At 61.3% G+C, this 55771-nt stretch carries 52 protein-coding genes (1 of these 52 cut by a window edge); 32 read left to right on the top strand and 20 right to left on the bottom strand.

Annotation, left to right across the window (positions count from 1 at the left end):
• Nucleotides 1–532 (top strand): hypothetical protein (locus ACIPZC_RS00005; protein ID WP_400623890.1); only part of this gene is annotated, 532 nt, incomplete at its 5' end.
• Nucleotides 533–588: 56 nt separating this feature from the next.
• On the opposite strand, the gene ACIPZC_RS00010 is transcribed toward ACIPZC_RS00005, so the two are convergent.
• Together ACIPZC_RS00010 and ACIPZC_RS00015 are read right to left on the bottom strand one after the other, a co-directional pair.
• Nucleotides 589–1809 carry a CaiB/BaiF CoA transferase family protein gene (locus tag ACIPZC_RS00010; RefSeq protein ID WP_400623894.1) on the bottom strand — a complete coding sequence of 407 codons (1221 nt, stop codon included), beginning with the start codon at nucleotides 1807–1809 and terminating at the stop codon, nucleotides 589–591.
• A 14-nt stretch (nucleotides 1810–1823) separates the two neighbouring features.
• Nucleotides 1824–3005 (bottom strand): acyl-CoA dehydrogenase, encoded by a 1182-nt coding sequence (locus ACIPZC_RS00015; RefSeq protein ID WP_241806766.1) that lies wholly within the window; start codon nucleotides 3003–3005, stop codon nucleotides 1824–1826.
• A 161-nt stretch (nucleotides 3006–3166) separates the two neighbouring features.
• On the opposite strand from ACIPZC_RS00015, the gene ACIPZC_RS00020 reads away from it, so the two are divergent.
• The 10 genes from ACIPZC_RS00020 to ACIPZC_RS00065 all read left to right on the top strand — a co-directional run bounded on the left by ACIPZC_RS00020 (nucleotide 3167) and on the right by ACIPZC_RS00065 (nucleotide 12962).
• The gene (locus ACIPZC_RS00020) at nucleotides 3167–4075 is read left to right on the top strand and encodes a transcriptional regulator GcvA (protein ID WP_241806767.1); all 909 of its coding nucleotides are present in this window, start codon (nucleotides 3167–3169) and stop codon (nucleotides 4073–4075) included.
• Between the two features lie 409 nt (nucleotides 4076–4484).
• A complete protein-coding gene (locus ACIPZC_RS00025) occupies nucleotides 4485–5606 on the top strand; it encodes a Re/Si-specific NAD(P)(+) transhydrogenase subunit alpha (protein ID WP_039604735.1) in 1122 nt (373 codons plus the stop codon).
• A gap of 11 nt (nucleotides 5607–5617) precedes the next feature.
• Nucleotides 5618–5932 (top strand): NAD(P) transhydrogenase subunit alpha, encoded by a 315-nt coding sequence (locus ACIPZC_RS00030; protein ID WP_012316824.1) that lies wholly within the window; start codon nucleotides 5618–5620, stop codon nucleotides 5930–5932.
• Between the two features lie 2 nt (nucleotides 5933–5934).
• Nucleotides 5935–7371 (top strand): NAD(P)(+) transhydrogenase (Re/Si-specific) subunit beta, encoded by a 1437-nt coding sequence (locus ACIPZC_RS00035; RefSeq protein ID WP_241806768.1) that lies wholly within the window; start codon nucleotides 5935–5937, stop codon nucleotides 7369–7371.
• A 187-nt stretch (nucleotides 7372–7558) separates the two neighbouring features.
• On the top strand, nucleotides 7559–9052 hold the full coding sequence (locus ACIPZC_RS00040; RefSeq protein WP_039604671.1) for an acetyl-CoA hydrolase/transferase family protein: 1494 nt from the start codon (nucleotides 7559–7561) through the stop codon (nucleotides 9050–9052).
• 374 nt (nucleotides 9053–9426) lie between these two features.
• Nucleotides 9427–9642: a DUF1127 domain-containing protein gene (locus tag ACIPZC_RS00045; protein ID WP_241806771.1), complete on the top strand. Its 216-nt coding sequence runs from the start codon at nucleotides 9427–9429 to the stop codon at nucleotides 9640–9642.
• A 314-nt stretch (nucleotides 9643–9956) separates the two neighbouring features.
• Complete coding sequence (locus tag ACIPZC_RS00050; protein WP_241806772.1) at nucleotides 9957–10274, top strand: DUF2388 domain-containing protein; 318 nt, start codon at nucleotides 9957–9959, stop codon at nucleotides 10272–10274.
• Nucleotides 10275–10357: 83 nt separating this feature from the next.
• Entirely contained in the window at nucleotides 10358–10702 is a 345-nt protein-coding gene (locus ACIPZC_RS00055; RefSeq protein ID WP_400623902.1) for a DUF2388 domain-containing protein, read from the top strand.
• Entirely contained in the window at nucleotides 10687–11007 is a 321-nt protein-coding gene (locus tag ACIPZC_RS00060) for a DUF2388 domain-containing protein (RefSeq protein ID WP_225779918.1), read from the top strand. The genes ACIPZC_RS00055 and ACIPZC_RS00060 overlap by 16 nt, the downstream gene beginning before the upstream one ends.
• Nucleotides 11004–12962, top strand: a complete 1959-nt coding sequence (locus tag ACIPZC_RS00065) for a DUF4105 domain-containing protein (protein ID WP_400623906.1) — start codon at nucleotides 11004–11006, stop codon at nucleotides 12960–12962. Before ACIPZC_RS00060 ends, ACIPZC_RS00065 begins: the two co-directional genes overlap by 4 nt.
• A 104-nt stretch (nucleotides 12963–13066) precedes the next feature.
• Here ACIPZC_RS00065 and ACIPZC_RS00070 read toward each other — a convergent pair whose 3' ends face one another.
• Entirely contained in the window at nucleotides 13067–13468 is a 402-nt protein-coding gene (locus tag ACIPZC_RS00070; protein WP_400623909.1) for a GFA family protein, read from the bottom strand.
• 267 nt (nucleotides 13469–13735) lie between these two features.
• Here ACIPZC_RS00070 and ACIPZC_RS00075 point away from each other — a divergent pair, with 267 nt between their 5' ends.
• From ACIPZC_RS00075 to ACIPZC_RS00115, 9 genes are all read left to right on the top strand, one after another.
• Complete coding sequence (locus tag ACIPZC_RS00075) at nucleotides 13736–15043, top strand: CitMHS family transporter (protein ID WP_012316833.1); 1308 nt, start codon at nucleotides 13736–13738, stop codon at nucleotides 15041–15043.
• Nucleotides 15044–15116: 73 nt separating this feature from the next.
• On the top strand, nucleotides 15117–15887 hold the full coding sequence (locus tag ACIPZC_RS00080) for a TerC family protein (RefSeq protein ID WP_241806777.1): 771 nt from the start codon (nucleotides 15117–15119) through the stop codon (nucleotides 15885–15887).
• Between the two features lie 233 nt (nucleotides 15888–16120).
• The gene (locus ACIPZC_RS00085) at nucleotides 16121–17779 is read left to right on the top strand and encodes a Na/Pi cotransporter family protein (RefSeq protein ID WP_400623913.1); all 1659 of its coding nucleotides are present in this window, start codon (nucleotides 16121–16123) and stop codon (nucleotides 17777–17779) included.
• 30 nt (nucleotides 17780–17809) lie between these two features.
• Entirely contained in the window at nucleotides 17810–19216 is a 1407-nt protein-coding gene (locus ACIPZC_RS00090; protein ID WP_400623916.1) for a M16 family metallopeptidase, read from the top strand.
• Between the two features lie 90 nt (nucleotides 19217–19306).
• Entirely contained in the window at nucleotides 19307–20332 is a 1026-nt protein-coding gene (locus tag ACIPZC_RS00095; protein WP_400623919.1) for a DUF5924 family protein, read from the top strand.
• A gap of 121 nt (nucleotides 20333–20453) precedes the next feature.
• A complete protein-coding gene (locus tag ACIPZC_RS00100; RefSeq protein WP_400623922.1) occupies nucleotides 20454–21587 on the top strand; it encodes an ABC transporter permease in 1134 nt (377 codons plus the stop codon).
• The gene (locus ACIPZC_RS00105) at nucleotides 21584–22375 is read left to right on the top strand and encodes an ATP-binding cassette domain-containing protein (protein WP_241806782.1); all 792 of its coding nucleotides are present in this window, start codon (nucleotides 21584–21586) and stop codon (nucleotides 22373–22375) included. Before ACIPZC_RS00100 ends, ACIPZC_RS00105 begins: the two co-directional genes overlap by 4 nt.
• A 3-nt stretch (nucleotides 22376–22378) precedes the next feature.
• Nucleotides 22379–23317, top strand: a complete 939-nt coding sequence (locus tag ACIPZC_RS00110) for an MlaD family protein (protein WP_400623926.1) — start codon at nucleotides 22379–22381, stop codon at nucleotides 23315–23317.
• Complete coding sequence (locus tag ACIPZC_RS00115) at nucleotides 23314–23937, top strand: ABC-type transport auxiliary lipoprotein family protein (protein WP_400623929.1); 624 nt, start codon at nucleotides 23314–23316, stop codon at nucleotides 23935–23937. The genes ACIPZC_RS00110 and ACIPZC_RS00115 overlap by 4 nt, the downstream gene beginning before the upstream one ends.
• On the opposite strand, the gene ACIPZC_RS00120 is transcribed toward ACIPZC_RS00115, so the two are convergent.
• The 6 genes from ACIPZC_RS00120 to ACIPZC_RS00145 all read right to left on the bottom strand — a co-directional run bounded on the left by ACIPZC_RS00120 (nucleotide 23919) and on the right by ACIPZC_RS00145 (nucleotide 29337).
• Nucleotides 23919–25148: a nucleoside recognition domain-containing protein gene (locus ACIPZC_RS00120; protein WP_400623932.1), complete on the bottom strand. Its 1230-nt coding sequence runs from the start codon at nucleotides 25146–25148 to the stop codon at nucleotides 23919–23921. The two genes, ACIPZC_RS00115 and ACIPZC_RS00120, sit on opposite strands and share 19 nt — an antisense overlap.
• A 152-nt stretch (nucleotides 25149–25300) precedes the next feature.
• Nucleotides 25301–26629: a glutamate/aspartate:proton symporter GltP gene (gltP, locus tag ACIPZC_RS00125; protein WP_012316843.1), complete on the bottom strand. Its 1329-nt coding sequence runs from the start codon at nucleotides 26627–26629 to the stop codon at nucleotides 25301–25303.
• A gap of 733 nt (nucleotides 26630–27362) precedes the next feature.
• On the bottom strand, nucleotides 27363–27833 hold the full coding sequence (locus ACIPZC_RS00130; RefSeq protein WP_400623935.1) for an inhibitor of vertebrate lysozyme family protein: 471 nt from the start codon (nucleotides 27831–27833) through the stop codon (nucleotides 27363–27365).
• A gap of 2 nt (nucleotides 27834–27835) precedes the next feature.
• Nucleotides 27836–27997, bottom strand: a complete 162-nt coding sequence (locus ACIPZC_RS00135; protein WP_008092060.1) for a DUF1328 domain-containing protein — start codon at nucleotides 27995–27997, stop codon at nucleotides 27836–27838.
• 56 nt (nucleotides 27998–28053) lie between these two features.
• Nucleotides 28054–28338: a hypothetical protein gene (locus tag ACIPZC_RS00140; RefSeq protein ID WP_241806869.1), complete on the bottom strand. Its 285-nt coding sequence runs from the start codon at nucleotides 28336–28338 to the stop codon at nucleotides 28054–28056.
• 177 nt (nucleotides 28339–28515) lie between these two features.
• Nucleotides 28516–29337, bottom strand: a complete 822-nt coding sequence (locus ACIPZC_RS00145) for a BON domain-containing protein (RefSeq protein WP_400623938.1) — start codon at nucleotides 29335–29337, stop codon at nucleotides 28516–28518.
• 209 nt (nucleotides 29338–29546) lie between these two features.
• Here ACIPZC_RS00145 and algB point away from each other — a divergent pair, with 209 nt between their 5' ends.
• Together algB and ACIPZC_RS00155 are read left to right on the top strand one after the other, a co-directional pair.
• A complete protein-coding gene (gene algB / locus ACIPZC_RS00150; protein WP_400623941.1) occupies nucleotides 29547–30893 on the top strand; it encodes a sigma-54-dependent response regulator transcription factor AlgB in 1347 nt (448 codons plus the stop codon).
• A complete protein-coding gene (locus ACIPZC_RS00155) occupies nucleotides 30890–32668 on the top strand; it encodes a KinB sensor domain-containing domain (protein WP_400623944.1) in 1779 nt (592 codons plus the stop codon). Before algB ends, ACIPZC_RS00155 begins: the two co-directional genes overlap by 4 nt.
• 54 nt (nucleotides 32669–32722) lie before the next feature.
• On the opposite strand, the gene ACIPZC_RS00160 is transcribed toward ACIPZC_RS00155, so the two are convergent.
• The 7 genes from ACIPZC_RS00160 to ACIPZC_RS00190 all read right to left on the bottom strand — a co-directional run bounded on the left by ACIPZC_RS00160 (nucleotide 32723) and on the right by ACIPZC_RS00190 (nucleotide 39955).
• On the bottom strand, nucleotides 32723–34342 hold the full coding sequence (locus ACIPZC_RS00160) for an EAL domain-containing protein (RefSeq protein WP_241806791.1): 1620 nt from the start codon (nucleotides 34340–34342) through the stop codon (nucleotides 32723–32725).
• An 84-nt stretch (nucleotides 34343–34426) separates the two neighbouring features.
• Nucleotides 34427–35203: an N-acetylmuramoyl-L-alanine amidase gene (locus ACIPZC_RS00165; RefSeq protein WP_241806793.1), complete on the bottom strand. Its 777-nt coding sequence runs from the start codon at nucleotides 35201–35203 to the stop codon at nucleotides 34427–34429.
• Nucleotides 35204–35268: 65 nt separating this feature from the next.
• On the bottom strand, nucleotides 35269–37236 hold the full coding sequence (locus ACIPZC_RS00170; RefSeq protein WP_400623948.1) for a GGDEF domain-containing protein: 1968 nt from the start codon (nucleotides 37234–37236) through the stop codon (nucleotides 35269–35271).
• A gap of 96 nt (nucleotides 37237–37332) precedes the next feature.
• Nucleotides 37333–38187 carry an endonuclease/exonuclease/phosphatase family protein gene (locus ACIPZC_RS00175; protein ID WP_241806795.1) on the bottom strand — a complete coding sequence of 285 codons (855 nt, stop codon included), beginning with the start codon at nucleotides 38185–38187 and terminating at the stop codon, nucleotides 37333–37335.
• A gap of 11 nt (nucleotides 38188–38198) precedes the next feature.
• The gene (gene dsbA / locus ACIPZC_RS00180) at nucleotides 38199–38834 is read right to left on the bottom strand and encodes a thiol:disulfide interchange protein DsbA (protein ID WP_400623952.1); all 636 of its coding nucleotides are present in this window, start codon (nucleotides 38832–38834) and stop codon (nucleotides 38199–38201) included.
• 169 nt (nucleotides 38835–39003) lie between these two features.
• Nucleotides 39004–39621, bottom strand: a complete 618-nt coding sequence (locus tag ACIPZC_RS00185) for a c-type cytochrome (protein WP_400623954.1) — start codon at nucleotides 39619–39621, stop codon at nucleotides 39004–39006.
• Between the two features lie 31 nt (nucleotides 39622–39652).
• Nucleotides 39653–39955 (bottom strand): cytochrome c5 family protein, encoded by a 303-nt coding sequence (locus ACIPZC_RS00190; RefSeq protein ID WP_241806799.1) that lies wholly within the window; start codon nucleotides 39953–39955, stop codon nucleotides 39653–39655.
• A 193-nt stretch (nucleotides 39956–40148) separates the two neighbouring features.
• On the opposite strand from ACIPZC_RS00190, the gene yihA reads away from it, so the two are divergent.
• Nucleotides 40149–40781, top strand: a complete 633-nt coding sequence (gene yihA / locus ACIPZC_RS00195) for a ribosome biogenesis GTP-binding protein YihA/YsxC (protein ID WP_012316856.1) — start codon at nucleotides 40149–40151, stop codon at nucleotides 40779–40781.
• A 368-nt stretch (nucleotides 40782–41149) separates the two neighbouring features.
• Here yihA and polA read toward each other — a convergent pair whose 3' ends face one another.
• The gene (gene polA, locus ACIPZC_RS00200; RefSeq protein ID WP_400623959.1) at nucleotides 41150–43897 is read right to left on the bottom strand and encodes a DNA polymerase I; all 2748 of its coding nucleotides are present in this window, start codon (nucleotides 43895–43897) and stop codon (nucleotides 41150–41152) included.
• A 74-nt stretch (nucleotides 43898–43971) separates the two neighbouring features.
• On the opposite strand from polA, the gene ACIPZC_RS00205 reads away from it, so the two are divergent.
• Both ACIPZC_RS00205 and ACIPZC_RS00210 read left to right on the top strand, forming a co-directional pair.
• Nucleotides 43972–44259, top strand: coding sequence for a DUF2782 domain-containing protein (locus ACIPZC_RS00205; RefSeq protein ID WP_013970316.1), 288 nt, complete (start codon nucleotides 43972–43974; stop codon nucleotides 44257–44259).
• A gap of 69 nt (nucleotides 44260–44328) precedes the next feature.
• On the top strand, nucleotides 44329–45279 hold the full coding sequence (locus ACIPZC_RS00210) for a homoserine kinase (protein ID WP_241806803.1): 951 nt from the start codon (nucleotides 44329–44331) through the stop codon (nucleotides 45277–45279).
• Between the two features lie 107 nt (nucleotides 45280–45386).
• On the opposite strand, the gene ACIPZC_RS00215 is transcribed toward ACIPZC_RS00210, so the two are convergent.
• A complete protein-coding gene (locus tag ACIPZC_RS00215) occupies nucleotides 45387–46295 on the bottom strand; it encodes a zinc ABC transporter substrate-binding protein (protein WP_400623964.1) in 909 nt (302 codons plus the stop codon).
• Between the two features lie 66 nt (nucleotides 46296–46361).
• On the opposite strand from ACIPZC_RS00215, the gene zur reads away from it, so the two are divergent.
• From zur to ACIPZC_RS00235, 4 genes are all read left to right on the top strand, one after another.
• Nucleotides 46362–46847, top strand: coding sequence for a zinc uptake transcriptional repressor Zur (gene zur, locus ACIPZC_RS00220; RefSeq protein WP_241806808.1), 486 nt, complete (start codon nucleotides 46362–46364; stop codon nucleotides 46845–46847).
• Nucleotides 46844–47617, top strand: coding sequence for a zinc ABC transporter ATP-binding protein ZnuC (gene znuC / locus ACIPZC_RS00225; RefSeq protein WP_241806809.1), 774 nt, complete (start codon nucleotides 46844–46846; stop codon nucleotides 47615–47617). The genes zur and znuC overlap by 4 nt, the downstream gene beginning before the upstream one ends.
• Nucleotides 47610–48392 carry a zinc ABC transporter permease subunit ZnuB gene (gene znuB / locus ACIPZC_RS00230; RefSeq protein ID WP_241806811.1) on the top strand — a complete coding sequence of 261 codons (783 nt, stop codon included), beginning with the start codon at nucleotides 47610–47612 and terminating at the stop codon, nucleotides 48390–48392. Before znuC ends, znuB begins: the two co-directional genes overlap by 8 nt.
• Nucleotides 48393–48519: 127 nt before the next feature.
• The gene (locus tag ACIPZC_RS00235) at nucleotides 48520–49227 is read left to right on the top strand and encodes a PA5502 family lipoprotein (protein ID WP_400623968.1); all 708 of its coding nucleotides are present in this window, start codon (nucleotides 48520–48522) and stop codon (nucleotides 49225–49227) included.
• Between the two features lie 51 nt (nucleotides 49228–49278).
• On the opposite strand, the gene katE is transcribed toward ACIPZC_RS00235, so the two are convergent.
• Nucleotides 49279–51423, bottom strand: a complete 2145-nt coding sequence (gene katE, locus ACIPZC_RS00240; protein ID WP_400623971.1) for a catalase HPII — start codon at nucleotides 51421–51423, stop codon at nucleotides 49279–49281.
• 226 nt (nucleotides 51424–51649) lie between these two features.
• Here katE and ACIPZC_RS00245 point away from each other — a divergent pair, with 226 nt between their 5' ends.
• The 3 genes from ACIPZC_RS00245 to ACIPZC_RS00255 all read left to right on the top strand — a co-directional run bounded on the left by ACIPZC_RS00245 (nucleotide 51650) and on the right by ACIPZC_RS00255 (nucleotide 54163).
• A complete protein-coding gene (locus ACIPZC_RS00245; protein ID WP_241806815.1) occupies nucleotides 51650–52657 on the top strand; it encodes a methionine ABC transporter ATP-binding protein in 1008 nt (335 codons plus the stop codon).
• On the top strand, nucleotides 52657–53328 hold the full coding sequence (locus ACIPZC_RS00250; RefSeq protein WP_400623975.1) for a methionine ABC transporter permease: 672 nt from the start codon (nucleotides 52657–52659) through the stop codon (nucleotides 53326–53328). Before ACIPZC_RS00245 ends, ACIPZC_RS00250 begins: the two co-directional genes overlap by 1 nt.
• A 64-nt stretch (nucleotides 53329–53392) precedes the next feature.
• On the top strand, nucleotides 53393–54163 hold the full coding sequence (locus ACIPZC_RS00255; RefSeq protein WP_241806817.1) for a MetQ/NlpA family ABC transporter substrate-binding protein: 771 nt from the start codon (nucleotides 53393–53395) through the stop codon (nucleotides 54161–54163).
• A gap of 94 nt (nucleotides 54164–54257) precedes the next feature.
• Here the strand turns inward: ACIPZC_RS00255 and ACIPZC_RS00260 are convergent, their stop codons facing one another.
• Nucleotides 54258–55771: the 3' portion of a PLP-dependent aminotransferase family protein gene (locus ACIPZC_RS00260; RefSeq protein WP_400623978.1), read on the bottom strand. It continues 13 nt past the right edge of the window; 1514 of the gene's 1527 nt are visible here — the last part of the coding sequence; its start codon lies beyond the right edge, outside the window; it ends in the stop codon at nucleotides 54258–54260.

Consider the following 55771-nt stretch of genomic DNA (forward strand, 5'->3'; position numbering starts at 1 on the left):
CATGATCAAACTCTTCAGTTCAATACTGCTTGGGTTTTTAAGAAACCCTAAACTTGGCTCAGCAATCTCAAATGACTATGTGATTTCTCGCATGGTCACTTGTGATGCTGATAATCTTTTTGACTATCAGTCCGTACTCACAAGCACCCACACGAATTGCTTGATTCGATTTGTTAAAGAGCGTTTGGTTAAGACCTTTTCGTCTCAACCGAGGCGCGCATTCTACGCTTTCCTCAGAGCCTGTCAAGCGTTTATTTTGAAGTTTTTGCGAGAAACTCGTTTAGCTTCAAACACTTGGCTCGCTTCGATCTCTCGTAGCGGGAGGCGAATAATACAGCGTTTAGAAGCGCTGTCAACCACCATTTCAACCGCTATCGATCAGATGACCGAAGCATCTCCAGCACTACCTGGATTAAGCAACTCATTGAATTTCAAGGAGTTTCTCGTTCCGACTACGCTGGAAGTGGGGCGCATTATAAGGGGATTCGAGAGCGCGTCAAGGCTTAAATCCAACAAACTTCACCATCGCTGAAAAGCCAAGCGGGGAGGCCTGTCGGCCTCCCCGCTTTTCATCACCTATATATAGCCTCAGACCACACCGGCACTGCGCAAACGCCCCAGCGCATCGCCATCCAACCCCAGCACATCCCCAAGAACCGCCTCCGTATGCTCACCCAACAACGGCGGCGCACGACGATACTCAACAGGCGTTTCCGATAACCTGATAGGGCTGGCCACCTGCGGCACACTCCCAGCCAAGGCATGCGGCATGCTCACTGCCAGGCCGCGAGCAAGCACCTGCGGATCCTGGAACATCTGCGCCAGATCATTGATCGGCCCACAGGGTACGCCCGCAGCCTCCAACTGGCTCACCCACTCCGCCGTTGTCTTGAACACTGTGGCCTGGCGAATCAAGGGAATCAGCTGCGACCGATTGGCCACCCGCAGTTTGTTGGTTGCGAAACGTGGGTCATCAGCCCATTGAAGCTGACCAGCCACCTCGGCGAACTTGCGGAACTGGCCATCGTTGCCCACGGTAAGAATGAAGTCGCCATCTGCGGTCGGGAAATCCTGATAAGGCACAATATTAGGATGTGCATTGCCCAGCCGGCGAGGCGCGTTGCCGGTAGTGAGATAGTTCATCGCCTGGTTAGCCAGGCATGCTACCTGCACATCCAGCAAGGCCATATCGATGTGCTGCCCAACCCCGGTCTGGTCGCGATGGGCAAGGGCCGCCAGTATGGCCACGGTCGAATACAGCCCAGTCAGAATATCGGTAAGCGCTACCCCCACCTTCACAGGCCCGGCACCTTCCTCACCATCCGCTCGCCCGGTCAGGCTCATCAGCCCGCCCAGCCCCTGGATCATGAAGTCATAGCCAGCGCGCTTCGCGTAGGGCCCGGTCTGACCGAAGCCAGTGATCGAGCAATAGATAAGCTTGGGATTCACTGACTTCAGGCTCGTGTAATCCAGCCCATAGGCAGCCAACCCGCCAACCTTGAAGTTTTCAATGACGATGTCCGACTTCGCAGCCAGCTCACGCACCAGGCGCTGCCCCTCCGGCTGCGTAAAGTCGATGGTCACCGAACGCTTGTTGCGGTTGGCCGACAAGTAGTAAGCCGCCTCGCTGGTGTTCTCGCCTCGTGCATCCTTGAGGAAGGGCGGCCCCCAGGCGCGGGTATCGTCGCCACAGCCTGGGCGCTCGACCTTGATCACATCGGCGCCCAGGTCAGCCAGAATCTGACCGGACCAAGGCCCAGCCAGCACACGGGAGAGATCCAGCACCCGCAGATGAGATAGCGCGCCCATGGCCCGGCTCCTTATCAATAGAAGGCCTGGATGCCGGTTTGCGCGCGCCCCAGAATCAGCGCGTGTACGTCATGGGTTCCCTCGTAGGTGTTGACCACCTCAAGATTGACCAGATGACGCGCAACACCGAACTCGTCGGAAATACCGTTACCACCCAGCATGTCACGGGCCATACGCGCAATCTCCAGCGACTTGCCGCACGAGTTGCGCTTCATGATCGAAGTGATTTCCACCGCAGCGGTGCCCTCGTCCTTCATCCGTCCCAAACGCAGGCAGCCTTGCAGGCCCAAGGTGATTTCGGTCTGCATGTCGGCCAATTTCTTCTGGATAAGCTGGTTGGCAGCCAACGGGCGACCGAACTGCTGACGGTCCAGGGTGTACTGGCGAGCGGTGTGCCAGCAGGCTTCAGCCGCGCCCAGAGCCCCCCAGGAAATACCATAACGGGCAGAGTTCAAGCAGGTGAACGGACCTTTGAGGCCACGCACCTCCGGGAAGATGTTTTCCTCTGGCACGAACACATTGTCCATCACGATTTCGCCGGTGATCGACGCGCGCAGGCCGACCTTGCCGTGGATTGCCGGCGCACTGAGGCCCTGCCAACCCTTTTCAAGGACAAAGCCCCGGATATCCCCCGCGTCATCCTTGGCCCAGACCACGAACACATCGGCGATCGGGCTGTTGGTGATCCACATCTTGCTGCCGCTCAGGCGATAGCCACCGTCCACTTTCTTCGCTCGAGTGATCATCGAGCCGGGGTCGGAGCCATGGTTAGGTTCGGTCAAGCCAAAGCAACCGATCCACTCGCCGCTGGCGAGCTTGGGCAGGTACTTCTGTTTTTGCGCCTCGGTACCGAATTCGTTGATCGGCACCATCACCAGTGAAGACTGCACACTCATCATCGAGCGATAGCCGGAGTCGATACGTTCCACTTCCCGGGCAATCAGCCCGTAGCACACGTAGTTGAGGCCACTCCCGCCATATTGCTCGGGAATGGTTGCGCCCAGCAGTCCGACCTCACCCATTTCGCGAAAGATAGCGGGGTCGGTCTGCTCATGGCGGAACGCCTCCAGCACCCGCGGTGCCAGCTTGTCCTGGGCGAACTGATAGGCGCTGTCACGAACCATGCGCTCTTCTTCAGTGAGCTGCTGGTCCAGCAGCAGCGGGTCGATCCAGTTGAAGCTTGCTTTACCGGCCATGAACGAAATCCTCGAAATAGGGGAGCAGATGCTTGTGCCTTTGATCCTAGGCCTGATCTACAACGAGGACAAACGAGGATTGCGCACGCATTAGTGATAATTTGTCACTCCGAGACGCTAAAAACCCAGTCTCGCAAACACTATGAGTGAGGTTGCCGTACATGCGCCGCAAGATCCCCAGTACCACCGCATTGGTCTGCTTCGAAGCGGCAGCGCGCCACGAAAGCTTTACCAAGGCTGCTCAGGAGCTTGCGCTGACCCAGGGCGCCGTCTGTCGCCAGATCGGCGGCCTTGAAGCGTTTCTCAACGTAGAGCTATTCCGGCGTTCGCGGCGCGGCGTCAAGCTGACCGAGGCGGGACTGTCCTATAGCCGCCAGGTTGCCGCCCAGCTGGATGCAGTAGAGCGCGACACCTTGTCGGTAATGCGCCAGCAAGGTGCCAACGTGATCGAACTGGCCGTGGTGCCGACCTTCGGCACCCAATGGCTGCTGCCTCGGCTCAAGGACTTCCAGCAGCGACACCCGGACGTTACCGTCAACCTGACCAACCGCACACGGCCATTCCTGTTTGCCGACACGGCGTTCGATGCCGCTATCTATTTTGGCGATGGCGACTGGTCAGGCACGCACGCCCACCGCCTGATGGGCGAAAACCCGGTACCTGTGTGCAGCCCGGCCTTGCTGGACGGCCACGGCATGCTCGACGCGACGCGTATCGCCAACCTACCGCTGCTGCAGCAGACCACCCGGCCTTATGCCTGGCGCCAGTGGTTCAACGGTTTGGGCATGAACGTTTCCGGCGATATGACAGGCCCGCGCTATGAACTGTTCTCCATGCTGGCCCAGGCTGCAATCCACCAGATGGGCATCGCGCTGATACCACCATTCTTGATCCAGCGGGAGCTGGAGGAAGGCAGGCTGGTGGTCGCTAACAGATATGCCCTGTCCAGCGACAAGGCCTATTATCTGATGATTCCCGAACGCAAGGCCGAGTCGGCATCGCTACGGGCATTCCGTGATTGGCTTCTGGCACAGGCACAGCACTACATCGCTCCTTCCCTACCTTTGTAGTCAATTATTTTAAACACCTACAGATGTATGTTTTTGTCGCATATAAGCAAACTGTTCAGGTGAATCGAAAAACCTCAACAAAACCGTTAAACACGCGGCTTTCAGAGGGTTTTACGACATTCGCGAGTCCATCTGCGAAATCAATGCAAAAAAATTCAAAAAATCCCCTAATCTGCCAATAGCCCATGCTTGACGGGCTGCGGCCCACTCGTTGCGACATACGGTCACAGGGTGACTTGTAGTTTTAACTTCGTTTCGCTCCAGAACCGGTTGAAGGCCCTTGGGTTCGTCTGCAAAATGCTCCGCCCGCCCTGGATTCGGCGGGCTGGCGCCCAATAGCCAAACCCGCGCACCATCCGAAGTGCGCTGGCTTCATAAAGACAAAAAGGTCACCGCAGGAGAAATAGTCGTGCACATTGGTGTTCCTCTCGAGACGCAGACCGGTGAGACAAGGGTCGCTGCGACCCCGGAAACCATCAAGAAACTGATTGGCCAGGGCCATCAGGTCACCGTCCAACGGGGGGCAGGGCTCAATGCCAGCATTCCGGACAGTGCCTATGAGGCTGTGGGTGCTTCCCTGGGAAGCGCAGCCGATGCCTACGGCGCCCAACTGGTTCTCAAGGTGGTCGGCCCCAACGACCAAGAGCTGGCCCTGATCAACAGCGGCAGCCTTCTGGTGGGCATGCTCAACCCCTTCAACAACGAGCTGATCGGCAAGATGGCAGAGCGCGGTATCACTGCCTTCGCCCTGGAAGCCGCGCCGCGTACATCGCGGGCCCAGAGCCTGGACGTGCTGTCGTCCCAGGCCAACATCGCCGGTTACAAAGCCGTGCTACTGGCTGCCCATCACTACCCGCGCTTCATGCCCATGCTGATGACCGCCGCCGGTACTGTGAAAGCCGCGCGCGTGCTGATCCTGGGTGCTGGCGTCGCCGGCCTGCAAGCCATTGCCACCGCCAAGCGCCTGGGCGCAGTCATCGAGGCGTCCGACGTACGCCCGGCGGTCAAGGAGCAGATCGAGTCGCTGGGCGCCAAGTTCATCGACGTGCCCTACGAGACCGATGAGGAACGCGAGTGCGCAGAAGGCGTCGGCGGCTATGCCCGGCCGATGCCGGCCAGCTGGATGCAGCGTCAGGCCCAGGCCGTGCATGAGCGGGCCAAACAGGCCGACATCGTCATCACTACGGCGCTCATCCCTGGCCGCAAGGCTCCGACGCTGCTCAGCGCCGAAACCGTGGCGCAGATGAAGCCAGGCTCGGTGGTCATCGACCTGGCCGCTGCCCAAGGCGGCAACTGCCCGCTGACTGTCGCCGACCAGGTCGTGATGGAAAACGGCGTGACCATCGTCGGCCCGACCAACCTGCCGGCCCAGGTGGCGGCAGATGCCTCGGCACTGTATGCACGCAACCTGCTGGATTTCATGAAGCTGCTGTTCGACAAGGACGGTGCGCTGGTCATCAACCTCGAAGACGACATCGTCGCCGCGTGCCTCATGTGCCGCGACGGCCAGGTCGTGCGCAAGAACGGCTAAGGAGCACGACAATGGAAGACATGCTGATTTCCCACGGCATCTACAACCTGATCATCTTCGTGCTGGCCATCTACATCGGCTATCACGTGGTCTGGAACGTGACCCCGGCACTGCACACGCCCCTGATGGCGGTCACCAACGCCATCTCGGCCATCGTCATCGTCGGCGCCATGCTGGCTGCCGCGCTGACCGTGACCCCGGCCGGCAAACTGATGGGCACCCTGGCGGTGGCCCTGGCTGCAGTCAACGTGTTCGGTGGCTTCCTGGTCACCCGTCGCATGCTTGAGATGTTCAAGAAGAAAACCAAGAACGAGGCGCAGAAGTAAGCATGAGCATGAATCTGGTAACGCTCCTCTATCTCGTCGCCTCGGTCTGTTTCATTCAGGCACTCAAGGGCCTGTCGCACCCGACCACGTCGCGGCGCGGCAACCTGTTCGGCATGATCGGCATGGGGATCGCGATCCTCACCACGGTTGGCCTCATCTATAAGCTTGGGGCAGAGCTGGCAACTGCCGGTATCGGTTACGTCATCGTCGGCCTGCTGGTCGGCGGAACTGCCGGTTCGATCATGGCCAAGCGCGTGGAGATGACCAAGATGCCGGAGCTGGTCGCCTTCATGCACAGCATGATCGGCCTGGCGGCGGTATTCATTGCCATCGCAGCAGTACTCGAACCGCAGTCGATGGGCATTGTCGCTAGCATCAGCGACCCGATCCCCACCGGTAACCGCCTGGAGCTGTTCCTTGGCGCTGCAATCGGTGCAATCACCTTCTCAGGCTCAGTGATCGCGTTCGGCAAGCTGTCGGGCAAGTACAAGTTCCGCCTTTTCCAAGGCGCACCGGTACAGTTCGCCGGCCAGCACAAGCTGAACCTGATTCTCGGCCTGACCACGATTGCCCTGGGCCTGCTGTTCACCTTCACCGGCCACTACAGCGCCTTCACCCTGATGCTGGTCCTGGCCTTCATCATGGGTGTGCTGATCATTATCCCGATCGGCGGTGCAGACATGCCGGTGGTGGTGTCGATGCTCAACAGCTATTCGGGTTGGGCGGCAGCCGGTATCGGCTTCTCGCTGAACAACTCGATGCTGATCATCGCCGGCTCCCTGGTGGGCTCCAGCGGTGCGATCCTCTCGTACATCATGTGCAAAGCGATGAATCGCTCGTTCTTCAACGTCATCCTTGGCGGCTTCGGCGGGGATGTCGATGCCGGCGCGGCGCAAGGCTCGAAAGAGCAACGCCCAGTGAAGTCTGGCTCGGCAGATGACGCGACCTTCCTGCTGAGTAACGCCGACACGGTGATCATCGTACCCGGCTACGGCCTGGCGGTAGCCCGTGCCCAGCACGCGCTCAAGGAACTGACCGAGAAGCTGACCCACAACGGCGTGACCGTGAAGTACGCCATCCACCCAGTGGCAGGGCGCATGCCCGGGCATATGAACGTACTGCTGGCCGAGGCCGAAGTGCCTTACGACCAGGTGTTCGAGATGGAAGACATCAACGCCGAGTTCGGCCAGGCCGACGTCGTGTTGGTGCTTGGCGCCAACGACGTGGTCAACCCGGCGGCGAAGAACGATCCAAAGTCGCCGATTGCGGGCATGCCGATCCTGGAGGCGTACAAAGCCAAGACCGTCATCGTCAACAAACGCTCCATGGCCAGCGGCTACGCCGGCCTGGACAACGAACTGTTCTACCTGGATAAGACCATGATGGTATTCGGTGACGCGAAGAAGGTCATCGAGGATATGGTCAAAGCCGTCGAGTAACCCGCTTCCACCAACACGTGGAACGTGCAGAAGCCCCGGCGAGCTCCCTCCCGGGGCTTTTGCATTTTGCTGATCCAGATCAATGGCTCTATTCCCGGGCGCCTCATACGACCATGGTCGTGGGACGGCGCCCAGGTAAATCTCTAGACTGCCCGGCAGTAGCTTCAGTAGCCCGAGATAACAATCCATGTACCGTGATCGTATCCGCTTGTCCTCCCTGCACAGCAAGGTAATGAGTGCGGCTGATGCCGCTGGCCTGATCGAGGACGGCATGACCGTCGGCATGAGCGGTTTCACCCGCGCTGGCGAAGCCAAGGCCGTACCGCATGCCTTGGCCGAACGCGCCAAGCTGTCGCCTCTGAAAATCAGCCTGATGACCGGCGCCAGCCTGGGCAATGACCTGGACAAGCAGTTGACCGAGGCCGGCGTGCTGGCGCGCCGCATGCCGTTCCAGGTCGACAGCACCCTGCGCAAAGCCATCAACGACGGTCAGGTGATGTTCATCGACCAGCACCTGTCGGAAACCGTAGAGCAGCTGCGCAATCAGCAGCTCAAATTGCCGGACATCGCGGTAATCGAAGCGGTGGCCATCACCGAACAAGGCCACATCGTGCCGACCACCTCGGTGGGCAACTCGGCGAGCTTCGCGATCTTCGCCAAGCAGGTGATTGTCGAGATCAACCTGTCGCACAACGCCAACCTCGAAGGCCTGCACGACATCTATATCCCGACCTATCGCCCGACCCGCACGCCGATCCCGCTGGTGAAAGTGGATGATCGCATCGGCAGCACCGCGATCCCGATCGACCCCGCCAAGATCGTCGGCATCGTCATCAGCGACCAGCCAGATTCGCCGTCCACGGTGCTGCCGCCGGACGACGAAACCCAGGCCATCGCCGACCACCTGATCAACTTCCTCAAGAACGAAGTGGATGCAGGCCGCATGACCAACAGGCTCGGCCCACTGCAGGCCGGCATCGGCAGCATCGCCAACGCGGTGATGTGTGGCCTGATCGAGTCGCCGTTCGAAGACCTGACCATGTACTCCGAAGTGCTTCAGGACTCGACCTTCGACCTGATCGACGCTGGCAAGCTGAGTTTTGCCTCAGGCAGCTCCATCACCCTGTCGGGCCGTCGCAATGCCGACGTATTCGGCAACCTGGAGCGCTACAAGGACAAACTGGTCCTGCGCCCGCAGGAGATCTCCAACCACCCTGAGGTCGTGCGCCGCCTGGGCATCATCGGCATCAACACCGCCCTGGAGTTCGACATCTACGGCAACGTCAACTCCACGCACGTCTGTGGCACCCGGATGATGAACGGTATCGGTGGCTCCGGCGATTTCGCCCGTAATGCTCACCTGGCCGTATTCGTCACCAAGTCGATCGCCAAAGGCGGCGCGATCTCCAGCGTTGTACCTATGGTGAGCCATGTCGACCACACCGAACACGATGTGGACATCCTGGTGACTGAGCAGGGGCTGGCAGACCTGAGGGGCCTCGCGCCGCGGGAGCGGGCACGGGCGATCATCGATAACTGTGTCCACCCGGATTACCGTGCGGCGTTGAACGACTATTTCGATCGGGCTTGCCTGCGGGGCGGCCATACCCCGCATATCCTGCGTGAAGCGCTGAGCTGGCACGAAAACCTGGAAGAAAGTGGGCGCATGCTCGCCAGCTGATCTGTAGCAGCGGCCAGCCTCTGCCATTGGCCGCCACGCGTTTCCCATCCCCGGCGATACTGTGAGGGCTGCTCTGCAGCCCTTTCGCGCCTAGTCGATTCAGCAAGGCATTCACCAAGCTACAAAACTGTACTACTGTACCTGTAATTCCTCTCCGCTCCGCCTGAGCAAACCCATCCAAATCTCAAAAAAGCACCAAAATAGTGCTGACCAGTACAGTTGCGCCTGTTTCGAGTGCAACAGTAGGGTTACACAGTTAACTGAACCATCGTTATGCAGCAGAACTGTATCTACTGTTATGGACAGCAAAGGAGGATCATTGGCATCAGTTAAACCACTCCCTAGTCCCGCCATAAGCGGAAGGATGAAACATCATGGAACGTACCCTCAGTTCCGGTCTCGTTTTTGAAAACAACGCCCAGCAAACCCACGCTTCCCTGCCGCTGCGCGCGCTCTCTACCCTGCTGCTGTGGCAGCGCCGCATGGCCAGCCGTCGTCAACTGGCTCGCCTGGATGCCCGCCTGCTGGCAGATGCCGGTATCAGCGAGTCGCAGCGTTACGAAGAGCTGAGCAAGCCGTTCTGGCGCTAAGCCCCGGCTCGCCGGCTGCGGCCGGCACCGCGAATTTCCAAACCCGTTGCAGGAAACTGCAGCGGGTTTTTTTATGAGTTTGCCCAGGGGTTCAACCAAGGCGCTGCCGTCAGCAACAAGAACAGTTTTATGGATTAAAAAAAGGACCATAACAGTTTGCTTGTGCGCCGTTCATTAACATCCATTCATTCCGGCGCGTGATACGCTTGACTGGGCGGTCTGATAAAAACCAGATGCTCAAAGCCACCGTGACGGACGAACCGTGTCAGCGTCTCAAGCAGATCTACCCGAACCTTCCCCAGGAGTGCACGACCATGACCCGTAAATACCTGATTGGCGCAGCCCTGCTGCTCGGCCTGGCCGGCACTGCCCACGCCACCAGCTTCATTGTCACTACTGACGCAGTCGTTGGCGCGGTTGCCGCCTCCACCGACGCCACCTCCGATGTGTCTTCGTCGTTCCGCGATGACAAGATCGTGCAGGCCGCTCGCGACGACGCGGCCAGCTACGTGGGCAGCCAGGGCGCTATTCGCGGCGCCAAGCTCGAAAGCGCTTTGCTGCACATCCGCTCGAACATGCCAGCCCTGCAGGCCAGCGATGCGCAGTTGGCTCAGGCCATCCTGGCGCTCTGACCTGCTACAGCCCACAAGCGCTGGCCCTGGCCGGTACTTGTGGGCTAGCCTTCGACGTTCCTGTTCCTGTCGTAAGAAAGCCAATGCGTTATCTGTTGCCGCTACTGTTCTGTGTAGTCACCATGGGCAGTGCCCATGCCATGGACACCACCACGCAAGGCCTGGTCATCACAGGCTACGTCACCAGCCAGGTCACGACTGCCCCATTCGACCGCAAGCTGGTCAGGCAGGCTCGCGATGATGCCGCAGCCTTCGTCGCCAGCGACGGCCTGATTCACGGAGCCCGCCTGGAAGCAGCGTTCAAGTCGCTACGACACGACGACATTCGTCAATCTGTCGGCGACCGTGAACTGGCAGAAGCAATTCTCGTCCAATCATTAAATCTGACTCCCTGTATTTCCGGAGATGCTCCATGCGTAAACCGCTGATCGCCGCTACCCTCGGCATGTTGCTGCTGGCCGACCTGGCCCAGGCACAAACTCTGGTGGCCACCAGCAACATCATCGTGCGGGCCTTCGGCCGCTCGATCGACTTCACCTCTGACACCACCACCTCGATCCGCGACTCCAAAGTCGTGCGTGAAGCCCATGACGACGCCGCAAGCTTCGTCGCCAGCAACGGTGATATTCGTGGCGCCCAGCTTGAGGCCGCTTTCAACACCCTGCGCGAACGCGTGCCTGAAGCGCGCGACGCCAGCGACCAGGTGCTGGCCGAAGCCATCCTGGCGCTGTGAACCGCGTACGTGCCTGGTTGCTCGGCTGCGCCCTGACGCTGCTGGGCACGCCCGCCCTGGCTGACCTGCAGCTCGAGCTGCAGGCAGCCGGCTTGACCCCACAGCAGGCTCAAGCCACCCAAACCCTGCTTGATGAGGCTCTGGCCAAGCTCCCTCCCCGCTTCAAGCAACAGCTCAACCGGCGCGTCGAAGTCAGCTGGAGCGACAACATGCCAGCTGACGCCTACGGCCAGGCCTCCTTGGTCTCGACCCTGCAGCTCAACCGACGCCTGCTGCCCAGCCTGGCGGATGGCAGTGCCGCCAAAGAGCGCACCAACCGTCCGCATGGCACGGTGCGTGAGGAGTTGCTGGCTACAGTCCTGCACGAACTTACCCATATATACGACCGAGCCCGGCTCTGGCCCAGTGCTGAACACTCGCTGATCGCCCGCTGCAAACGCCAGCAAGGCACCGTGGGTAAGGTCGGCCTTCCCGAGCAGTGTCGCGGCCAGGCCGAGCGCCGCTTTACCCTGAGCGATGACCCGCGCCTGCTCGACCTTGCCGGCTGGCCGCAATACGTCGGCCGCCGCGGTGAGCGCGAACAGCACAATGGCCAGTTCCTGCGCAGCCCCGACAGCTATGAGCTGAGCAGCCCCAAGGAATACATCGCGGTCAACATGGAGTACTTCCTCCTGGACCCGAGCTATGGCTGCCGTCGGCCAGCGCTCAATCAGTACCTGACTGATCATTTCGGCTGGGCGCCCAAGCAGACAACGTGCGCCAAGGGATTGCCATTCCTCAACGCCGGCAGCGACTTCGCCCGCCAGCCGTTGGGCGAAATCGACCCAGAGCGGGTCTACGAGGTGGACTTTCTCCTGGCCGAGGCCAACCAGAACCTGGTAAGCCGCTGGGGCCACAGCATGTTGCGCCTGGTGATCTGCAAACCCGGCCGCCCAAGGGGTCCAGACTGCCGCCTGGACCTGGACCAGCACCTGGTGCTCTCCTACCGGGCGTTCGTCAACGACGTTCAACTGTCCAGCTGGGATGGCCTGGTTGGAGCCTATCCGTCGAGGCTGTTCGTGCTACCGCTGGCCCAGGTGATCGACGAATACACCAAGACCGAACTGCGCAGCTTGGCCTCGGTACCGTTGAAGCTCAACCGCGACGAAGTAGAAAACCTGGTACGCCAGGCCGCGGAGATGCACTGGAGTTATGACGGCAACTACTGGTTCCTGTCCAACAACTGTGCGGTAGAGTCCTTGAAACTGTTGCGCAGCGGCACCGCCAATCCGCGCCTGAACGACCTGGACAGCATCATGCCCAACGGTTTGCTCGCCGTATTGAAAGGTCGCGGACTGGCCGATACCAGCGTGCTCGACGACCCGCGCGAAGCCTTGCGCCTGGGCTACCGTTTCGACTCCTATCGCGACCGCTACCAGGCGATGTTCGATGTGCTGAAGAAACAGCTGCCAGTCAAGCAGGACAAGGTCGAGGACTGGCTGGCCCAGGACGCCGAACAACGCCGCGGCTGGTTCTCGCAAGCCGACCTGCGCACCAGCGCCGCCTTGCTGCTGCTGGAACAGGCCAGCCTGCGCCGCCAACTGCTGCTGGCTCAGGATGAAGTGAAACAGCGCTATCTGAATGCGGCCGCGCTGAAAGACGGCAGTGTCAACAAGGCCGACCAGACACTCAAACAGATGCTCGCCAACAGTGGCTTCCTCAGCCGCCCGGCCGAACTGCTGGATACCAAGGGATACGGGCTGCCGCAGCCGGATGAGCGCGAGCATCTTGAGAAAGTCAGTAGTGAACGGCAGTCGCAGTTGCTGCGTTTGAGCACTGACCTCGACAGAGAAGTCAGGGCTCTGCTGGAGCCTTCGCGGGCCAAGGAAATTGCAGCGGTCGAGGCCAATGTGAAGCAGATCGGTGAACACCTGAGGGCGCTGCACAAGGCAGCAGGCGGCCTGCAACTACCTTGATCGCCCTTCTGGCCCTATCGCCGGCAAGGCGGCTCCCCCAGCGTGCACCATGGGTCATGTATGCGGGCCAGTTGCCGGCGACAGGGTAGTAATGCGTCCATACGCTAGGGGTTTTCCTCTTGCTCCTCAGGCAGACCTTCATCCACATGCAGCCAGGGCAACCGGCTCCCGGTCCAGATGTGCCGCGTGGGCCGCACCCGTTCCGGGTGGTCCAGCGTCGCTACCGTCACATCGATGCTGCCCGGGCTATGCGACGTCACCAATGCCACATGTGCACCACAATCACCACAGAAGTAGCGCTTGCAACTGGCCGGTGCCACATAGCACTGCGGCCTGCCCGCCACCCATTGGAAACCGGAGCGCGGCACGGTGAGCCAGGTCACCAGCAGGCCCCCGCTGGCCCGCCGGCAGATCGAACAATGGCAATGGGCGATATCGGTCAACTCACCCTTCAAGCAGTAGCGCAAGGCGCCGCAATGGCAGCCACCTTCAGTTACATCAGACATCTCCTACCTCCCGTCGCCCTTTTCGTGGCGAAAGCTGGCTGAAAGCTTGCACCCATAGGATAGCCACCACTACCGGCACAAGACCGGTCAGCCAGGGCACCCGGACTATTCCGCGCCCGGCCCAATCAACAACAACAATGGTGATTCTGATGTATTCCTGTGCCCGCCCTTTCGCAGTACCCCTCCGCTTGCTCCCCGTGCAGCGCTTGACGCGCTGATTCGCCCCGATCGACTTTCCTTTCGCCGCGCCACGCCTGGAGTATTGCCATGCTGACCTTCCTCGGCTTTGCCATGGTCATCACCTTCATGTACCTGATCATGACCAAGCGCCTGTCGGCCTTGATCGCACTGATCCTGGTACCGATCCTGTTCGCCCTGTTCGGTGGTTTTTCCGCCAAGATCGGCCCGATGATGCTCGAAGGCATCAGCAAGCTCGCGCCCACAGGCGTCATGCTGATGTTCGCCATCCTTTACTTCGCCCTGATGATCGACTCCGGCCTGTTCGACCCGGCGGTGCGCAAGATCCTCAAGCTGGTCAAGGGCGACCCGCTGAAAGTCTCGGTCGGCACCGCTGTCCTGGCCCTGGTGGTCTCGCTGGACGGTGACGGCGCCACCACCTACATGATCTGCTGCGCCGCCATGCTGCCCCTGTATAGCCGCCTGGGCATGAGCCCGCGGATCATGGCCGGCCTGATCATACTTGCAGGCGGGGTCATGAACATGACCCCATGGGGCGGCCCCACTGCCCGCGCAGCCAGTGCCCTGCACGTAGACCCGTCGGACATTTTCGTACCGATGATCCCGGCCATGGTCTTCGGCGTGCTGGCGATCCTCGCCATCGCCTACATGTACGGCAAGCGTGAGCGTGCCCGCCTGGGTGAGCTGCACCTGCCTACCGACGACATCGATCACAGCGAAATCACCGTGTCGCAGTTCCCCGACGCACGCCGGCCCAAGCTTCTGTGGTTCAACGGTGCCCTCACCGCCGCGCTGATGGCTGCACTGATCGCAGGCCTGCTGCCACTGCCGGTGCTGTTCATGATCGCCTTCAGCATCGCCATGATCGTCAACTACCCTTGCCTTCAGCAGCAGAAGGACCGTATCGCCGCCCACGCTGGCAGCGTGCTCGCCGTAACCGGGCTGATCTTCGCTGCAGGTATCTTCACCGGCATCCTGTCGGGCACCGGCATGGTCGAGGCCATGTCCAAAAGCTTGCTGGCGGTCATTCCCGAGGCGCTGGGCCCTTACCTGGCGGTGATCACCGCGATCGTGAGCATGCCGTTCACCTTCTTCATGTCCAATGACGCCTTCTATTACGGGGTGCTGCCGGTGCTGGCGGAAGCGGCCAGCCACTACGGCATCAGCCCGGTGGAAATGGCCCGCGCGTCGATCGTCGGTCAACCGGTACACCTGCTGAGCCCGCTGGTACCCTCGACCTACCTGCTGGTGGCGCTGGCAGGCATCGAATTCGGTGATCATCAGCGCTTCACACTCAAATGGGCAGTACTGGTGTGCATGTGCATAATGCTCGCCGCACTGCTGATGGGCATTTTCCCGCTGTTCAGCAGTCTTTAAATAAACGCCTGTCACCGCAACGCGAAGTGCCCTGTGCAAGGGCGCTTCGCCACTATCGCTCGAAGGAATACACATGGAATGGCTGACCAGCCCGGAAATCTGGGTTGCCTTTTTCACCCTCACTGCGCTTGAGATCGTTCTCGGTATCGACAACATCATCATGATCTCGATTCTGGTCAGCCGCATGCCCAAGCACATGCAGGCGCGCACCCGAATCTTCGGCCTGGCCCTGGCCATGGTCACCCGCATTTTGCTGTTGCTATCGATCACCTGGGTCATGCGCCTGACTGCCGACCTTTTCGTGGTATTCGGCCAAGGCATCTCGGGCCGCGACCTGATTCTGTTCTGTGGCGGCCTGTTCCTGCTGTGGAAAAGTTCCCAGGAGATCTACCACGGCCTGGAAGGTGAGGACGAAAGCGGTGAGGAGCCCAAGGGCAAGGGCGGCACCTTCCTCTTCACAATCATTCAGATCGCCATCATCGACATCGTGTTCTCCCTGGACTCGGTGATCACCGCTGTCGGCATGGTTTCGCATGTGCCGGTGATGGTCGCGGCAATCATCGTTGCAGTACTGGTGATGATGCTGTGCGCCGGTGCCATCAGCAATTTCATCGACAAGCACCCTTCACTGAAGATGCTCGCACTTTCGTTCCTGATCGTTGTGGGTACTGTGCTGATCGCCGAATCTTTCGATGTACATGTGCCCAAGGGCTATGTCTACTTCGCCATGGCGTTCTCCCTTGGCGTGGAGGCCATCAACATCCGCATGCGCACCGCCATGGCGCGCAAGCGCGGCAAGGAGCAGGACGCAGTGAAATTGCGCAAGGACATTCCCGGTCAGTAAGCACCGCGAACGCAATAAATAGTCGGGGGCCCTCATCAGGGCCCTTTTTTCATGCCTTGGGTTTCATGACAGGCAGGTTTCAAATGCTGGCCGCGCATGCCAAGCTGGCGACAGGTCCGCAAAACAACTAAAGCTAGAGTAAGCACTGGATAAAAACACCCGCCCCCGGGCCAGGCTTACCGCTTCACCCATTGGCTCCGCCTTTGGAGCCCGGATAAGAGGGGGGCTACACCATGCTGACCCTGCTCAACCTGCTTTCCGCCGTCGCGTTGCTGGTATGGGGCACGCACATCGTGCGAACCGGCATCCTGAGAGTGTTCGGCTCCAACCTGCGCCGGGTTCTGAGCCAGAACATGGACCGGCGGCCATTGGCGTTCATCGCCGGCATCCTGGTCACAGCCGTGGTTCAAAGCAGCAACGCCACCGCCATGCTGGTGACGTCATTCGTCGGCCAGGGCTTGATGGCCATGACCCCGGCCTTGGCCATCATGCTCGGTGCAGACGTCGGCACCGCACTGATGGCCAGGGTGCTCACCCTGGACCTTTCCTGGCTCTCACCACTGCTGGTGTTCCTGGGCGTGATCTTTTTCCTGTCGCGCAAGCAGACGCGTGCAGGCCAACTGGGCCGGGTAGGCATTGGCCTGGGCCTGATCATTCTGGCGCTGCAGCTGATCGTTCAGGCGGCCACCCCGATCACCCAGGCTCAGGGTGTGAAGGTACTGTTCGCCTCACTGACCGGGGACATCCTGCTCGATGCTTTGGTTGGCGCGGTGTTCGCCATGGTGTCGTACTCCAGCCTGGCGGCAGTGCTGCTGACCGCCACCCTGGCCGGCGCTGAGCTGATCAGCCTGCCGGTGGCCATCGGCCTGGTGGTCGGTGCCAACATCGGCAGCGGGCTGCTGGCGTTTCTCAGCACCAGCATGCAGAACGCCGCGGGCCGGCGGGTGGCCTTGGGCAGCCTTTTGTACAAGCTGATCGGGCTGGTACTGATCATACCGGTGCTGCACCCACTGGTGGCGTGGATGGACTCGCTCAGCTTCAGCCCCCAGGAGCTGGTGATCGGCTTCCACCTGCTCTACAACACACTGCGTTGTCTGATCCTGCTGCCCACCGTCAAGCCCATGGGGCGCCTGTGCAACGCCTTGTTGCCAGAGCGCGAGAACGGTAACGGCCAAGTGCGCCCACGCCATCTGGACGCCTCGGCGCTCACAACGCCGAGCCTGGCCCTGGCCAACGCTGCCCGCGAGACCTTGCGCCTGGGCGATATCGTCGACAGCCTGCTCGAAGCCATGCTCAGCGCTCTGCGCGGCACCCAGGCCGCCCTGCCACAGCAGGTCCGCGCCCTGGGCGAAGACGCCGAAGCGTTGTACAGCGCCATAAAACTGTACCTGGCGCAAATGCCTCGGGAAGACCTCAGCGATCAGGACAACAGGCGCTGGGCCGAAATCATCGAACTGGCGATCAACCTCAAGCTGGCCTGTGACCTGGTCGAGCGCATGCTGCGCAAGGTCCAACAGCAGAAGACCAGCCAACGCCGGGAGTTTTCCCAGGTCGGCCTGCAGGAGCTCACCGGCCTGCAAGAGCAATTGCTGACCAACCTGCGCTTGGGCCTTTCGGTCTTTCTCAGCGCGGACCCAGAGAGCGCGCGCTTGCTGTTGCGGGAAAAACGCCGCTTCCGTGCCCAGGAAAGGCGCCTGGCCCATGCCCATGTCAGTCGTCTGCAACGCAAGGTGGTGCAAAGTATCGAGACCAGTTCGCTACACTTGGAGCTGATCGCGGACATGAAGCGGTTGAACTCTTTGTTCTGCAGCAGTGCCTATGTGGTACTGGGTGGCTCGGACACTGGCGGGCTATTGCTCGACAGCGTGCCGGACGAAGCCCGCCTACCCTGATCTCGCCTACCTGGAGACCCAAGCTCGCCCATGCGTTGCCTGACCTTCGTTTGCCTGTTGATCTGTAGCCTGCATTCATTCGCCCTCGATCGCTCGCGTGTCGAGGGCTACCTGCTGCCCAACGGTCTGCAGGTTATCCTTAAATCCGGCTACGAACGCGATCATGTGGCGATCCGCCTGGTGGTAGGTGTGGGCCTGGACGACTTCGACTGCGAGCAGAAAGAGTTGCCGCACCTGCTCGAGCACTTGCTGTTCAGCGGCATCGACGAGACCGGAGAGGGCGGCCTGGAAGAGCGCCTGCAGGCTTTGGGTGGCGAATGGAACGCCTTCACCAGCAGCGCCGATACCACCTTCGTCATCGAGGCGCCGGCGCGCAACCAGCGCAAGGTGCTGGACCTGCTCCTGGCGGTAGTGCGCGACACCCGCATCGACGCCAAGGCCCTGGCCACGGCCAAGCGCGTCATCGAACGTGAAGACGGCGGCCACTATGGCCACCTGCAACGCTGGCTGGACCGCCAGGACATCGGCCATCCAGCCAGCGATCAGTTGGCGACCGAGCTGGGCCTCAAATGCCCGGAACGCTCCAACCTCGATGACATGACACTGGAGCAGGTACAAGCACTGCGTGATCGCTGGTACGCCGCCAACAACATGACCCTGATCATGGTGGGCGGCCTCGATCGGCTGCTGCCGGCCTATCTGGAGCGCACCTACGGCGAGCTGCCGGCCACCGAGCCGCAAGAGCGGCGCAACCTGGATAGCATCAGCCAGCAGGCCGAACAGCGGCGCGACCTGACCCGGGGTTTTCTGGGCGACAGCGTCAAACTGCACTGGCTATTCATCGAGCCGGTACTGGACAACGACCACCAGTCGACACTCGACCTGCTCTCACGCTATCTGGACTGGGCCCTGTACGACCAGTTGCGTCTGCGTCACGGCCTTTCCTACGGGCCTTCGGTACAACGCGAAAGCTTTGGTGACAGCGGCCTGCTCAGCTTGAACGCTGACCTTGAGCGCGACGACGTCGACGAGGCGGTCAAGGTGATGCAGAAACTGTTCGACCACTTGCGGGAGGACGGCCTCGACCCGGATATATTCGCCCGCATCAAGGAGGCCGCCGTCGCCAAGGAAAGCTGGAGTACCCAAGGCAACAGCGCGCTGGCCGATTACTACTGGGGGGCACTCAACGCCTACAGCAACGGGCGCTTTGCCGACCCCGCCCGGCAGGTGCGACAGGTCAGCCTGGACCAGGCCAATGACGCGTTGAAGGCATTGCTCAAGGACGAGGGTTACCTGCGCATCGAAAAACCGTTGCTTGGGTATGACGAGCTGTACGGGCTGATTGCATTGGGGCTTGGCGTGATCCTGGCCGCCGGGCTACTGCGTCGCCGGCGTACTTCACCGCAACCACCGAGCGGTGCTACACGGCAGCGGTGATTCGGCGGTATCCTTTCGACAGTACCGGCCGCTTCGCGGGTTTACCCGCGACGGGGCGGCACAGTCACCCTATCACTCTGTTGTATACCCATGCCCCCTATCCCCCATATCGTTCAGCGCGTCATCGAACTGCTCAAACGCTACCCCGGCATCATCGCGCTCGGCGGTTTTCTCTCCGGTATCGGCAGCTTCATTCTGGTCGACCGTCAAGCCAGCCTGGCCAGCTGGATCGCCATTCTCATGCTGGTCAGCTGGATCTGGCTGATGCTGGAAAACACCCTGACAGGCCTGTTCGCCCGCACCTTCAACCGGGAAATTCCTCAGCCGCTGCTGCGCTACGCGACGCAGATGATCCACCAGGAAAGCCTGTTCTTCGTACTGCCGTTCTTTTTCATCACCACCACCTGGAACAGTGGCCAACTGGTGTTCACCGGCCTGCTCGGTGCAGCCGGGCTGGTTTCGATCGTCGACCCGCTATACTACAAGTGGCTGGCACCGCGGCGCTGGCTGTTCATGGCGTTGCACACCCTCACCCTGTTCGCCGCACTGCTGACTGCACTGCCGATCATCCTGCACCTGACCACCGCACAAAGCTTCAAGCTGGCACTGGTCGCCGCCATGGTGCTGTCGTTCCCAAGCCTGGCCAGCAGTTTCCCGATCAACACCTGGCGCCGTGGCGTGGCGCTGGTGATGATGACCCTGGCGGTGGGCGGCGGCGGTTGGTTACTGCGCTCGTGGGTACCACCGGCCACCCTGTGGATGACCGAAGTGGCGGTCAGCACCGAGGTATCGAACCGCCAGCCCGGTGAATCGCTGGATGAAGTAGCCGCCAGCCGCATTCGCAGCAGCGGCCTTTATGCCTACACCGCCATCAACGCACCGCGTGGCCTCAACGAGCGCATTTACCATGTGTGGCAGAAGGATGGCAAAGAAGTGGACCGTATCGCCCTGGATATCCATGGCGGGCGCAAGGAGGGCTACCGCGCGTGGACCCACAAGCAGAACTTCCCGCCCAACCCTGCGGGTAAATGGCAAGTCCGCGTGCTGACCGAAGATGGGCAAGTGATCGGTGTGCTGCGTTTCAAGGTGGTAAACGACGCGCCGGCGAAGCAATAAGCGCTGCCGGGTGAGCCGACTTGCCAGCGATGGGCCGCAACGCGGCCCAACACTCAGCACATTCTCAACAAACCTCGCCATGCCTGCTGCGCTATGATCAGTCTCTACGCCTGTCAGATGCATGGAGCTTATGACCACCCCCAGCGCCACCCTGGATACCAGTAGCCAACCGGCCTGCCTGCGCATTGTCGGTGACTGGACCCTGGCTCACTACGCCAGCCTCAAGCGTGACAGCGAACGCCTGCGCACCCAATACGGTGCCGACGCCGTAGCCGACCTCAGCCAACTGGGCCAGCTCGATACCGCCGGTGCCTCGCTGCTGGCTGAGCTGCTGGGCTCTGAGCGCCTGTCGCACTGCACTCAAGGGCTGCCCGATGCCAGCCGCGCCCTGCTCAAGAACGTCTACTGCTCGGTTCAGGACTATTGCATCCCGGTTAAGGAACCTGAGCGCCATGTACTGCTTCTGCTACTGGAGCGCATCGGCCGCGCGGTCAGTACCTTGTGGCAAGACATCCTGCAGCTGCTCGGCTTCATCGGCCTGATCCTCGAAACCCTGCTGCGCCGGGCCCTGCAACCGCATCGTTGGCGGCTCACCCCGGTTGTCTCGCATATCGAGCAGACCGGCCTAGACGCCGCGCCCATCGTCGCGTTGCTGACGTTTCTGGTAGGCGCGGTGGTCGCCTTCCTCGGGGCGACCGTACTGGCCGATTTCGGCGCAACCGTATTCACTGTCGACCTGGTGGCGTTCTCGTTCCTGCGCGAATTCGCCGTGTTACTGACGGCCATCCTGATGGCCGGCCGCACAGCCAGTGCCTTCACTGCGCAGATCGGCTCGATGAAGGCCAACGAGGAAATCGACGCCATCCGAACCCTGGGCCTGAACCCGATCGAGCTGCTGGTCGTCCCCCGGGTGTTGGCGCTGCTGGTCTCGCTGCCGCTGCTGACCTTCGTCGCGATGATCTGCGGCATCGTCGGAGGGGCTGTCGTCTGCGCGCTTTCACTGGATATCTCGCCGGCCATGTTCCTCTCGCTGCTGCAAAGTGACATCGGTGTGCAGCACTTTCTCGTCGGCCTGGCCAAGGCACCCTTCTTTGCGTTCCTGATCGCGGCCATTGGCTGCCTGGAAGGCTTCAAGGTCAGTGGCAGCGCTGAGTCGGTAGGCGCCCACACCACCTCCAGCGTGGTTCAGTCGATCTTCGTGGTCATCGTACTGGATGCCGTGGCTGCATTGTTCTGCATGGAGATGGGCTGGTGAGTGAGCAGAAGGCAGTGATCCAGGCGCGGGGCATCTGCAACCGCTTCGGCAGCCAGAGCGTGCACGAGAACCTCGATCTGGACCTTTACCGCGGTGAAATCCTGGCCGTGGTTGGCGGTTCGGGCAGCGGCAAGTCGGTGCTGCTACGCAGCATCATAGGGCTAAGGCTACCGAATGAAGGCCAGATCAAGGTGTTTGACCAAGACCTGGCCGGCCTGCATGAAGAGCAACGCTCATTGGTCGAACGACGCTTTGGCGTGCTGTTCCAGAAGGGAGCGCTGTTTTCCTCGCTGACCGTCACCGAGAACGTCGCGTTACCACTGATTGAGCATGCAGGCCTGTCGCGCGCCGATGCAGAACATCTGGCCGGGGTGAAGCTGGCCTTGGCCGGCCTGCCGATTTCCGCCGCAGACAAATACCCCTCTTCACTGTCTGGCGGCATGATCAAGCGCGCCGCACTGGCCCGTGCACTGGCCCTGGACCCGGACATCCTGTTCCTTGACGAACCCACTGCCGGCCTCGACCCAATCGGCGCTGCCGCCTTCGACCAGCTGATCCTCACGCTGCGCGATGCCCTGGGCCTGAGCGTGTTCCTCATTACCCACGATCTGGACACGCTCTACACCATCACTGACCGCATTGCGGTGCTGTCGCAGAAGAAGGTGCTGGTTGCAGGCCCGCTGGCCCAAGTCGAACAGACCGACGACCCGTGGATTCACGATTACTTTCACGGCCCACGCGGGCGGGCGGCTGAACAGGCCGCCAGCCGTGCCGGGCAGGAGCGCTGAACGATGGAAACCCGAGCTCATCACGTCCTCATCGGCCTGGTCACCGTGCTGGTGGTGGCCGGTGCCATGCTGTTTGGCCTGTGGCTGACCAAGTCCAGCGTCGACGACGCCTTCAAGGACTACGAAGTGATCTTCAACGAAGCCGTTTCAGGGTTGTCCCGCGGCAGCCCCGTGCAATACAACGGCATCAAGGTCGGTGACGTGACCAGCCTGCGCCTGGACCCCAAGGACCCGCGCCGGGTGCTGGCCCGGGTTCGCCTGAGCGGCGATACGCCGGTCAAGGAAGACACTCAGGCGAAACTTACCCTCGCCGGCGTCACCGGCAACTCATTCATCCAGCTCAGCGGCGGCACACCGAAAAGCCCCGAACTCAAGGGAGAGGACGGCAAGTTGCCGGTGATCATCGCCTCGCCCTCGCCCATCTCGCAATTGCTCAATGACAGCAGCGACCTCGTCACTAACATCAACCTGCTGCTGCACAACGCCAACCAGATGTTTTCGGAAACCAATATCGACCGCCTGAGCAACACCCTGGCCAATCTGGAACAGACCACCCATGCGTTCGCCAACCAAAAAGGTGGCATTTCCCAGGTCATGGATCAGCTGGCGCAGGTCGGCAAACAGGCCAACGCCACGCTGGCCGAAACCCAAGCGCTGATGCGCAATGCCAACACCTTGCTCGGCACACAGGGCAAGCAGGCCATCGGCAACGCCGAGCAGGCCATGCAATCGCTGGCCGCCAGCACTGCGACCATCAACAGCCTGCTCAATGACAACCGTGAGTCCATCGACGACGGCGCGCAAGGCCTCAACCAGCTGACACCGGCCATTCGCGAACTGCGTGAAACCCTCAACTCACTCAAGGGCATTTCCCGGCGCCTGGAAGCTGACCCCAGCGGCTACCTGCTTGGCCGCGACAACAACAAGGAGTTCCAGCCATGAAGCTGTCGCTGCGCCTGCTGGCCCTGACGGCCGCGCTGAGCCTGTCTGCCGCCTGCTCGATACTGCCGCAGCAGGAGCCTGTGGATATCTACCGGCTTGCGGTCAACCAGCCCAGCCACAGTGCGACACCGGTGCCTTGGTCGTTACGCTTGAACAAGCCGCTGGCAAGCGAAGTGCTGGCCGGGCCACGCATCGCGGTGATCCCCGAGGGCAACGTGGTCAGCAGCTACAAAGGCGCCCGCTGGAGCGACCCGGTGCCGTTGCTCGTCCGCAACCGCCTGCTCGATGGCTTCCAGCGTGACGGGCGTGTGCAGCGCCTGAGCGCCGACGACAGCAACCTGCAGGCCGATTACGAACTGGCCGGTGAGCTGCAGGCGTTTCAGAGCGAGTACCAACCGAACGGTACGGTGGAGGTCGTGATCCGCTATGACGCGCGTCTGGTTCAGGGGCGCAGCCAGCGAATTCTTGCCAGCAAGCGCTTCGAGGTGCGTCAGCCGCTGGCAGATCCACAGGTTTCGGCCGTGGTGGCCGGATTCGGCGCGGCCAACGATCAACTTGTCGCGCAGGTGGTGAACTGGACCGTTGCGCAAAGCGCTCAGGCTCAGGCAAAGAACCAGTAGCAGACCAGGATGGCAGCAATGACACCGGACAGTTCGGCCAACAAGGCGCAACCGACTGCATGGCGTACGCGCTGGATGCCGACAGCGCCGAAATACACCGCCAGCACGTAGAACGTGGTTTCAGTGCTGCCCTGAACGGTGGCGGCTACCAGTGCCGGGAAGCTGTCCACGCCATGGGTCTGCATGGTCTCGATCAGCATCGCCCGCGCCGCACTGCCGGAGAACGGCTTGACCAATGCGGTTGGCAAGCCTTCGACGAAGCGGGTGTCCATGCCCATCCAGTTCACCACATGGCGAATGCCATCCAATGCCAGCTCCAGGGCACCGGAGGCGCGCAGCACACCAACGGCGACCAGCATGGCCACCAGGTAGGGCAACAGGCTCTTGGCCACGTCGAACCCTTCCTTGGCGCCTTCGACGAAAGCTTCATACACCTTCACCCGCTTCAGCGCGCCGATCACCAGGAACAGCATGATCACACCAAACAGTGTGAGATTGCCGAGTACGGATGAGAGGCTGGCCAGCGCCGCAGCCGACAGGGTACCGAGGAAGGCCATGAAGCCGCCCAGCAACAGCGCACCCGGGATCATGTAGGCGAGCACCACCGGGTCCCACAGGCGCAAGCGCTGCATGACCGCTACCGACAGCAGCCCGACCAGGGACGAAACGCTGGTCGCCAGCAGGATCGGCAGGAACACCAGGGTCGGGTCAGTAGCGCCCTGCTGGGCGCGGTACATGAAGATGGTCACCGGCAGCAGGGTCAGCGATGAGGCATTGAGCACCAGAAACAGGATCTGTGCATTGCTCGCGGTGGTGCTGCTGGGGTTGAGCTCCTGCAGGGCGCGCATGGCTTTCAGGCCGATAGGCGTAGCAGCGTTGTCCAGGCCCAGGCCGTTGGCAGCAAAGTTCATGGTGATCAGGCCCAGGGCCGGGTGCCCGGGCGGTACTTCTGGCATCAGCCGGGCGAATAGCGGGCCAAGCACTTTGGCCAGCCATTCCACGATACCCGCCCGTTCTGCGATCTTGAGGAAACCCAGCCAGAGGGTAAGGGTGCCGAACAGCAGGACCATGACTTCGACCGACAGCTTGGCCATGGCGAAGATGCTTTCGACCATCGCCGCGAAAATGCCGGTATTGCCGGCCAGCAGCCATTGGGCCAGGGCCGATGCGGCCGCCACCAGGAAAAAGCCAAGCCAAAGGCCGTTCAGCATCCGTGTGTTCCCCCTGAAAAATGCCTGAATGATAACGCACCGACGGCTGCTTTAGCCTGTGCTGGCCATATCGCCGGTTCGCTGACGATATGGACCAGACAGACAGCAAAAAGCCCCGAATAAATCGGGGCTCATTGTGCGACGCGTCAGGTTCAGCGCTTGGCGGTCTCGCCAACCAGCGCCGCTTCCTTCTTGTCGGCGATCAGCGAGGCGTAGTACTGCTCGCCCTTGGCGGCGTCGTACATGCCTTCCCAACGCGCGATCACCAGTGCAGCCAAGGCATTGCCAACCACGTTCAGCGCGGTACGCGCCATGTCCATGATGCGGTCGACACCTGCGATGAAGGCCAGGCCTTCCAGCGGGATGCCCACGCTGCCCAGGGTCGCCAACAAGACCACGAACGATACGCCCGGCACACCGGCAATACCCTTGGAGGTCACCATCAGGGTCAGCACCAGCAGCAATTGCTGGCTCCAGGACAGGTCAATGCCGTACAGCTGGGCGATGAAGATCGCCGCGATGCTCTGGTACAGGGTAGAGCCGTCGAGGTTGAACGAGTAACCGGTCGGTACCACGAACGAGCAGATCGACTTCGGTGCACCGTACTTTTCCATCTTCTCGATGACGCGTGGCAGCACGGTCTCGGAGCTGGACGTGGAGTAGGCCAGGATCAGCTCATCTTTCATGATGCGCATGATCTTGATCACCGAGAAGCCGAACAGGCGGGCTACAAGGCCCAGCACCATGAAGGCGAAGAAGGCGATGGCGAAGTACACCAGCAGCACCAGCTTGGCCAGCGGCAGCAGCGAGCTGAAACCGAAGTTGGCAACCGTCACGGCGATCAGGGCGAATACGCCGATCGGGGCGTAGTTCATGATCATGTGGGTGACCTTGAACATGGTCTCCGACACGCCCTGGAAGGTACGCACCAGTGGCTCGCGCAGGTCTGCCTGGAGGCTGGAAAGGCCCAGGCCGAACAGCACCGAGAAGAAGATGATCGGCAGCATCTCGCCACGCATCAGCGCCGCGAAGATGTTCGACGGAATCAGGTTCAGCAGGGTTTCGATGAACGCATGCTCATGCTGCACCTCGGCGGCGGTCGCCTGGTACTTGGAGATGTCCACGGTGCCCAAGGTGCTCATGTCGATGCCGGCGCCCGGGTGGAACAGGTTTGCCAGGACCAGGCCGACAACGATGGCGATCGTCGTGACCACCTCGAAGTAGATGATGGTCTTCAGGCCGATGCTGCCCAGTTTCTTCGCATCGCCAACCCCGGCGATGCCCACGATCAGCGAAGAAATCACGATCGGGACGACGATCATCTTGATCAGGCGAATGAAGATGTCACCGGCGGGCTGGAGAACGTTGCTGATCCACCATGCCTTTTCCGCACTGAAATGGTTCAGTAGCGCGCCGATTGCAACGCCCAGGACCAGACCGATGACGATCTGCCAGGCGAGGCTCAGTTTTGCCTTCTTCATGTCTTTACCCTTTGTTCTAGTGGTCACGGGCACCGACCGGAAAAGCACGTAACAGAGCCGTTGGCAACGTCACGGGCATCGTACAGCTTCCGTCCGGAGGCCTCATGTAAGGACACCGCAAGCGAGCGACAAGGCGCTCGGGCCAGCGAAAAGGCGGCAACTATTGCGATGGGCACGGACGAAATCTAATGCCGGAAGCGCATACCCCATACCGTTTCGGCATAGTGAAATGCGACAAAATGAGGCATTCGCAAGTCATTGATTTATAACGTTCGGAAACCCGAACAAGACCAAACCGCCAGATCTAGGCCGATTTGGCAGTGTGCAGAACCGGGCATTGATGGCCTGTTCGACAATCCGAATGGCCGAAATGACACTTGGCCATGACCGGCCTGGAGGCAAAAAAAATGATGTGCGGTCGAGACAAAATGTGTCTCAACGAGAAAAAGCTGAAAGGTGGGCTTGAAACGAGGATGGCATCTCGGAAGCCAGGCCAGGTTTGAGTGGGAAAACTCTGTCCTGACCTGAACCTCCGATTTTGCCTTGCCTGACCCGGCCCATTACTGGAGGTACTCCCTGTACCCCTAGGCCACTCCGATCCTGCAACAATCAGAACAGCCCGGCCCCTTGGTCATGTGCAACCCCTCCTCGGGGCGGCGCATCATAGAAGCGAGAACTATAGAAAGGTTCCGCTTCTATTACGTGACAGTGCGCGACCTATCGTCCCTGACACTCAGTACCAGTTCGGGTCACGCTTGAGCTGTTCCTTCAGCATCGCCTGCATACCTTCGTCCGGCTCACCCAGCCAACGATACTGCGCATGGCGGGTGGGGGACTTGTCGCTCGGCAGGCCTTCGGGTACCTCTACCAGCATTCCGTAGGCGTCATCCTTGTCCCAGCTGAACGCTACGATCAGGCGTTTGTAGGTGCAGTTGTCCTTGGATTCACACAGCGGGCCGACGAGGTATTTATCGCCATCCTCGGTCACTGCAGACATCTGCTCCTGGGCACTGCCCGACAGGTTGATCACCCAGTCGGGCAGGCGTTCCTCGCCTTCGATCGCGTCCTGCCAGGTTTCCCGGTATTCAGGGTCAGAACCAAGCAGCTGGTCGACCCTGACCTGGCCATCATTGGCCGCCATCGCCATTGCGCTGCTACCCAACAGCAGGGCCGCAGCCATGGCGTTGCAGAGCTTCCTGCTCATCGTCAACCTCGGCCACGTCCAAAGAAGAAGGAGGCTACGAACAGGACCAGGAAGACAATGAACAGGATCTTCGCGATACCCGTGGCAGCGCCGGCGATACCACCGAAGCCCAGTACTGCGGCGATGATGGCGATGATGAGGAAAGTGATAGCCCAACTCAGCATGATGCTTCTCCTTTCTTTTTTGAAATCGATCCGGCCGGTGTCAAAACTGCAGCGCCTTAAAATACCCAGCGTTGCTGAGGCACTACTTTTTCAACAGTGGCTGGCGAGGTATTGGCAGAAGGCAGCGTTTGGGCTGCCCTCACCAAAGTGTTGGCACGTGTTGCCTGGATCTGCGCTATCAGCGCAGTCTGCGCCGCAACCTGCTCAGTCAGTCGCGCGGTCTGCCAGCTGTAGTAAAAAAGGCCTGCGGCCAAAGTCAGCAGCAACGCCAACCCGAGGAACAGGAATTGGCGCAGTGGCAGTGCGGCGATCTGCGAACGGTTGACGGATTGGCGGTTCATGCCGGCTTCTCCTGCTGTAATTTTTCTATTCAAACCTGAACAGGTAATTGCAGCCTGCATGCCAGCCTTTCGATTTCAAATAAATACTTATAAATCAGTAACTTACACTCACGTCGACTTGAGCTTGAGGACGTATCCTGCACGATGCCCGCCGTGGGGTCGTGCGTATTGCACGATTCATCCTTCAACCTTGGTGGCCACCTTCAGCAGATCGGCGTCCACCCCCCGCACTCCAATGATCTGGCGCGCGATCTCGACAGCGATGGTTTTCTGCTCGCTGCCGACCACCTCACCGGACAGCCGCACCATGCCTTGATCACTGGCTACCCGGATGTTCAGCCCATCAAGATTGCGGCTGAAGCGCAAGCTGGTCTGGATCTTGTCGATCACCCAACTGTCCGTTGGCTGCGGCGCAGTGGACACGCCCACAGGCGTTTCGCGAGCCTGGGCCATGGCAGCCGAATCCAGACTGACCAGGTTGTTGACCAGGTACACACCGTCCGTGGTACGCGCTATCACACCGGCCAGGTCCTTGGCTTCAGCGCTGTCGACCTTGCCGCGCAGGGTAATCACACCCTCACTGCTCTGCACCTCGATAGGCGCCTTCTCTGTCGTACGGCTCCACAACAGCCGCGCACGGATGACGGCAGCCAATGTGGCATCCTCAAGACGCTGAGCGTAAGCCCTCAATTCGAGCGGGCGCTCTACCAGACCGGGGTTGACCTGCAACTGGTTGTCTATCTGTTCGATGCCCCGAGTGGCCTGGGCGACGTGTTCGGCCAGCTGACGCTCGACCTCATTCTCGACCTCCCCTGTCAGGCGTGCCCGCTTTCCATCCACCTCGACTTCGATGCGAAACGGGTTGAGCATGCGATTGAGCGCCAGCGCCGTCTGCAACGAGCCCTCCAGGCGCGCGTCCTGAAGCGGATCAGCGAACGCTGGGCCGCAAATGGATAACAGGCTGGCTGCCAACACAGCCGTTCGAGTGGTAAAGGACATGACTGCACTCCTTCTGTAGGCTAAATCCACGGATCATCGCAACCAATGTGCCACCGCAATGCTCTAAGGCAATCATTGAGATACGCGGGTTCACGGCATTCTTCGGCCATTGGCTAGCATGCATAGGACAGAATCCTTCAGAATTGACCATGCAACTTGCCCGATTTTTCCCACACTAAATGAAGATCTTTCCCAAAGGAGCGCTGGAAATGGAATCAGCCCAGGACAACCAAGGCCGTATTCTGCTCGTGGATGACGAGTCCGCGATCCTGCGTACCTTCCGCTACTGCCTCGAAGATGAGGGCTACAGCGTGGCCACGGCCAACAGTGCCGCGCAGGCCGAAGCCTTGCTCCAACGCCAGGTGTTCGACCTGTGCTTCCTCGACCTGCGCCTGGGTGAAGACAACGGGCTGGATGTCCTGGCACAGATGCGCATTCAGGCACCGTGGATGCGGGTGGTGATCGTCACGGCGCATTCGGCCATCGACACTGCGGTCGACGCGATCCAGGCCGGTGCCGCCGACTACCTGGTAAAACCCTGCAGCCCCGACCAGTTGCGCCTGGCCACTGCCAAGCAGCTGGAAGTCCGCCAGTTGTCGGCACGCCTGGAGGCGCTCGAAGGTGAAATACGAAAGCCCAAGGACGGCCTGGACTCGCACAGCCCGGCAATGATGGCCGTGCTGGAGACCGCACGCCAGGTGGCGACCACCGATGCCAACATCCTCATCCTTGGCGAATCGGGCACCGGCAAGGGCGAACTGGCTCGCGCCATTCATAGCTGGAGCAAGCGGACACGCAAGGCCTGCGTGACCATCAACTGCCCGTCGCTGAACGCCGAGCTGATGGAGAGCGAACTGTTCGGCCACACCCGCGGCGCGTTCACGGGCGCCAGTGAAAGCACGCTGGGCCGCGTCAACCAGGCCGATGGTGGCACGCTTTTCCTCGACGAGATCGGCGATTTCCCACTGACATTGCAACCCAAATTGCTGCGTTTCATCCAGGATAAAGAGTATGAGCGGGTGGGCGACCCTGTCACCCGGCGCGCCGATGTGCGCATCCTCGCGGCGACCAACCTGAACCTGGAAGAGATGGTCCGCGAAGGCCGCTTCCGTGAGGACTTGCTCTACCGCCTGAACGTCATCACCTTGCACCTGCCGCCCCTGCGCGAGCGCAGTGAGGACATCCTTACCCTGGCGGATCGCTTCCTCGCCCGGTTCGTCAAGGATTACGCGCGACCTGCGCGCGGCTTCAGCGACGAAGCCCGCGCCGCACTGCTCAATTACCGCTGGCCGGGCAATATTCGCGAACTGCGCAACGTGGTCGAACGCGCCAGCATCATCTGCCCCCAGGAGCGCGTGGAAATCGTCCACTTGGGTATGGGCGAGCAACCGACAAGCAACGCTCCCCGTGTAGGTGCGGCGCTGAGCCTGGATGAACTGGAGCGTGCCCACATAGGCGCCGTGCTGGCAGCCAGTGACACACTGGACCAGGCCGCCAAGACCTTGGGTATCGATGCCTCGACCCTGTACCGCAAGCGTAAGCAGTACAACCTATGAGATGGCCGATGAAGCTGCGTACGCGGCTCTTCCTCAGCATTTCAGCACTGATAACAGTCGCTCTGCTGGGCCTGATGCTGGGTTTGGTCAGCGTCTTGCAAATGACCGCCGCCCAGCAAGCGTCGGTGCACAATACCACCCATGTTCTGGAAATAGGCTTGAAGCTACGGCAGAACCTGGGCGAGCAGCTGATGCTGATCCTCGATGCGCAAACTTCGCCCCAACGCCTGCGAGCTTTGCAAGACAATTTCCAGGACCTGCTTGACGAAGGGCTCGCACAAGGTGGTGAACGTACCGGCTTCAGCAAGGCCAGCAGCAACTACCAGGCCTTCCTGAGTGCTTATCGTCAAAGCCCTGCCCCGGCAAACAGCATGGGTGCCGACCAGCCACTGGGCGCCGCGTTCAACCAGGTGCGCACCGACCTGATCGATTCGCACAAGCTTGCCATCGATTACATCACCCGCAGCGAACAGATGTCTCGCGACCGCGCTCTGCTGGTCAGTGGTGTACTTGGCCTTACGGGCTTGGTTGTGCTGATGCTCGGCTTCGTTACCGCACACAACATCGCCCGCCGCTTTGGGCAACCCATCGAAGCCCTGGCCAAGGCCGCAGATCAACTTGGCCAAGGTAACTTCGATGTCACCTTACCCGTCAGCCAAGCCATAGAAATCAACCAGCTCACCCGCCGCTTCGGCCTGATGGCAGAGGCGTTGCGCAAGCACCAGGAGACCAATGTCGATGAACTGCTGGCTGGCCAACAACGCTTGCAGGCTGTGCTCGACAGCATCGACGATGGCTTGCTGATCATAGACCGCCAAGGCGACCTGGAGCATATCAACCCAGTCGCCCAGCGCCAGCTCGGCTGGAGCAACAACCGCCTGGGCAGCCCTTTGGCAGAAGCGCTGCAGCGCCCAGAGCTGGAGCAACAGCTGCGTCAGGTGCTGCGCGGCGGCAGCCTGGACCGTCCCCCTGAGGACCTGAGCATAGAGGTCGATGACGAGTTACGCTTGCTGTCCTACAGCCTGACCCCGGTCAGCCACCCGCAAGGGCCGATCCTCGGCGCCGTGATGGTGCTGCACGATGTGACCGAGCAGCGCGCGTTCGAACGTGTGCGTAGCGAATTCGTGCTGCGCGCCTCACATGAACTGCGTACGCCGGTCACCGGCATGCACATGGCCTTCGGCTTGCTGCGAGAACGCGTGAAGTTTCCACCGCAGGCGCGTGAGAATGACCTGATGGAGACCATCAGCGAGGAAATGCAACGCCTGACTCAGCTGATCAACGACCTGTTGAATTTCTCTCGCTACCAGAGCGGCCTGCAAAAACTCGAACTCGCCCCCTGCGCCATCGACGAACTGCTCGAACGTGCCCAGGTACGGTTCAGCGAGCAGGCATCAGTCAAGCAGATCGAACTGATCAAGGCACTGGAGCCACCGCTGCCTCGTATCCAGGCCGACATCGCCCAACTGGATCGTGTGCTCGACAACCTGCTGCACAACGCCATTCGGCATACCGGCAGCGGCGGGCGAATCCGTCTCCATGCGCGACGCCACGCGGAACGCGTCATCATCAGCGTGGAGGACAATGGCGAAGGCATTGCCTACGGACAGCAGGGGCGCATTTTCGAACCCTTTGTGCAGGTTGGGCGCAAGAAGGGCGGGGCCGGGCTGGGGCTGGCATTGTGCAAGGAAATCGTGCAATTGCACGGCGGCCGCATGGGCGTCTTCTCCCGGCCTGGGCAGGGGACGCAGTTCTACATGGCCCTTCCGGTCTGATTTTCCACCTGAAGGTCGTTGGGGGCAACGCCTTGCCGGCCCTTGCACGTTCGCTCAAGGTTCATCGTCCAGCCGCGGCCTTCGGACCTGCCGCCCTCGCGTCACCAGCTCGACGAACTGCCGGGCATTGAGCGGATGGGCGAACAGCCAGCCCTGGCCATAGTTGACACCTTCACTGTTGAGCAGCACCGCCTGGGCCTCGCACTCTATGCCTTCGGCTATCACCCGCAGATGCAGGTCATGGGCCATGCGGATGATATGAGGCGCCACACCGCTGCTGGCAGCATCATGCCCAAGCGCGTCGATGAAAGCCTTGTCGATCTTCAGGCAGTCCACCGGTAAGGTCTGCAGATAAGCCAGGCTGCAGTAGCCCGTGCCGAAGTCATCGATCAACACCTGATGCCCCACCGCACGAAGCGCTTGCAGGTTGTCACGGGCCACCACCACATCGATCAGCCCCCGTTCGGTAACCTCGAAGGCGATCTGGCTGGCAGCCACCCGGTGCAGTGCCAGCAACCGCGCCGCCACCCGGCCAATGCGCGGGACCATCACATCACAGGCGGCCAGGTTCACCGAGATATAAAGGTTGCGGTGCGAACGCAGCAACTGGCCAAGTTGCTCCAGTACCCGTTGCAGCACGAAATCGGTGATCTGGCGAATCTGCCCGGTATTTTCGGCCAGCGGAATGAACAGGTCCGGGCTGGTCAGGGTCCCGTCCGGGCGCCGCCAGCGCACCAGCGCCTCAGCGCCAACGCAGCGCCGGCTGTCGAGTTCGATGATCGGCTGATAAAGCACCTGCAGTTCACCACGGCGCAGCGCGTTCTGCAGCTCGGAACTCATGGAGCGCCGCTGCAGGATCAGTTGCAGCACCAGCCAGCCGATACAACAGGCAGCCAGAACACTACCGGGGAACAGCAACCAGAGCATGCCGTTCATCCTCAGTGGCAGGCTGGCACGCGGTGCGATCAGCACAAGCTGGTAATCGGGCGATTTGGTCAGCATGCGATAGACAAGGCGGTCGTGCAGTTCGAACAACGAATTGCCGCTGGGTGGCGGCCAATGCTCAGCTGGCGGCCAGACTTGTGGCGGGCCCAGTACGGGTATCGCTCTGGTGCCATTGTCCAGCACCACCAACAGGCTACCGCCGGGCGGCAGGTCAACCACGTCGGTCAAGTGCCCGCGCGAGGTAGAGACCAGGAAATTGCCGCGTGCCAGCATCAACGCGGCAAGGTTCTCGTTGGGTTCGGTAGTGGTGTTGAGCCAATAGCTATAAGTCGGGCCCTGGATGTCCGGGGCCCGCGTGGGCACGAAAGCGCGTGCCCCGCCGCGGTTGGAGCAGGCGACGTTGACGTCTACATACGCTGCCTCATAAATGAAACGCGAGCCCAGCCCAACCTGCTGCAACAACGCCAACATCGCCGGGTTGCATCCGCGCAATGGCTGCGCCTGCAGGTCATCGACCCCCTCACGCAATTGGCCGAAAACCTGCTCGAGGCGGTCAAGAAAACGCTCGCCCTGAGCATTCATCTGCGCACTCTCGCTCTGCTTCATCTGCTGCAGCGCAATACCGATACTGGCAGTCAGCAACACAGCGGCGCTGGCCAACGCTGCCAAAGAGGCCAGCATCCAGGGACGGTAAAAAAATTGGCGCAACGCAGTTATCAGAGCCGACATGGGCAGCATCCAGTTGATATACAGGGTATAGCAACTGAATGGCGTATTGGCTTGGCCGTTTGGCGGAGCCCAGGGCGCGAAGGTTCAGCGCTTGCGGTTGAGCACGTGAAGCATTGCGGCTGTCTGCGCATCGGGCAGGCCGTCGAAGCGCTGTGGCCGGAAACGCATCTGGAACGCCGCAATGACATGGCGGGTAGCGACATCGAGCTGCCCGGTCTGTTCAATGGCGTAGCCGAAGCGTGCCAGCTCTTGCTGGTACCAACCTATGCTCGGCGGATTGACGTTGAAATACGCCTGCTGGCGCGCCACGGCGCCAGGCTCTGGCCATACCCCAAGCCCCGCATCGGCCAGACGCTTCCAGGGGAACAGCGGCCCCGGGTCCAGTTTGCGCAAGGGTGCGATATCACTGTGGCCAACGATATGGCTAGGGTCGATGTTGTTACGTTTGACGATGTCCTTGAGCAGCGCGATCAGAGACTGAATTTGCGCTTCGCTGTAGGGGTACCAGACTCGCCCGTTGGGCGTGGTGTCGAAGCCTGGGTTGACGATCTCGATACCGATCGAGCTCGAATTCAGCCAGGTTCGCCCCTGCCATTGGCTGTCCCCGGCATGCCAGGCACGACGGCTTTCATCGACCAGTTGATACACCGTGGCCGGGCCGTCTCCGATCAGGTAGTGGCTGCTGACCTCGCCGTGGGTCAGCAGCGCCAGCGAGCGCTCCAGCGAGGCGTTGGTGTAATGCAGCACGACGAACTGGATGCGGTTGTCCTGGTTGGCCGAGGGGTGGCTGCGGTCGATACGCAGGCCGGTCGAACAACCGGCCAGAACGATTAGCAAAAATGCAGTGAACAACGCTTTCATGGAAGAAGCCAGGGTGGTTAGCCAGTGACGCTCTAGCATAACGTATGCGCCCCCGTCTCACCCGCTCAGCTTTGTTCCACCCGATTACGGCCCAGGTCCTTGGCCCGGTACAGCGCCGTATCCGCACGCTTGAGCACCTGATCACCGCGCTCACCCGAGCGGAATGCGCTCAAACCGATGGAGGCGGTGATCACCACCCGTTCGCCCTTGAAATGGAACGGACACGCTTCGATCGCGGCACGCAGCACCTCGGCCACTTGGGCAGCGACGGTGGGTGAGGTCTGCGCCAGTAACAGTACGAACTCCTCGCCGCCAAACCGGGCGATGAAATCGCGCGGACGCAGGCGCTTGCGCAACTGGTCAGCGACGATCTTCAGCACCTTGTCACCCGCCAGATGGCCATAGCTGTCATTGATGCGCTTGAAGTGGTCCAAGTCCAGGATCGCCATCGCCAAATGGCCGCCGTTCTCCTGCCAGGCCTGCATTTCGCGCTCTACCTGCTCGCTCCAGGCCGCACGATTGGGCAGCCCGGTCAGCGGGTCGATCAATGCCTTCTGCCGCTGTTCCTCAAGGTGTTCGCGGTAGCCGAGGGCCTCTTGCTCCATGTTGGCGACGCGCTCGGCCAAGCCCTGTAGTCGCCCGGCGAGCTCCTGTTCGCGACGGTCACGCTCATGCTGATGCTCATCCATCGTGCCCAGCAGCCCTTCCAGGCGGTTCTCGAGAATGTGCTTGAGGCTGTCCACATCGACTGCCCCTTGCACGCTGCTTTGCAGGCCATCGACCTGCTCACGCAGCTGGCTGTCCAGTTCGCGAGCAGCAGAACTGTTGTCGGCATGACCGGCACTGGCTTCATGAAGGTGGCTCTGGAAGCTTTCCAGGCGCTCATTGAGCTGCTGCAGGTACGTCTCGAATTCGTGCTGCCCGCTGTCGGTGATCGCCAGCATGAGCACCGCCAGGTCATCGAGCACCGGGATCAGCTCGTACCAGTTCAGCCCCCGCGCCACGCGCTCGCGCATTTGCAGTGCCTGGGCTTTGTGGCGTTCCGGCAGGCTGAGGTCATCGAGCAGGCCGATCAGGGTTTGCTCGATATGCGCGGCAACCTGGCTGTAGGGCGGCTCGACTGCGTCAGGGAGCGAATAGGGCCCGTCTTCGCCGAAGGTTTCTTCCAGGGGTTTCAGCGCTTGTGGCTCATCGGCCTGCAGTGGCAGCTCGGCCCGAACGCCTTCGGGGCGCTGCGGCTCCTCAGCGCAGTCGGGTGCGACAGCGTCCCGGGCTGGCGCCGGTGCCGGCGGCTCAGGTTCGCTTGGGGCGGGCGGCGCGGCATCAGGCGTTGCAGGCACCACAGGTTCGGGGTTATCAACCTCAGGCGCTGCCAGCGGCTGCAGCTCGTCGATATCCCGGGGTGGCAGATCCACCAGGACCGGCCCGTCCGGCAATGGCTGCAGTTCAGGCTCAGCGATCGCAGAAGGGGCCGCCGGCTCCACAGCGCTGCCACTCCCCGGTTCGCTTTCGCGGTTGCCGAACAAACGTTGCAAAAAGCCCGGCCTGGCCTCCTCGTCCGGCCTGTCCAAAGAGGACAGCGCCCTCCCCTGCAAACCGCTCAGCTCTGCGAGCAGCGGCGGCAGCTCGCGCGACTGGCTGACGCCGCCGTCGAGTTTCTTCGCCAGTTTCTTGAGCGACCGCGTCACGTCACCCGACAACGGCAGGCCTTGCAGCTGCGTCACAAGCGCAGTCAGGGCATCGCTGACCTGGTTCATGCGGGTTTCGCGGCGCTGCTCGGAGTCGAGCACGGCCTTTTCAAGACGCGGGATCAACCCGGCAAGGCCGGCATCCATGTCGTCGCGGCGAATGACCTCACGCATTTCCTTCATGCACTGGTCCACTGCCTTGTCGCTGCCTTCAGCGGCCAAGGTACTGCGCACCAGGCCTCGACGCAGCAGGTCAAGCCGCGCGGCCCATCGCCGCTCCAGCTTCTCCTGCTGTTCGATGCTTTTAAGGTATTTTTCTTTCCAGCGCTCGGCTTCTTCGGTCATGCCTGGATCCGCAACGGGTGATGCATCGGTGGGCTGTGGTTACACGCTGTCGGCGCACGGCGGGAACTCTTGAATGCTCCATGGCCTTTTGCTGATCTAGCTCAGGACCGGAAGCGTATCCACAGTCAATGCATCAGGCAATCGGATCTCTACGGCGACCGGGAGATGGTCGGAAATAGGCTGGGCCAGTACCTCGACCCGCTCCAGGGTCAGGCTCGGGCTGAGCAGGATGTGGTCCAGGCAACGCTGCGGGCGCCAGCTGGGAAAGGTCGCTTCGACCTGCGGGGCGATCAGGCCCAGATCACGCAGGGGGGAATGGTCGAGCAAGTCATTGGCATGGGTGTTCATGTCGCCCATCAGAACCTGGTGACGGTATCCACCGATCAGTTCACGGATGTAAGCGAGTTGGCGAGCGCGGGTCTTGGCACCCAGCGCAAGATGCATCATGACCACGATCAGGGCGTCCTCGCCTTCACCGAAGCGCACCAGGATCGCACCGCGGCCGGAGGGGCCGGGCAGAGGATGATCTTCCAACAGGTGCGGCTTGAGGCGGCTGAGTACGCCATTGCTGTGCTGGGCGAAATGCCCAAGGTTACGGTTGAGCTGTTGGTACCAGTAAGGGAAGCCCCCCAACTGGGCCAGGTGCTCCACCTGGTTGACGTAACCGGACCGAAGGCTGCCGCCATCGACCTCCTGCAAAGCCACCAGGTCGAAATCGTTGAGCAGGTCGCCGATTTTCTGCAGATTGCCGGCGCGCCCGGTGTGCGGCAGCAGGTGCTGCCAGCTACGGGTCAGGTAATGCCGATAGCGCTCGGTACTGATGCCGACCTGGATATTGAAGCTGAGCAGCCGCAGGCGACCATCTTCCGGCAGGCCATTGGCCTGCAGATGATGCTCGTTGACCTGCGGCTGGTGCAGGCCAACACCACGCGCGGTTCTGAACCGGGGCATGGCTTCGCCGCTTACTTAGCGGCGCGCTCCTTGTCGATCAGCTGGTCGGCGACATTCAGCACGCCTTCCGGGCCTTTAGCGGTGCCGAGGTCAAAACGGTATTTGCCGTTCACCACCATGCTAGGTACGCCAGTGATTTCGTACTTTTTCGCCAGTTCCTTGGCCTGTTTGACCTGGCCCTTGATGGCGAACGAGTTGAAGGTGGCGAGGAATTTATCCTTGTCGACGCCTTGGGTGGCGAGGAAGTCAGCCATGTCGTCGGGATCGGTCAGGCGCTTGTGCTGGTTCTGGATGGCATCGAACACCGCAGCGTGAACCTTGTGCTCCACGCCCATGGCTTCGAGGGTCAGGAACATCTGGCCGTGGGCATCCCATGGCCCGCCGAACATCGCCGGCACGCGTTTGAAGTTAACGTCCTTCGGCAGTTTTTCAACCCAAGGGTTGATCACCGGCTCGAAGTGGTAGCAATGAGGGCAACCGTACCAGAACAGCTCGACCACTTCGATCTTGCCGGGAACGGACACCGGAATAGGGTTGCTCAGCTCGAGGTATTCCTTGCCGGCTGTGGCAGGCTCCGCAGCCTGAACGGCAGACATACCGAATACGCTGGCGGCGACCAGCGCAGCGCTGAGAATCAGTTTACGCATGCTTTACTCCTGAGCAGTCTTTGGTCGCCTCTACACGACCTGTATTGAGACAGGTCGGGACGGGCCCGAGTTCTGTAGTGTACCGGCTGCGGACCGAAAAAAGGGCGGTCCGCGCCGCCCTTTCATCTTTAGCGTTGCAGCATTAACCGAATGTTAATGCGCAGCTATCTCAGTGGAGGCCCTGGATATAACTGGCCAACGCTTCGATATCATGGTTGCTCAGCTTGCCGGCTATGGTCCGCATGGTCATGGCATCACCATCATTGGTGCGGTTGCCCTCGCGGAAGTCGGTGAGCTGCTTGGTCACGTATTGCGAATGCTGGCCACTCAGGTGCGGGAAGCCGGCCAGCGCGATGCCTGCGCCATTGGGGGAGTGGCAACCGGTGCAGGCAGGCATGCCTTTTTCCAGATCGCCGCCATTGAACAGCGCCCGGCCACGCTCGACCAATTTGGGGTCGGCAGCGCCGACGCTGCCTTTCTGGCTGGCGAAGTAGGCGGCGATGTCGGCCAGGTCCTGATCGTTGAAGTTGGCCAGCATGCCGGTCATCTCCAGCACGGTACGCTTGCCGGACTTTATGTCATGCAACTGTTTTTCGAGATAGCGCTGGCCCTGGCCAGCCAGTTTGGGGAAGTTGGGCGCCAGGCTATTGCCGTCGGGGTTGTGGCAGGCACCACAGATGGCGGTCTTGGCCTGGCCGGCGGCGGCATCGCCTATGATAGGTTCTGCAGCAGTGGCCGCACCTGCGACACCCATGGTCAACAGCAGACTCACGACTAGTTTGTTCATCAGCTAATCCAACACGGCTAAGGGTGAAATGTTATGTATCGGGACTGCCGCTCATCCAAAGGATGACCAAACGGTAGTCCTCGGCACTGCAGTCCATGCACAATCCACGCGGCGGCATAGCCTTGAAACCCTGAGTCACATGAGCCGTGAGCACCTCCATGCCTTGCGCCAGCCTTGGCTCCCAAGCTGCCCGGTCACCCTTCCTGGGCGCCTGTGGCAACTGCCCGGCGTGACAGGCCGCACACGTGCGGTTGTACAACGCCTCGGGATCCTGTGTAGCCTGTGCGCTGAAAAACGGCAGGAACATACCGACAGCTAGCAGCCATTTCGCCATGCGAAACGACCTGACAGGGTTGGGGGACGCGCTGCGTTCTGATGCGCGAGCTATTGTTCGACACCCCATGCCCGTTCTCCTTCGCTGGGAGAATGAGCACACAAATACTGGGGCATTATATACTTCCGCCATCCAAACGGAAACGACACCGCTTGCCGGCCTAGGCTTTGGCAACACCCACATCGGATATCCCATGCAAGTCAAGAACCCCATCCTCGGCCTCTGCCAGAAAGCCACCTTCGCCCTCAGCGCTGCCAAGGTCGAACAATGCCCGGACGACCAGGGTTACGAGGTGGCTTTCGCCGGCCGCTCCAACGCCGGCAAATCCAGCGCCCTCAATACCCTGACTCATGCCAGCCTGGCGCGAACCTCGAAAACCCCAGGGCGCACCCAGCTGTTGAATTTCTTCAGTCTGGACGATGAACGGCGTTTGGTCGACCTGCCCGGTTACGGATATGCAAAAGTCCCGATCCCACTCAAGCAGCATTGGCAGCGTCACCTGGAGGCCTACCTGGGCAGCCGCGAATGCCTGCGCGGCGTCATTCTGATGATGGATGTGCGCCACCCGATGACCGACTTCGACAAGATGATGCTCGACTGGGCCCGGGCAAGCGGCATGCCGATGCACATCCTGCTGACCAAGGCCGACAAGCTGACCCACGGCGCAGGCAAGAACACACTGCTCAAGGTGCAGTCGGAGATCCGCAAAGGTTGGGGGGATGGCGTGACCATCCAACTGTTCTCGGCACCCAAGCGCCTGGGGCTGGAAGAGGCCTACAAAGTGCTGGCGGGCTGGATGGAGCTGGAAGACAAGCCGGTAGCCTGAGACGACTTCATCGCCGGCAGGCCGGCTTGCCCACCCTGTGGGCGCCGGCTTCCTGGCGAGGGCCGGCATCGCCAGGGCAAATTCCGGGCAAAAAAAACCCCGGACTTCGTATGGGGAGGGGGAAGTTCGGGGTTCAAGTCTGGACCGCTAGGGCGGGGTCCAGGTATCTGCCAACACTTAACACAACATAGGAGCATCGAAGGGCTTCACCAGCCATTCAGTTACTCTGAGTCCCGCTTCACCGGTTTAGTTCCAGAGCCCTCAAAACTATTTGCGATAGTTTCATGAAACCGTGGTACTGATGGCATCGAGCCATGCCAGGATCCGCGTCACTGCAACCCGGATCCTACACAGGTTTCTCTGCTCAATCAGTGAGCTTCGTCCCAATTCGAACCAACGCCAACCTCGACCAGCAGCGGTACATCCAGTTGCGCGGCCTTGCTCATGTGCCCGCGAATTTCATCTTTCACCTGCTCGACCAGATCCTCGCGCACTTCAAGCACCAGTTCGTCGTGGACCTGCAGGATCACCCGCGCATCGAGGCCGCTTTCGCTGAGCCAGTTGTCCACGTTGACCATTGCCCGCTTGATGATGTCGGCGGCGGTACCCTGCATCGGTGCGTTGATCGCCGTGCGCTCGGCGCCCTTGCGCAGGGCCGGGTTCTTGGCGTTGATGTCCGGCAGGTAAAGCCTGCGGCCGAACAAGGTCTCGACGAAGCCTTGCTCGGCAGCCTGGGCCCGGGTGCGTTCCATGTAGGCCAGGACGCCCGGGTAGCGGGCGAAATAGCGGTCGATGTAATCCTGCGACTGCTTGCGGTCTACGCCGATCTGCTTGGCCAGGCCGAAGGCGCTCATACCGTAGATCAGGCCGAAGTTGATGGCTTTCGCGCTACGACGCTGATCGGTGGTCACCGCTTCCAGGGCCACGCCAAAAACTTCCGCCGCCGTGGCACGGTGCACATCCAGATTGTTGCGGAAGGCATGCAGCAGGCCTTCGTCCTTGGCCAGATGGGCCATGATGCGCAGTTCGATCTGCGAATAGTCCGCGGCCAGCAACTTGTAGCCCGGGCTGGCGATGAACGCCTGGCGGATACGCCGGCCTTCGGCGGTACGGATAGGGATATTCTGCAGGTTAGGGTCGCTGGACGACAGGCGCCCGGTGGCGGCCACGGCCTGCTGGTAAGACGTATGGATACGCCCGGTTCGCGGGTTGATCTGGCCCGGCAACTTGTCGGTGTAAGTGCTCTTGAGCTTGCTCAGGCTGCGGTACTGCATCAGTACCTCCGGCAACGGGTAGCCTTGCTCGGCCAACTCGTCCAGTACCGCTTCGGCCGTGGATGGCTGGCCCTTGGCGGTCTTGCTCAGCACCGGCATGCCGAGCTTGTCATAGAGGATCGAGCCGAGCTGTTTGGGCGAACCGAGGTTGAATTCCTCACCCGCCAACTCATAGGCCCGACGCTCGAGGTCGGCCATTTTGACGCCCAACTCCCCGCTCTGAATCTGTAACAGGGCAGCATCGACCAGCGCGCCCTGGCGCTCGATCTTGGCCAGTACCGGCACAAGCGGCATCTCGATATCCATCAGCACCGGCTGCACGCTCGGGGTCTGCGCAAGGCGGGCCTGCAGCGCCTGATGCAGGCGCAGGGTAATGTCGGCGTCTTCGGCAGCGTAAGGGCCGGCCTTGTCCAGGTGGATCTGGTTGAAGTTCAGCTGTTTGGCGCCTTTGCCGGCGATGTCTTCGAAAGCGATGGTGGCGTGGTCGAGGTACTTCTGCGCCAGGCTGTCCATATCATGACGGGTCGCAGTGGAGTTGAGCACATAAGATTCAAGCATGGTGTCATAGGCCACGCCCTGCATGTGGATCGCCGGCGAGCCATTGGCAAGGATGTTGATATCGTACTTGGCGTTCTGCCCTACCTTTGCCTTGGCCGGGTCTTGCAAAAGCGGCTGCAACGCCAGCAACACGGCTTCGCGATCCAGCTGCAGCGGCGCGCCTTCGTAGTCGTGAGCCAACGGTACGTAAGCCGCTTCATGGGGTTCGACAGCGAAGGACAGGCCGACCAGCTGCGCCTTTTGCGCATCGAGGCTGGTGGTCTCGGTGTCGAAGGCGAACAGCGGTGCCTGACGCAGCTTCTCCAACCAGGCGTCGAAGCGAGCCTGATCGAGGATGGTTTCGTAGTTGGGCTCGACCTTGGCCGCAGGCGCCTGCACGGGTGCAACTTCATCGCCGGCCCTGGCCGCGTCCCGCTGCACGTCGGCGATCCAGCTCTTGAATTCCATCTCGGTATAAAGCGCCAGCAGTGCTTCACGGTCCGGCTCGCCGCACACTAGCGCATCTACCTCGATATCCAGCGGCACGTCGACTTTGATGGTCGCCAGTTCGTAGGACAGGAACGCCGCATCACGGTGCTCTTCGAGCTTGGCCGGCAGGGTCTTGGCGCCACGGATCGCCAGCGCCGGCACCTTGTCCAGGTTGGCGTACAGGTCGCTGAGGCCGCCACCGATGCCGGTCAGCAGCCCTACTGCGGTTTTTTCACCGACCCCAGGTACACCCGGGATGTTGTCGACCTTGTCGCCCATCAGGGCGAGGAAGTCGATGATGTGCTCCGGGCCGACGCCAAACTTCTCATGCACGCCAGCTACATCCAGCACACTGCCGGTCATGGTGTTGACCAGGGTAACGTGGCCGTCTACCAGCTGCGCCATGTCCTTGTCACCGGTCGAGATGATCACTGGGCGCCCCTTTGCCGCACTGCTGCGCGCCAGCGTGCCGATCACGTCGTCGGCCTCGACCCCCTCGACGCACAGCAGCGGGTAACCCAAAGCCTTGACGCTGGCATGCAGCGGCTCCACCTGTACCCGCAGGTCGTCTGGCATGCTGGGGCGGTTGGCCTTGTACTCGGCGAACATGGCATCGCGGAAGGTACCGCCCTTGGCATCGAACACCACGGCGAACAGGCTGTCGGGGTATTGCTTGCGCAGGCTCTTGAGCATGTTCAGCACCCCCTTGACCGCGCCGGTGGGCATACCCTTGGAAGTGGTCAACGGCGGCAGCGCGTGGAAGGCGCGGTAAAGGTAGGAGGAACCGTCCACCAGGACGAGGGGCGCTTGGCTCATGAGCAGAATCAACCTTTTCGGCGGGTCCGGAGCTAGAATAGCCGGATCAATGACGACAAAGGGACAAGGTTATCATGCGTACACTCAATCGCCTGTTACTGCTCGGCCTGTTGGCAACCATGCCTGTCGTCACCCTGGCAGCGGATGACGCTCCCTCGGCAGATCCCGAGGTAACCATTCGCACCGAAGGCGATAAAACCATCCAGGAATACCGGCAAAACGGCTTCCTGTATGCGATCAAGATCACGCCGAAAAACGGCAAGCCTTATTTTCTGGTACGCGCCGATGGCTCTGATGGCAATTTCATTCGTTCCGACCAACCGGACATGCTGATCCCGTCCTGGAAGATCTTCGAGTGGTAATCTGACGCGTATCGTTCACATCAACCTGGCACTTCCCGGCGGAAGTGCCCGTATGGGCATTCTTTCATCATGTCAGTCTTCACCCCCGTGACCCGGCCTGAGCTGGAAACCTTTCTGGCGCCGTATCAGCTGGGCCGTCTGCTCGACTTCCAGGGCATTGCCGCCGGCACCGAAAACAGCAATTTCTTCGTCAGCCTCGAACAGGGGGAGTTCGTCCTGACGCTGATCGAGCGCGGCCCCAGCGAGGACATGCCGTTCTTCATCGAGCTGCTCGACACGCTGCACGCCGCCGATATGCCGGTGCCTTACGCCCTACGTGACCGTGACGGCAATGGCCTGCGCGAGCTGTGCGGCAAGCCGGCACTGCTGCAGCCGAGGCTGTCGGGCAAGCACATCAAGGCGCCGAACAACCAGCACTGCGCCCAGGTAGGTGAGCTGCTGGCGCACATCCACCTGGCCACCCGCGAGCACGTCATCGAGCGCAAGACCGATCGCGGCCTGGACTGGATGCTCGCCAACGGTGCCGAGCTGATGCCACGGCTCTCGGCAGACCAGGTTGCCTTGCTGCAGCCAGCGCTGGACGAAATCATCGCGCACAAAGCGCAGATCCTGGCATTGCCCCGGGCCAACCTGCATGCCGACCTGTTCCGCGACAACGTGATGTTCGAAGGCACCCACCTGACCGGCGTCATCGACTTCTACAATGCCTGCTCAGGGCCGATGCTGTACGACATCGCCATCACCGTGAATGACTGGTGCCTGGATGAAACCGGTGCGATCGATATGCCGCGTGCCCAGGCCCTGCTGGCGGCCTATGCCGCGCTACGGCCGTTCACGGCAGCCGAGGCCGAGCTCTGGCCGCAGATGTTGCGGGTAGGGTGCGTGCGTTTCTGGCTGTCGCGTTTGATCGCGGCCGAGTCGTTTGCCGGGATGGATGTGATGATCCATGACCCTGCCGAGTTCGAGGTGCGTCTGGCGCAGCGCCAGCAAGTGGCCTTGCACCTGCCGTTCGCCCTCTGATCTCAGTGCCCTGACGCTGGCAAGCCAGCCCCACAGGTGCCGCACAGCGCTTGAATGCCATGCGGTCGAAGTGGGGCTGGTTTGCCGACGACAGGCCAGTACAGGCGCTAGAGCTGCTCCAGGCACCCTGCCAGGTCACCGCCCAGCTTTTCCAGCAAACGCTCGTAGCCCAGGGCATCCACTGGGTCATTCCCGCCCAATGCATCCAGCTCCGCCAAGCGCACCGGCAGCCCGGCCGTCAGCGTTTCAGCCAAGCGCGGCCGCAGCGGCGGCTCACTGAACACGCAGGTTTTGCCCACTTCCTGCAGGCGCTTGCGCATGGCCGCGACATGCTGTGCGCCAGGCTGCACCTCGGCGGCCACACTGAACACACCCGTGTGCTTGAGCCCATAAGCAGACTCGAAGTAGTCAAAGGCTTCGTGGAACACGAAGTAGGGCTTGTCGGCAACACCCGCCACCCGCGCCTTGATGCGTGCATCCAGGCTATCGAGGCGCCCGGTGAAGGCTTTCAGGTTGCTCTGGTAGCGCGCAGCGTTGGCAGGGTCCGCAGACGCCAGGTCCGCTGCCATCTTCGCCGCAATCACCCTGGCGTTGACTGACGACAACCACAGATGCGCGTCCAGGCTGCCCGGACGATGATCATGGTCATGATCGTCATGCGCTGCTTCATCGTGTGAATGGCTGTCCTCGCCAAAGTGACGCAGGTGCATACCCGGTAACGACTGAACAGCCACGACAGGTTTGCTGCGGCTGCCCAGCACCCGCGGCAGGAAGCCTTCCATGTCGGGGCCGATCCAGTACAGCAGATCGGCATCGCCGACGCGGCGCACGTCGGATGGGCGCAGGGCGTAGTGGTGTGGCGAGGCACCCGGAGGCAGCAGCACTTCGGGGGTGCCTACCCCGTCCTGCACAGCCGCGGCAATCTGCTGCAACGGTTTGATACTGGTCAGCACACGGACGTCGGCTTGCGCCGAGCAGGCGATAAAAGCGACAAAAAGCACAAGCAATCGGGACACTGTGAATACTCGACTCGATAGAAACGGGTAACATAATAACGTCTCTGTCCAGAACCGTCGCTGCCCATGTCCATCACGCCGCTGGCCCACCGCCCCCACGATCACTCTCACTGCGTGCACAGCGCCCTGACCGAGGCTGAGGTGCTGTGCACGCGCCAGGGCCTGCGCCTGACCGCCTTGCGCCGGCGTGTGCTGGAGCTGGTGTGGCAGAGCCACAAGCCGCTGGGCGCCTACGACATCCTCGCCGTGCTCAGCGAACAGGATGGCCGGCGTGCTGCGCCACCTACCGTTTATCGGGCGCTGGATTTCCTGCTGGAAAACGGCCTGGTACACCGCATCGCCTCACTCAATGCCTTCATCGGTTGCAGCCACCCAGAGCACGTGCACCAAGGCCAGTTCCTGATCTGCCGCGAATGCCACATCGCCATCGAACTGGAGCAGGACAGCATCAGCGATGCGATCCTCGCCAGCGCCAAGGGCGTGGGTTTCAGCGTAGAAACGCAGACGGTAGAAATTGTCGGCCTGTGCGGCAATTGCCGGGGCGCGGCATGAGTGACGCGCTGATCCGCCTGGAGCAGGTTGGCGTCACGTTCGGTGGCGAGGCCGTGCTCGACAGCATCGACCTGTCGGTGGCGCCCGGCCAGATCGTTACGCTGATCGGGCCCAACGGCGCAGGCAAGACCACCCTGGTACGCGCTGTGCTCGGGCTGCTCAAGCCGCATCGCGGCACCGTCTGGCGCAAGCCGAAGCTGCGTATCGGCTACATGCCGCAAAAAATCCAGGTGGACGCGACCCTGCCGTTGTCAGTGCTGCGCTTTCTGCGCCTGGTACCCGGTGTTGGCCGGCAGGCCGCGTTGTCGGCACTGCAGGAAGTGGGCGCCGAACAGGTCATCGACAGCCCGATCCAGACCATCTCCGGCGGCGAGATGCAGCGTGTGCTGCTGGCCAGGGCGCTGCTGCGCGAGCCCCAGCTGCTGGTACTGGATGAGCCGGTACAAGGCGTGGACGTGGTCGGCCAGACCGAGTTGTACAACCTCATCACCCGCCTGCGCGACCGCCATGGTTGCGGCGTATTGATGGTCTCGCACGACTTGCACCTGGTCATGAGCGCCACCGACCAGGTGGTCTGCCTCAACCGCCATGTCTGCTGCTCCGGCCACCCAGAGCAGGTCAGCAACGACCCAGCCTTCGTCGAACTGTTCGGCCAGAACGCACCGAGCCTGGCCGTCTATCACCACCACCATGATCACAGCCACGACCTGCATGGCTCGGTGGTCGCCCCTGGCCCACATGTACACGGAGACCACTGCAAGCATGGCTGATTTTCTTCTTTACGCCCTGCTCGCGGGTCTTTCCCTGGCGCTGGTGGCGGGGCCGCTGGGCTCTTTCGTGGTGTGGCGGCGCATGGCCTACTTCGGCGATACCTTGTCCCACGCAGCGCTGCTGGGCGTGGCCATGGGCTTCGTGCTGGACGTCAGCCCGGCGCTGGCGGTAACCGTGGGGTGCCTGTTGCTGGCGATCCTTCTGGTGACCCTGCAGCAACGCCAACCATTGGCCTCTGACACGCTGCTCGGCATTCTCGCCCCCAGTACGTTGTCGCTGGGCCTGGTGGTGCTGAGCTTCATGCACGATGTACGCATCGACCTGATGGCCTACCTGTTCGGCGACTTGCTGGCCATCAGTACCACTGACCTGGCCTGGATCCTGGCCGGCAGCGCGCTGGTGCTGGTGCTGCTGGCAGTCCTTTGGCGACCGTTGCTGGCGGTTACCGTTCACGAAGAGCTGGCCATGGTCGAAGGCCTGCCAGTCGCAGGCCTGCGCCTGGCGCTGATGCTGCTGATTGCCGTCGTCATCGCCGTCGCCATGAAGATCGTCGGCGTGCTGTTGATCACCTCTTTGCTGATCATCCCTGCCGCTGCGGCGCAACGCCATGCGCGCTCGCCAGAGCAGATGGCATTGGGGGCCAGCCTGCTGGGCGTCACGGCCGTCTGCGGTGGCCTGGCCATGTCCTGGTTCAAGGACACACCGGCCGGCCCGTCGATCGTGGTCTGCGCGGCAGTGCTATTCTTGCTGAGCCTGGCCCTGCCCAAACGTTGAATTCCAGGGTGCGCCATGGCACACCCTGCAACCTTTTCGCGGGTAAAGGGTCTGTAAGACTTGTTTTCGAGCGTGCGCACCTGGGTGTAGACTTGCTCGCTTTTTGCGCAAATAGAGAGTCGCAGGAATGAAGCCGTTCGCATCCCGTTATCTGCTTGTTGCCGCGTTTTCCCTGTTCCTGGCCGCTTGTTCGAGCGCGCCGGTCGAGCAGACAGGTGCACCTGCCCAAGCCGATGCCTGGCAGCAGCTGCAGCAAAGCATCAACAGCAATGAATTGGCCACAGCCGAAGATCAGCTTGCCTCGCTGCAGGCTCAATCGCCAGACGTTGGCCGCCTGGAACACTACCAGCGGCAACTGGCTGAGGCTTACCTCAAACGCAGCCAGATCGTCCTTCAGAAGGGTGACGTAAACGCTGCCGCAACCGCCCTGGCACGCGCCCGCGCCCTGATGCCACAGGCCCCTGCCGTGACTGGCGGGGACGCGGTCTCGCAGGCACGCAAGGCTGAGCTGGAAAAAGCCGAGGCTGCCTTGAAAGCTGCCGAGGCCAGGCCCAAGGCGCGGGTGATTGACCCGGCTGCGCCCAGCACGGTCATTGCGCTGAATACCACGGACATCCGTGCCATGCGCCGACAGCTCGATGAGATTGCCATCGATGTGGTGAATTATCAGTGCGAAGTGGTGTTCCAGGTACCTCGCACCGAAGATGCACCTTGGTTGAAGACCTTGCTGGAAAAGCGGGTTCGCAAGATCGACAGCGGGTTCGAACTCCAGCAAAAGCACGAGATTCAGCGCACGTTGCCCGCTCAGGTGGTGTTGGTACCCCATCAGCGTTGATACTTCAGGGCCCCATCGCCGGCAACCGGCGATGGGTATCGCAGCAGCGCCCTACGCAGGAATCGCTTCTGCAGCAGCCTCCCGCTCCCAGACCCGATGCCCTTCCACGGCTTTGACGAAGGCATCCACTGTCTTCTGATCATCCCCTAGCAGCAGGCCCTTGTCCTCTTTCAGGCCCAAGCTGCCGACCAACGCTTTGGCCTCTTTGGCCAACACCATCGCCTTCAAATGCTTGTAACCCTCAAGCAGGAAGTGCTTGGCGACGCCACTGCCGCTCAAGGCATCGATTGAAGCCTTACCTCCCGGTACCACTATCGCGTCGAACATGACCGACGGCATACCCTCGATCGAAGCGTCCACCGGCAGTGGCTTGCCATCGGCGCTCTTCACCGGCGCCGAAGATGGCCCCAAGAGCATGGGCCGCGCGCTTTGTGCTTCGAGCGCTTTGACCAGTTTGTCGACGCTCGCGGAGTCCACGCCATCGGCGACCACAAGGGCAATCTTGCGTCCCTTGATGCCCACATCTCCAGGGTGGTTCATCTGGCTCAAGGCCTTGGACTGCGCAAGCTTGCTTGCTTTGACCTGAACCGTACCCTGCTTGGGCGCCGGCAAACCGAGGTTGGCCGCCACTGCCGCTGCCAGCTTCAGGTCGATATTGGCCAGAATCTCATTGACCTCACGCGCGCGGATTGCTTCGCGCTCCACCTTGCCCAATTCAAAGCTGTAGGCCTTGATGATGTGCTGCTGCTCGGTCGGGCTCATGCTCTGGAAGAACAGCCGCGCCTGCGAGAAGTGATCGCCGAACGACTCGCTGCGCTGGCGGATCTTGTGTGCCTCGATGCGCTCCTGATAGCTCTCGAAGCCACCATCTTGCGCCGCCGGCGGCGTTTCCCGCGGCCAGCCGCCATCGATCGAGTTGGGCTCGTAGGAAGCACGGCCCTTGTCGATGGTCATGCGATGCATGGCATCACGCTGGCCACTGTGGTTCGGCGCTACCGGCCGGTTGATCGGGATCTCGTGGAAGTTAGGCCCGCCAAGGCGGCTGATCTGGGTGTCGGTATAGGAGAACAGGCGGCCCTGCAGCAGCGGGTCGTTGCTGAAGTCGATGCCCGGCACGATATGGCCAGGGCAGAACGCCACCTGCTCGGTCTCGGCGAAGAAGTTGTCCGGGTTGCGGTTGAGCACCATCTTGCCAAGCGGCGTCACCGGCACAAGCTCCTCGGGGATCAGCTTGGTCGGGTCCAGCAGGTCGAAATCGAACTTGTGCTCATCAGCTTCCGGAACGATCTGCACACCCAGTTCCCACTCGGGGTAATCGCCCGTTTCGATCGCTTCCCACAGGTCGCGGCGATGGTAGTCAGTGTCCTTGCCTGCCAGCTTCTGGGCTTCGTCCCACAGTACCGAATGCACGCCCTGGCGTGGCTTCCAGTGGAACTTGACGAAGCTGGCCACGCCTTGGGCATTGACCAGGCGGAAGGTATGCACGCCAAAGCCCTCCATCATCCGCAGGCTGCGCGGGATGGCGCGGTCGGACATGGCCCAGATGACCATGTGCGCCGACTCTGGTACCAGCGAGACAAAATCCCAGAACGTATCGTGGGCCGAGCCGCCGGTGGGAATTTCATTGTGCGGTTCAGGTTTGACCGCGTGTACGAAGTCGGGAAACTTGATGGCATCCTGAATGAAAAATACCGGCATGTTGTTGCCAACGAGGTCGAAATTGCCCTCATCGGTATAAAATTTGACGGCGAAACCACGCACGTCGCGTACGGTGTCACCCGAGCCACGCGGCCCCTGCACGGTGGAGAACCGCACGAAGACCGGGGTGATCTTTTCCGGGTCCTGGAGGAAACCGGCCTTGGTCAGTTCGCTATGGTTGCCGTAGCTCTGGAAGTAACCGTGGGCACCGGTACCCCGGGCGTGGACGATACGCTCGGGAATGCGCTCGTGGTCGAAGTGGGTGATCTTCTCGCGCATGATGAAGTCTTCGAGCAGCGAGGGCCCGCGAGCACCAGCTTTGAGGCTGTTCTGGTTGTCGGCTACCTTCACACCCTGGTTGGTTCGCAAGGCCTGGCCAGTGGCATCGCTGCGAAACGCCTCCAGGCTCTGCAGCTTGGCGTTGGTATTGGCGCGGTCGGGGGTCTGCGTGCCGGCGGCCTCACTGTGCTTGGGCGCGTCCGTTTTCTTGCTGGTCATGGTCGGCTTTCCTCATCAGTCTTCAGGCTTGCCCTGTTCGGGCTGGTTCAAGTAGTGACTAGAGGGCTTTGACGAGCGTTCAATCGGGATTACCAGTTGTCGCGTTATGCCTGATGGATTGGTCCATTACGAAATAAATGCTAAGAACACCTATTGGAAAAGGCTAAAATGCGCCACCCCAGCCAACCGCTGACCCAAATTCCATGCGCCCCACAAGGTTCGCTACGTGATCGAGTTCCAACATGTACACAAGACCTACCGCGTCGCCGGTAGGGAAATCCCCGCTCTGAACCCAACCACCCTGACCATCGAAGACGGCCAGGTGTTCGGCCTGATCGGCCACTCCGGGGCAGGCAAAAGCACCATGCTGCGCCTGATCAACCGGCTGGAAGAGCCCTCGGGCGGGAAGATCATCGTCGACGGTGAAGACGTCACCGCCTTCAACGCCACCCAGCTGCGCGGCTTCCGCCAGCAGGTCGGGATGATCTTCCAGCACTTCAACCTGCTGGCCTCCAAGACCGTCGCCGACAATGTCGCCCTGCCGCTGACGCTGGCGGGCGAGCTGTCGCGGGCCGAAATCGACAAGCGTGTCACGCAGCTGCTGGCCCGGGTGGGCCTGTCGGATCACGCCAAAAAGTACCCGGCACAGCTCTCCGGCGGGCAGAAGCAGCGCGTCGGCATCGCCCGCGCCCTGTCGACCAACCCCAAGATTCTGCTGTGCGACGAAGCCACCAGCGCCCTCGACCCGCAGACCACCGCATCGGTGCTGCAGTTGCTGGCCGAGATCAACCGTGAGCTGAAGCTGACCATCGTGCTGATCACCCACGAAATGGACGTGATCCGCCGGGTCTGCGACCGCGTCGCGGTGATGGATGCCGGCCACATAGTCGAGCAAGGCTCGGTGGCCGACGTGTTCCTGCACCCGCAGCACCCCACCACCAAACGCTTTGTCCAGGAAGACGAGCAGGTCGATGAAGGTGAACAGCGTGACGATTTTGCCCACGTCCCGGGCCGTATCGTGCGCCTGACCTTCCAGGGCGACGCCACCTACGCGCCGCTGCTGGGTACCGTGGCCCGCGAAACCGGCGTGGACTACAGCATCCTCGCCGGGCGTATCGACCGCATCAAGGATGTGCCCTATGGGCAGCTGACCCTGGCCGTCACCGGCGGCGACATGCAAGCCGCGTTCGACCGCTTCTCGGCAGCTGACGTACATATGGAGGTACTGCGTTGATGGACGCCCTGAATTTCTTCGCCAACGTCGACTGGGCCGAAATCTGGTTGGCCACCATCGACACCATGATCATGCTGTTCGGTTCGCTGTTCTTCACCGTGCTGCTGGGCCTGCCACTGGGCGTGCTGCTGTTCCTCTGCGGGCCGAAGCAGATGTTCGAACAGCGGGGTGTGTATGCGCTGCTGTCGCTGGTGGTCAACATTCTGCGCTCGCTGCCGTTCATCATCCTGCTGATCGTGATGATCCCGGTCACCGTGCTGATCACCGGCACCTCGCTGGGCGTTGCCGGCGCCATTCCCCCGCTGGTGGTGGGTGCCACGCCGTTCTTCGCCCGCCTGGTGGAAACCGCCCTGCGTGAAGTGGACCGCGGCATCATCGAGGCCACCCAGTCGATGGGCGCCACCACCCGCCAGATCATCACCAGTGCGTTGTTGCCAGAGGCCCGCCCGGGCATCTTCGCGGCCATTACCGTCACTGCCATCACCTTGGTGTCGTACACCGCCATGGCCGGCGTGGTCGGCGCTGGCGGCCTTGGCGACCTGGCCATCCGCTTCGGCTACCAGCGTTTCCAGACCGATGTAATGGTAGTCACCGTGGTACTGCTGCTGGTTCTGGTTCAAGTACTGCAGAGCGTGGGCGACAAACTGGTCGTGCATTTTTCCCGTAAGTAACCCCAATGGGGTCGGCCTGGCCGACCCGTTCGGGGGCCGTCGCGGCCCTCACAAGGAGTGATTCATGAAGAAGCTGCTTGCTGTCGCTGCCGCTGTCGCGGCGTTTTCGGCCCACGCCGGTGACTTGACCGTCGCCGCTACCCCGGTGCCGCACGCCGAAATTCTCAACTTCGTCAAACCACAGCTGGAGAAAGAGGGTGTAAACCTGAAGGTGAAAGAATTCACCGACTACATCCAGCCAAACGTACAAGTCGCCGAAAAGCGCCTGGATGCCAACTTCTTCCAGCACCAGCCGTACCTGGATGAGTTCAACAAGGCCAAGGGTACCGACCTGGTCAGCGTTGCCGGCGTGCACATCGAGCCGCTGGGCGTCTACTCGACCAAGATCAAGAAGCTCGACGAACTGCCTACCGGCGCCACCGTGGTCATCCCCAACGACGCCACCAATGGCGGCCGTGCCTTGCTGCTGCTGGACAAGGCCGGGGTCATCAAGCTCAAGGACAACAGCAATATCCTGTCGACCGTGAAGGACGTTGTCGGTAACCCGAAGAACGTGAAGTTCCGTGAGCTCGAAGCGGCCACCATCCCGCGTGTACTGACCCAGGTCGATGCTGCCCTGATCAATACCAACTACGCGCTGGAAGCCAAACTGAACCCGGAAAAAGACGCTCTGGCCATCGAAGGCAGCGACTCGCCGTACGTGAACATCCTCGTTGCCCGCCCGGACAACAAGGATTCGCAAGACATGAAGAAACTGGCGGCTGCACTGCACTCGCCTGAGGTGAAGCAGTTCATCACCGAGAAATACAAAGGCGCTGTGGTTCCGGCGTTCTGATCAGCCCCCCGGGCCGCTTTGCGGCCCGACGGCGTGAGCAGCATGCAACACTGCGAGGCCCGCTTTGCGGGCCGTTCGCGATTCCAGGCGGGGTTTATCTCCAAGCCTTACGCAAGCGCATCAACGCCTCGGCAATCTCCCCTTCTGGTACTGCCGCAAACCCGAGCACCAGCCCCGCACGTTTATCCACAGGCACCTCACTGTCCTCAAGCCAGTAACTGCTAAGTGGGTTCACCTCCACACCCACCGCCTCGGCCTTGGCCACCAACTCTTGCTCGCGCGCAAAGTTATCCACATCGACCTTCACATGCAGCCCCGCTGCAACGTCCGGCATCGCCGCCAGCCCCGACACATCACCAGGCCACCCGGCCTTCAGCACGTTGCGCCGGCTCAGCGCCGCACGGCGCATGCGGCGTACGTGCCGCTGAAAATGCCCCTGAGCCATGAACTCAGCCATCACACACTGGGTTCCCACTTCTGAATGCCGCACTGCCAGCGCCCTGCCCTGGCTGAAAGCCTGCACCAAACGCTCCGGCAATACCAAGTAGCCAAGGCGCAGCGCTGGAAAAGCGATCTTGCCGAAGGTACCGACATACAGCACTCGCCCTTGCCGGTCCAAAGCCGCCAACGGAGCCAGCGGTGCTCCGTTATAACGGTATTCACCGTCGTAGTCATCTTCGATGATCCAGCCATCCTGGCGCTCGGCCCAGGCCAGCAACGCCAAGCGGCGGGCCAGGCTCATGGTTACCCCTGTCGGATACTGGTGCGCTGGGGTGACGTAAACCAAGCGACAGTCGCCAGCGTGGGCAAGCCTGGCGCAGTCCAGGCCCTCTTCATCTACCGGCACGCCTCTCACCCGCCCACCCGCCACGGCAAAGGCATGCACGGCGGCACGATACCCGGGGTTTTCCACAGCCACCTCATCCCCCGGTTGCATCAACAGCTGTGCACAAAGGCTTATGGCCTCCTGCGCACCATTGGTGATCACAATTTGTCCAGCCGTGCACGACATGCCCCGTGACCGACGTAGATACGCAGCGATCAACTCACGCAACAATGGCTCGCCCGCCGGGTCGCCATAACCAAGCTGCGCTGGATCTGGGTTTCGCCAGAAGCCCGCTTGCAGCTTGGCCCAGACGTTGAAAGGGAACAGGTCGAACGCTGGAACACCTACTCGAAATGCCCGTGACGGGCCGGCTTTTGGGGATGGCAGATGGTTATTTTTCAGACGCTCCAGGCGCTCGCTGGAGCGTTCACACCTGGATAAATCCTCAGTGCTTTCCGGGCATTTTGTGGATAACCCTGTTGATAAGCCATGGGATAACCCTGTGGACAGTTGTGTGGATAGTTTTGGCAGATGACAAACGTAGGTGCCGTCTCCTACCCGGCTTTCTATGTAGCCCTCGGCGTAAAGCTGGTCATAGGCCCGTACCACGCTGTTGCGCGAGAGCGAGAGCATGCTTGCCAGGTCTCGTGTCGCCGGCAGGCGCGTGCCGCTGCTCAAGCGTCCATCCAGCACCCGAGCACGCAGCGCTTTATACAGCTGCTGACTCAACCCTCGGCGCTGGTCGAGGACGATCCCGGCAGGATCGAATGGCAATACCAAAG

This window comes from Pseudomonas sp. NPDC089743 (assembly GCF_044748785.1).
Lineage (GTDB): Bacteria > Pseudomonadota > Gammaproteobacteria > Pseudomonadales > Pseudomonadaceae > Aquipseudomonas > Aquipseudomonas putida_X.

Excerpts from the sequence above, each read along its gene's own strand:
- ACIPZC_RS00010 (WP_400623894.1), bottom strand. The coding sequence starts at position 1,809 with ATGGGCGCGCTATCTCATCTGCGGGTGCTGGATCTCTCCCGTGTGCTG.
- ACIPZC_RS00015 (WP_241806766.1), bottom strand. The coding sequence starts at position 3,005 with ATGGCCGGTAAAGCAAGCTTCAACTGGATCGACCCGCTGCTGCTGGAC.
- ACIPZC_RS00020 (WP_241806767.1), top strand. The coding sequence starts at position 3,167 with ATGCGCCGCAAGATCCCCAGTACCACCGCATTGGTCTGCTTCGAAGCG.
- ACIPZC_RS00030 (WP_012316824.1), top strand. The coding sequence starts at position 5,618 with ATGGAAGACATGCTGATTTCCCACGGCATCTACAACCTGATCATCTTC.
- ACIPZC_RS00035 (WP_241806768.1), top strand. The coding sequence starts at position 5,935 with ATGAGCATGAATCTGGTAACGCTCCTCTATCTCGTCGCCTCGGTCTGT.
- ACIPZC_RS00040 (WP_039604671.1), top strand. The coding sequence starts at position 7,559 with ATGTACCGTGATCGTATCCGCTTGTCCTCCCTGCACAGCAAGGTAATG.
- ACIPZC_RS00045 (WP_241806771.1), top strand. The coding sequence starts at position 9,427 with ATGGAACGTACCCTCAGTTCCGGTCTCGTTTTTGAAAACAACGCCCAG.
- ACIPZC_RS00050 (WP_241806772.1), top strand. The coding sequence starts at position 9,957 with ATGACCCGTAAATACCTGATTGGCGCAGCCCTGCTGCTCGGCCTGGCC.
- ACIPZC_RS00055 (WP_400623902.1), top strand. The coding sequence starts at position 10,358 with ATGCGTTATCTGTTGCCGCTACTGTTCTGTGTAGTCACCATGGGCAGT.
- ACIPZC_RS00060 (WP_225779918.1), top strand. The coding sequence starts at position 10,687 with ATGCGTAAACCGCTGATCGCCGCTACCCTCGGCATGTTGCTGCTGGCC.
- ACIPZC_RS00070 (WP_400623909.1), bottom strand. The coding sequence starts at position 13,468 with ATGTCTGATGTAACTGAAGGTGGCTGCCATTGCGGCGCCTTGCGCTAC.
- ACIPZC_RS00075 (WP_012316833.1), top strand. The coding sequence starts at position 13,736 with ATGCTGACCTTCCTCGGCTTTGCCATGGTCATCACCTTCATGTACCTG.
- ACIPZC_RS00080 (WP_241806777.1), top strand. The coding sequence starts at position 15,117 with ATGGAATGGCTGACCAGCCCGGAAATCTGGGTTGCCTTTTTCACCCTC.
- ACIPZC_RS00085 (WP_400623913.1), top strand. The coding sequence starts at position 16,121 with ATGCTGACCCTGCTCAACCTGCTTTCCGCCGTCGCGTTGCTGGTATGG.
- ACIPZC_RS00090 (WP_400623916.1), top strand. The coding sequence starts at position 17,810 with ATGCGTTGCCTGACCTTCGTTTGCCTGTTGATCTGTAGCCTGCATTCA.
- ACIPZC_RS00095 (WP_400623919.1), top strand. The coding sequence starts at position 19,307 with ATGCCCCCTATCCCCCATATCGTTCAGCGCGTCATCGAACTGCTCAAA.
- ACIPZC_RS00100 (WP_400623922.1), top strand. The coding sequence starts at position 20,454 with ATGGAGCTTATGACCACCCCCAGCGCCACCCTGGATACCAGTAGCCAA.
- ACIPZC_RS00110 (WP_400623926.1), top strand. The coding sequence starts at position 22,379 with ATGGAAACCCGAGCTCATCACGTCCTCATCGGCCTGGTCACCGTGCTG.
- ACIPZC_RS00115 (WP_400623929.1), top strand. The coding sequence starts at position 23,314 with ATGAAGCTGTCGCTGCGCCTGCTGGCCCTGACGGCCGCGCTGAGCCTG.
- ACIPZC_RS00120 (WP_400623932.1), bottom strand. The coding sequence starts at position 25,148 with ATGCTGAACGGCCTTTGGCTTGGCTTTTTCCTGGTGGCGGCCGCATCG.
- gltP (WP_012316843.1), bottom strand. The coding sequence starts at position 26,629 with ATGAAGAAGGCAAAACTGAGCCTCGCCTGGCAGATCGTCATCGGTCTG.
- ACIPZC_RS00130 (WP_400623935.1), bottom strand. The coding sequence starts at position 27,833 with ATGAGCAGGAAGCTCTGCAACGCCATGGCTGCGGCCCTGCTGTTGGGT.
- ACIPZC_RS00135 (WP_008092060.1), bottom strand. The coding sequence starts at position 27,997 with ATGCTGAGTTGGGCTATCACTTTCCTCATCATCGCCATCATCGCCGCA.
- ACIPZC_RS00140 (WP_241806869.1), bottom strand. The coding sequence starts at position 28,338 with ATGAACCGCCAATCCGTCAACCGTTCGCAGATCGCCGCACTGCCACTG.
- ACIPZC_RS00145 (WP_400623938.1), bottom strand. The coding sequence starts at position 29,337 with ATGTCCTTTACCACTCGAACGGCTGTGTTGGCAGCCAGCCTGTTATCC.
- algB (WP_400623941.1), top strand. The coding sequence starts at position 29,547 with ATGGAATCAGCCCAGGACAACCAAGGCCGTATTCTGCTCGTGGATGAC.
- ACIPZC_RS00155 (WP_400623944.1), top strand. The coding sequence starts at position 30,890 with ATGAGATGGCCGATGAAGCTGCGTACGCGGCTCTTCCTCAGCATTTCA.
- ACIPZC_RS00160 (WP_241806791.1), bottom strand. The coding sequence starts at position 34,342 with ATGTCGGCTCTGATAACTGCGTTGCGCCAATTTTTTTACCGTCCCTGG.
- ACIPZC_RS00165 (WP_241806793.1), bottom strand. The coding sequence starts at position 35,203 with ATGAAAGCGTTGTTCACTGCATTTTTGCTAATCGTTCTGGCCGGTTGT.
- ACIPZC_RS00170 (WP_400623948.1), bottom strand. The coding sequence starts at position 37,236 with ATGACCGAAGAAGCCGAGCGCTGGAAAGAAAAATACCTTAAAAGCATC.
- ACIPZC_RS00175 (WP_241806795.1), bottom strand. The coding sequence starts at position 38,187 with ATGCCCCGGTTCAGAACCGCGCGTGGTGTTGGCCTGCACCAGCCGCAG.
- dsbA (WP_400623952.1), bottom strand. The coding sequence starts at position 38,834 with ATGCGTAAACTGATTCTCAGCGCTGCGCTGGTCGCCGCCAGCGTATTC.
- ACIPZC_RS00185 (WP_400623954.1), bottom strand. The coding sequence starts at position 39,621 with ATGAACAAACTAGTCGTGAGTCTGCTGTTGACCATGGGTGTCGCAGGT.
- ACIPZC_RS00190 (WP_241806799.1), bottom strand. The coding sequence starts at position 39,955 with ATGGCGAAATGGCTGCTAGCTGTCGGTATGTTCCTGCCGTTTTTCAGC.
- yihA (WP_012316856.1), top strand. The coding sequence starts at position 40,149 with ATGCAAGTCAAGAACCCCATCCTCGGCCTCTGCCAGAAAGCCACCTTC.
- polA (WP_400623959.1), bottom strand. The coding sequence starts at position 43,897 with ATGAGCCAAGCGCCCCTCGTCCTGGTGGACGGTTCCTCCTACCTTTAC.
- ACIPZC_RS00205 (WP_013970316.1), top strand. The coding sequence starts at position 43,972 with ATGCGTACACTCAATCGCCTGTTACTGCTCGGCCTGTTGGCAACCATG.
- ACIPZC_RS00210 (WP_241806803.1), top strand. The coding sequence starts at position 44,329 with ATGTCAGTCTTCACCCCCGTGACCCGGCCTGAGCTGGAAACCTTTCTG.
- zur (WP_241806808.1), top strand. The coding sequence starts at position 46,362 with ATGTCCATCACGCCGCTGGCCCACCGCCCCCACGATCACTCTCACTGC.
- znuC (WP_241806809.1), top strand. The coding sequence starts at position 46,844 with ATGAGTGACGCGCTGATCCGCCTGGAGCAGGTTGGCGTCACGTTCGGT.
- znuB (WP_241806811.1), top strand. The coding sequence starts at position 47,610 with ATGGCTGATTTTCTTCTTTACGCCCTGCTCGCGGGTCTTTCCCTGGCG.
- ACIPZC_RS00235 (WP_400623968.1), top strand. The coding sequence starts at position 48,520 with ATGAAGCCGTTCGCATCCCGTTATCTGCTTGTTGCCGCGTTTTCCCTG.
- katE (WP_400623971.1), bottom strand. The coding sequence starts at position 51,423 with ATGACCAGCAAGAAAACGGACGCGCCCAAGCACAGTGAGGCCGCCGGC.
- ACIPZC_RS00250 (WP_400623975.1), top strand. The coding sequence starts at position 52,657 with ATGGACGCCCTGAATTTCTTCGCCAACGTCGACTGGGCCGAAATCTGG.
- ACIPZC_RS00255 (WP_241806817.1), top strand. The coding sequence starts at position 53,393 with ATGAAGAAGCTGCTTGCTGTCGCTGCCGCTGTCGCGGCGTTTTCGGCC.